The sequence below is a fragment of the Pseudomonas sp. GV047 genome, from assembly GCF_003058245.1.
Classification (GTDB): Bacteria; Pseudomonadota; Gammaproteobacteria; order Pseudomonadales; family Pseudomonadaceae; genus Aquipseudomonas; species Aquipseudomonas marginalis.
Map to the genome: position 1 here is coordinate 334,502 of NZ_QCWA01000006.1, position 55,540 is coordinate 390,041.

The 55,540-nt window shown below is 62.0% G+C and carries 54 protein-coding genes (1 of these 54 only partly in view); 33 read left to right on the plus strand and 21 right to left on the minus strand.

Features of this window, described 5'->3' with window-relative positions; translation table 11 throughout:
- Positions 1-304: the final stretch of a LysR substrate-binding domain-containing protein gene (locus C8K58_RS17880; RefSeq protein ID WP_108573998.1), read on the plus strand. Its footprint begins 569 nt before the window's first position; the window shows 304 of its 873 coding nt (coding positions 570-873); its start codon lies beyond the left edge, outside the window; it ends in the stop codon at positions 302-304.
- Between the two features lie 48 nt (positions 305-352).
- Here C8K58_RS17880 and C8K58_RS17885 read toward each other — a convergent pair whose 3' ends face one another.
- Entirely contained in the window at positions 353-967 is a 615-nt protein-coding gene (locus tag C8K58_RS17885; protein ID WP_108573999.1) for an NAD(P)-dependent oxidoreductase, read from the minus strand.
- A gap of 34 nt (positions 968-1,001) precedes the next feature.
- Entirely contained in the window at positions 1,002-1,865 is an 864-nt protein-coding gene (locus C8K58_RS17890; protein ID WP_092487952.1) for an MBL fold metallo-hydrolase, read from the minus strand.
- A 107-nt stretch (positions 1,866-1,972) separates the two neighbouring features.
- Between C8K58_RS17890 and C8K58_RS17895 the strand changes: the two genes are divergently transcribed.
- On the plus strand, positions 1,973-2,878 hold the full coding sequence (locus C8K58_RS17895) for a LysR family transcriptional regulator (protein WP_027604285.1): 906 nt from the start codon (positions 1,973-1,975) through the stop codon (positions 2,876-2,878).
- A gap of 100 nt (positions 2,879-2,978) precedes the next feature.
- Entirely contained in the window at positions 2,979-3,155 is a 177-nt protein-coding gene (locus C8K58_RS32520) for a hypothetical protein (protein ID WP_162844255.1), read from the plus strand.
- Here C8K58_RS32520 and C8K58_RS17900 read toward each other — a convergent pair.
- A complete protein-coding gene (locus C8K58_RS17900; protein WP_027604284.1) occupies positions 3,148-4,026 on the minus strand; it encodes a helix-turn-helix domain-containing protein in 879 nt (292 codons plus the stop codon). The genes C8K58_RS32520 and C8K58_RS17900 overlap by 8 nt on opposite strands.
- Before the next feature lie 189 nt (positions 4,027-4,215).
- Here C8K58_RS17900 and pobA point away from each other — a divergent pair, with 189 nt between their 5' ends.
- On the plus strand, positions 4,216-5,400 hold the full coding sequence (gene pobA, locus C8K58_RS17905) for a 4-hydroxybenzoate 3-monooxygenase (protein ID WP_175472305.1): 1,185 nt from the start codon (positions 4,216-4,218) through the stop codon (positions 5,398-5,400).
- A gap of 66 nt (positions 5,401-5,466) precedes the next feature.
- Positions 5,467-6,984: an MDR family MFS transporter gene (locus C8K58_RS17910; protein WP_108574053.1), complete on the plus strand. Its 1,518-nt coding sequence runs from the start codon at positions 5,467-5,469 to the stop codon at positions 6,982-6,984.
- A 69-nt stretch (positions 6,985-7,053) separates the two neighbouring features.
- Here the strand turns inward: C8K58_RS17910 and C8K58_RS17915 are convergent, their stop codons facing one another.
- Complete coding sequence (locus C8K58_RS17915; RefSeq protein WP_027604281.1) at positions 7,054-7,893, minus strand: cache domain-containing protein; 840 nt, start codon at positions 7,891-7,893, stop codon at positions 7,054-7,056.
- 50 nt (positions 7,894-7,943) lie between these two features.
- On the minus strand, positions 7,944-8,717 hold the full coding sequence (locus tag C8K58_RS17920) for a transporter substrate-binding domain-containing protein (protein WP_065947384.1): 774 nt from the start codon (positions 8,715-8,717) through the stop codon (positions 7,944-7,946).
- A gap of 347 nt (positions 8,718-9,064) precedes the next feature.
- Between C8K58_RS17920 and C8K58_RS17925 the strand changes: the two genes are divergently transcribed.
- The 5 genes from C8K58_RS17925 (at position 9,065) to C8K58_RS17945 (ending at position 13,722) form a co-directional block, all read left to right on the plus strand.
- Complete coding sequence (locus tag C8K58_RS17925; protein WP_108574000.1) at positions 9,065-10,435, plus strand: glutamine synthetase family protein; 1,371 nt, start codon at positions 9,065-9,067, stop codon at positions 10,433-10,435.
- A 101-nt stretch (positions 10,436-10,536) separates the two neighbouring features.
- The gene (locus tag C8K58_RS17930) at positions 10,537-11,136 is read left to right on the plus strand and encodes a class I SAM-dependent methyltransferase (protein ID WP_027604278.1); all 600 of its coding nucleotides are present in this window, start codon (positions 10,537-10,539) and stop codon (positions 11,134-11,136) included.
- A 122-nt stretch (positions 11,137-11,258) separates the two neighbouring features.
- Entirely contained in the window at positions 11,259-12,392 is a 1,134-nt protein-coding gene (gene rnd, locus C8K58_RS17935) for a ribonuclease D (protein ID WP_108574001.1), read from the plus strand.
- Positions 12,389-12,682: a YcgL domain-containing protein gene (locus tag C8K58_RS17940; protein ID WP_065938924.1), complete on the plus strand. Its 294-nt coding sequence runs from the start codon at positions 12,389-12,391 to the stop codon at positions 12,680-12,682. Before rnd ends, C8K58_RS17940 begins: the two co-directional genes overlap by 4 nt.
- A 107-nt stretch (positions 12,683-12,789) precedes the next feature.
- Positions 12,790-13,722 (plus strand): D-2-hydroxyacid dehydrogenase, encoded by a 933-nt coding sequence (locus C8K58_RS17945; protein ID WP_092356626.1) that lies wholly within the window; start codon positions 12,790-12,792, stop codon positions 13,720-13,722.
- Positions 13,723-13,787: 65 nt separating this feature from the next.
- Here the strand turns inward: C8K58_RS17945 and C8K58_RS17950 are convergent, their stop codons facing one another.
- Complete coding sequence (locus C8K58_RS17950; RefSeq protein ID WP_027604274.1) at positions 13,788-14,372, minus strand: nitroreductase family protein; 585 nt, start codon at positions 14,370-14,372, stop codon at positions 13,788-13,790.
- A gap of 153 nt (positions 14,373-14,525) precedes the next feature.
- On the opposite strand from C8K58_RS17950, the gene C8K58_RS17955 reads away from it, so the two are divergent.
- Positions 14,526-14,975 carry a YcgN family cysteine cluster protein gene (locus tag C8K58_RS17955; protein ID WP_003172524.1) on the plus strand — a complete coding sequence of 150 codons (450 nt, stop codon included), beginning with the start codon at positions 14,526-14,528 and terminating at the stop codon, positions 14,973-14,975.
- A gap of 13 nt (positions 14,976-14,988) precedes the next feature.
- On the plus strand, positions 14,989-16,209 hold the full coding sequence (locus C8K58_RS17960; RefSeq protein WP_108574002.1) for a hypothetical protein: 1,221 nt from the start codon (positions 14,989-14,991) through the stop codon (positions 16,207-16,209).
- 52 nt (positions 16,210-16,261) lie between these two features.
- Here the strand turns inward: C8K58_RS17960 and C8K58_RS17965 are convergent, their stop codons facing one another.
- From C8K58_RS17965 to C8K58_RS17975, 3 genes are all read right to left on the minus strand, one after another.
- Entirely contained in the window at positions 16,262-16,612 is a 351-nt protein-coding gene (locus tag C8K58_RS17965; protein ID WP_027604272.1) for a DUF2892 domain-containing protein, read from the minus strand.
- 67 nt (positions 16,613-16,679) lie between these two features.
- The gene (locus tag C8K58_RS17970) at positions 16,680-17,147 is read right to left on the minus strand and encodes an RNA methyltransferase (protein ID WP_027604271.1); all 468 of its coding nucleotides are present in this window, start codon (positions 17,145-17,147) and stop codon (positions 16,680-16,682) included.
- A 168-nt stretch (positions 17,148-17,315) separates the two neighbouring features.
- Complete coding sequence (locus C8K58_RS17975; RefSeq protein ID WP_003210675.1) at positions 17,316-17,690, minus strand: YajD family HNH nuclease; 375 nt, start codon at positions 17,688-17,690, stop codon at positions 17,316-17,318.
- 106 nt (positions 17,691-17,796) lie between these two features.
- On the opposite strand from C8K58_RS17975, the gene C8K58_RS17980 reads away from it, so the two are divergent.
- Positions 17,797-18,717: a ParB/Srx family N-terminal domain-containing protein gene (locus tag C8K58_RS17980; protein WP_027604270.1), complete on the plus strand. Its 921-nt coding sequence runs from the start codon at positions 17,797-17,799 to the stop codon at positions 18,715-18,717.
- Between the two features lie 33 nt (positions 18,718-18,750).
- Here the strand turns inward: C8K58_RS17980 and C8K58_RS17985 are convergent, their stop codons facing one another.
- Positions 18,751-19,437, minus strand: a complete 687-nt coding sequence (locus C8K58_RS17985) for a spermidine synthase (protein WP_065929156.1) — start codon at positions 19,435-19,437, stop codon at positions 18,751-18,753.
- A gap of 78 nt (positions 19,438-19,515) precedes the next feature.
- Here C8K58_RS17985 and C8K58_RS17990 point away from each other — a divergent pair, with 78 nt between their 5' ends.
- A complete protein-coding gene (locus C8K58_RS17990; protein WP_027604268.1) occupies positions 19,516-19,794 on the plus strand; it encodes a hypothetical protein in 279 nt (92 codons plus the stop codon).
- Here C8K58_RS17990 and C8K58_RS17995 read toward each other — a convergent pair.
- A complete protein-coding gene (locus C8K58_RS17995; protein ID WP_027604267.1) occupies positions 19,791-20,264 on the minus strand; it encodes a cyclic nucleotide-binding domain-containing protein in 474 nt (157 codons plus the stop codon). The genes C8K58_RS17990 and C8K58_RS17995 overlap by 4 nt on opposite strands.
- Before the next feature lie 69 nt (positions 20,265-20,333).
- The gene (locus C8K58_RS18000) at positions 20,334-22,376 is read right to left on the minus strand and encodes a S9 family peptidase (protein WP_108574003.1); all 2,043 of its coding nucleotides are present in this window, start codon (positions 22,374-22,376) and stop codon (positions 20,334-20,336) included.
- Between the two features lie 24 nt (positions 22,377-22,400).
- On the opposite strand from C8K58_RS18000, the gene C8K58_RS18005 reads away from it, so the two are divergent.
- The 3 genes from C8K58_RS18005 to C8K58_RS18015 are packed head-to-tail and all read left to right on the plus strand — an operon-like array spanning position 22,401 to position 24,295.
- Complete coding sequence (locus tag C8K58_RS18005) at positions 22,401-22,934, plus strand: hypothetical protein (RefSeq protein WP_027604265.1); 534 nt, start codon at positions 22,401-22,403, stop codon at positions 22,932-22,934.
- Between the two features lie 30 nt (positions 22,935-22,964).
- Complete coding sequence (locus tag C8K58_RS18010) at positions 22,965-23,741, plus strand: class II glutamine amidotransferase (RefSeq protein ID WP_065928175.1); 777 nt, start codon at positions 22,965-22,967, stop codon at positions 23,739-23,741.
- Positions 23,742-23,752: 11 nt separating this feature from the next.
- A complete protein-coding gene (locus C8K58_RS18015) occupies positions 23,753-24,295 on the plus strand; it encodes a DUF2937 family protein (protein ID WP_027604263.1) in 543 nt (180 codons plus the stop codon).
- A 76-nt stretch (positions 24,296-24,371) separates the two neighbouring features.
- Here the strand turns inward: C8K58_RS18015 and C8K58_RS18020 are convergent, their stop codons facing one another.
- The gene (locus C8K58_RS18020; protein ID WP_027604262.1) at positions 24,372-25,286 is read right to left on the minus strand and encodes a LysR family transcriptional regulator; all 915 of its coding nucleotides are present in this window, start codon (positions 25,284-25,286) and stop codon (positions 24,372-24,374) included.
- Between the two features lie 175 nt (positions 25,287-25,461).
- Here C8K58_RS18020 and C8K58_RS18025 point away from each other — a divergent pair, with 175 nt between their 5' ends.
- The 4 genes from C8K58_RS18025 to C8K58_RS18040 all read left to right on the plus strand — a co-directional run bounded on the left by C8K58_RS18025 (position 25,462) and on the right by C8K58_RS18040 (position 28,450).
- Entirely contained in the window at positions 25,462-26,202 is a 741-nt protein-coding gene (locus tag C8K58_RS18025) for a 5-oxoprolinase subunit PxpA (RefSeq protein ID WP_098480196.1), read from the plus strand.
- Positions 26,199-26,903, plus strand: coding sequence for a 5-oxoprolinase subunit PxpB (gene pxpB, locus C8K58_RS18030; protein ID WP_108574004.1), 705 nt, complete (start codon positions 26,199-26,201; stop codon positions 26,901-26,903). Before C8K58_RS18025 ends, pxpB begins: the two co-directional genes overlap by 4 nt.
- Positions 26,900-27,811 (plus strand): biotin-dependent carboxyltransferase family protein, encoded by a 912-nt coding sequence (locus C8K58_RS18035; RefSeq protein ID WP_108574005.1) that lies wholly within the window; start codon positions 26,900-26,902, stop codon positions 27,809-27,811. Before pxpB ends, C8K58_RS18035 begins: the two co-directional genes overlap by 4 nt.
- A gap of 96 nt (positions 27,812-27,907) precedes the next feature.
- Positions 27,908-28,450: a hypothetical protein gene (locus C8K58_RS18040; protein ID WP_098480193.1), complete on the plus strand. Its 543-nt coding sequence runs from the start codon at positions 27,908-27,910 to the stop codon at positions 28,448-28,450.
- A 42-nt stretch (positions 28,451-28,492) separates the two neighbouring features.
- Here the strand turns inward: C8K58_RS18040 and C8K58_RS18045 are convergent, their stop codons facing one another.
- The 3 genes from C8K58_RS18045 to C8K58_RS18055 form a co-directional block, all read right to left on the minus strand.
- Positions 28,493-29,671: a VWA domain-containing protein gene (locus C8K58_RS18045; RefSeq protein ID WP_024074064.1), complete on the minus strand. Its 1,179-nt coding sequence runs from the start codon at positions 29,669-29,671 to the stop codon at positions 28,493-28,495.
- A complete protein-coding gene (locus tag C8K58_RS18050; protein ID WP_065938937.1) occupies positions 29,671-30,516 on the minus strand; it encodes a MoxR family ATPase in 846 nt (281 codons plus the stop codon). Before C8K58_RS18050 ends, C8K58_RS18045 begins: the two co-directional genes overlap by 1 nt.
- Before the next feature lie 100 nt (positions 30,517-30,616).
- A complete protein-coding gene (locus C8K58_RS18055) occupies positions 30,617-31,693 on the minus strand; it encodes a DUF748 domain-containing protein (protein ID WP_108574006.1) in 1,077 nt (358 codons plus the stop codon).
- Positions 31,694-31,821: 128 nt separating this feature from the next.
- Between C8K58_RS18055 and cysK the strand changes: the two genes are divergently transcribed.
- Positions 31,822-32,796: a cysteine synthase A gene (gene cysK / locus C8K58_RS18060; RefSeq protein WP_108574007.1), complete on the plus strand. Its 975-nt coding sequence runs from the start codon at positions 31,822-31,824 to the stop codon at positions 32,794-32,796.
- 127 nt (positions 32,797-32,923) lie between these two features.
- Positions 32,924-33,862: an aspartyl/asparaginyl beta-hydroxylase domain-containing protein gene (locus tag C8K58_RS18065; RefSeq protein WP_027604254.1), complete on the plus strand. Its 939-nt coding sequence runs from the start codon at positions 32,924-32,926 to the stop codon at positions 33,860-33,862.
- 131 nt (positions 33,863-33,993) lie between these two features.
- Here C8K58_RS18065 and acnA read toward each other — a convergent pair whose 3' ends face one another.
- Positions 33,994-36,735, minus strand: a complete 2,742-nt coding sequence (gene acnA / locus C8K58_RS18070) for an aconitate hydratase AcnA (RefSeq protein WP_108574008.1) — start codon at positions 36,733-36,735, stop codon at positions 33,994-33,996.
- A 196-nt stretch (positions 36,736-36,931) separates the two neighbouring features.
- Between acnA and rlmM the strand changes: the two genes are divergently transcribed.
- Positions 36,932-38,008 (plus strand): 23S rRNA (cytidine(2498)-2'-O)-methyltransferase RlmM, encoded by a 1,077-nt coding sequence (gene rlmM / locus C8K58_RS18075; protein ID WP_053136601.1) that lies wholly within the window; start codon positions 36,932-36,934, stop codon positions 38,006-38,008.
- A 27-nt stretch (positions 38,009-38,035) separates the two neighbouring features.
- Positions 38,036-38,287 (plus strand): sulfurtransferase TusA, encoded by a 252-nt coding sequence (gene tusA / locus C8K58_RS18080; RefSeq protein WP_027604251.1) that lies wholly within the window; start codon positions 38,036-38,038, stop codon positions 38,285-38,287.
- Here the strand turns inward: tusA and C8K58_RS18085 are convergent.
- On the minus strand, positions 38,284-39,678 hold the full coding sequence (locus tag C8K58_RS18085) for an MATE family efflux transporter (protein ID WP_027604250.1): 1,395 nt from the start codon (positions 39,676-39,678) through the stop codon (positions 38,284-38,286). The genes tusA and C8K58_RS18085 overlap by 4 nt on opposite strands.
- Before the next feature lie 161 nt (positions 39,679-39,839).
- Here C8K58_RS18085 and pdxB point away from each other — a divergent pair, with 161 nt between their 5' ends.
- A complete protein-coding gene (gene pdxB / locus C8K58_RS18090; protein ID WP_027604249.1) occupies positions 39,840-40,985 on the plus strand; it encodes a 4-phosphoerythronate dehydrogenase PdxB in 1,146 nt (381 codons plus the stop codon).
- Positions 40,986-41,039: 54 nt separating this feature from the next.
- On the opposite strand, the gene C8K58_RS32525 is transcribed toward pdxB, so the two are convergent.
- Complete coding sequence (locus C8K58_RS32525; protein ID WP_027604248.1) at positions 41,040-41,213, minus strand: PA1571 family protein; 174 nt, start codon at positions 41,211-41,213, stop codon at positions 41,040-41,042.
- 246 nt (positions 41,214-41,459) lie between these two features.
- On the opposite strand from C8K58_RS32525, the gene C8K58_RS18095 reads away from it, so the two are divergent.
- The gene (locus C8K58_RS18095; RefSeq protein WP_166655311.1) at positions 41,460-43,244 is read left to right on the plus strand and encodes an ABC transporter transmembrane domain-containing protein; all 1,785 of its coding nucleotides are present in this window, start codon (positions 41,460-41,462) and stop codon (positions 43,242-43,244) included.
- 65 nt (positions 43,245-43,309) lie between these two features.
- Here C8K58_RS18095 and C8K58_RS18100 read toward each other — a convergent pair whose 3' ends face one another.
- Positions 43,310-45,238, minus strand: coding sequence for a transglycosylase SLT domain-containing protein (locus C8K58_RS18100; RefSeq protein WP_027604246.1), 1,929 nt, complete (start codon positions 45,236-45,238; stop codon positions 43,310-43,312).
- A 213-nt stretch (positions 45,239-45,451) separates the two neighbouring features.
- Here C8K58_RS18100 and C8K58_RS18105 point away from each other — a divergent pair, with 213 nt between their 5' ends.
- Positions 45,452-47,371, plus strand: coding sequence for an ATP-binding cassette domain-containing protein (locus C8K58_RS18105; protein ID WP_027604245.1), 1,920 nt, complete (start codon positions 45,452-45,454; stop codon positions 47,369-47,371).
- 82 nt (positions 47,372-47,453) lie between these two features.
- On the opposite strand, the gene C8K58_RS18110 is transcribed toward C8K58_RS18105, so the two are convergent.
- Positions 47,454-47,894, minus strand: coding sequence for a universal stress protein (locus C8K58_RS18110; RefSeq protein ID WP_027604244.1), 441 nt, complete (start codon positions 47,892-47,894; stop codon positions 47,454-47,456).
- A 105-nt stretch (positions 47,895-47,999) separates the two neighbouring features.
- On the opposite strand from C8K58_RS18110, the gene C8K58_RS18115 reads away from it, so the two are divergent.
- The 5 genes from C8K58_RS18115 (at position 48,000) to topA (ending at position 55,354) form a co-directional block, all read left to right on the plus strand.
- Positions 48,000-48,437 (plus strand): hypothetical protein, encoded by a 438-nt coding sequence (locus C8K58_RS18115; protein WP_027604243.1) that lies wholly within the window; start codon positions 48,000-48,002, stop codon positions 48,435-48,437.
- Between the two features lie 495 nt (positions 48,438-48,932).
- Entirely contained in the window at positions 48,933-51,080 is a 2,148-nt protein-coding gene (gene fadB, locus C8K58_RS18120) for a fatty acid oxidation complex subunit alpha FadB (protein WP_027604242.1), read from the plus strand.
- A 29-nt stretch (positions 51,081-51,109) separates the two neighbouring features.
- Complete coding sequence (gene fadA, locus C8K58_RS18125; RefSeq protein WP_026136849.1) at positions 51,110-52,285, plus strand: acetyl-CoA C-acyltransferase FadA; 1,176 nt, start codon at positions 51,110-51,112, stop codon at positions 52,283-52,285.
- A 96-nt stretch (positions 52,286-52,381) separates the two neighbouring features.
- The gene (locus tag C8K58_RS18130; RefSeq protein ID WP_027604241.1) at positions 52,382-52,618 is read left to right on the plus strand and encodes a DUF1653 domain-containing protein; all 237 of its coding nucleotides are present in this window, start codon (positions 52,382-52,384) and stop codon (positions 52,616-52,618) included.
- 114 nt (positions 52,619-52,732) lie between these two features.
- Positions 52,733-55,354, plus strand: a complete 2,622-nt coding sequence (gene topA / locus C8K58_RS18135) for a type I DNA topoisomerase (protein ID WP_027604240.1) — start codon at positions 52,733-52,735, stop codon at positions 55,352-55,354.
- Positions 55,355-55,540 lie beyond the last annotated feature (186 nt).

The window sequence follows — 55,540 nt, forward strand, 5'->3', positions numbered from 1 at the left end:
GGACGAGCGCGATTGGGCGCGGTGGCTCAAGGCGGCGGATACGCGGTTGAGCAACGTGAGCCAGGGGCATCATTTCGAAACGTTGGACTTGGCGATGAACGTGGCCTCCCAGGGCTCCGGGGTGGCGATGGGCGACAGTGCGTTGATGGGCGAGGATCTCAAGGCGGGGCGCTTGGCGATGCCGTTTGAACTGCGCGTGCCGACGGGGAAGGGGTACTACCTGGTGTATCCGCCGGGGACGGTGCCGTCGGCAGGGCTTGAAGCGTTGATGGACTGGTTGGTGAGCCAGGCACGACAGTCGTAGGCGCTGGAGGTCCAAATGTGGGAGGGGGCAAGCCCCCTCTCACAGGTGTCAGTAGCCGACGGTGAAGCGCTGGCGCGAGTGCTTCGGTGCTTCCACTTCATCGAGCATGGCGATGGCGTAGTCGGCAAAGCTGATCGAGCTGCTACCGTCACTGCTCACCAGCAAATCATCCTGGCCCAGGCGGAATTTACCGGTGCGTTCGGTGCCATCGAACAAGGCCGACGGCGACAGGAACGTCCAATCCAGGTCCTTTTCCTGACGCAGCACGTCAAGAAACTCGGCGCCTGCACTGGCTTCGGCCTTGTAGTCGGCAGGGAAGCCCGCGCTGTCGATCACCCGCTCGCCACCGGGCAGCAGCAACGAACCGGCGCCACCCACCACCAGCAGGCGTTTCACCCCGGCTTTTTTCACCGGGCCGATCACAGCGCTGGCGGGCAGCGTGGCGAAATGTGCCGCGCTGATCACCACATCGCTGCCGCTGATGGCTTGTTCCAGGGCATTGGCATCCAGTGCATCAACCTGCTTGACGGTGACGCCGGGGCGTACGGCCAGCTTGTCGGTGTTACGCGCGATAGCCACCACGCTATGCCCACGACGCAGGGCTTCTTCCAGCAATTGGCTGCCGGCACGGCCAGTGGCCCCAATGATTGCGATCTTGCTCATGATGTTCTCCAGTACGGTCAGGGTTTAAAGCCATTCACCACTTCATTTCGCCCTTGGCGACTTTGGCGCTGAGTTCCAGCGAGCTTTCGTCGGCGAGGGTGGGGTAGCGCTTTTTCATGGCCGCGATCAGGGCGGCGGCGTCCTTGGCCTTGGCGGTTTCTACGTCGAAGGCCTTGATGTAGTCGGCAGTAAAGGCCACGGATTGCGGCGATGGCGTGCCCAGGTAGTGGCCCGGAATCACCGTGCGAGGTTTCAGCTGTTCGATGCGTTGCAGGGTCGCAAGCCAGTCTTTATGGGATTGCGCGCTTTGGGTGTCGGCCATCCACAGGTGAATGTTTTGCGCGACCACCACACCCCCGACCACGGCCTTGATCGACGGGATCCACACGAAGCTGCGGTCCGGCTGCGGGCCATCCAGGCCGATCACCTCCAGTTGCTGCCCTTCAAGGGTCAGGCTGTGGCCTTGCAGCACCTGGGGCACGATGGTTTTGCCCGGTTTGTCGGCACCCATTTTCGGGCCCCAGAACTCAAGTTTGCCGGCCACGGTGGCGTTGATATGGTCGACCACCGGTTGCGGTGCCAGGACCTTGGCGTCGGGGAACGCGGCCGTCAGGGTGTCGAGGCCGAAGTAGTAATCCGGGTCGCCGTGGCTGATGTAGATGGTGGTCAGGTGTTTGCCGCTGGCGCGGATCTTCTGCACCAGTTGCTCGGCCTGGCCTTTGCCGAATTGTGCGTCCACGAGGATCGCGTCTTTGGCGCCGCTGACCAGCACCGAGCTGACCGGGAAGATCGCCGCCTCGCCTGGGTTGTAGACATCCAGGGTCAGGTCGGCCGCCGCTGCATGGCCGGCAAACGCCAAGGCAGCGGTGAAGGTCAAGCGCTTGAGGGTTGAGAACATCGGGCAGCTCCAGCAGTGGATTCAAAGGATGCACAGAGCTTAGTTGCACTAAACCGAACTAAAAATGCGATGCTGGGACATAGTTTGTTTCTGAAATCGGGCAAATCATGGATCGTCTTCAAGCAATGCGCGTGTTTGTCACGGTGGTGGACCTGGGCAGCCAGTCCGCCGCCGCCGATCATCTGGACCTGTCGCGCCCGGTGGTGTCGCGTTACCTGGCCGAGTTGGAAGACTGGGTCGGCGCGCGCCTGTTGCACCGCACCACCCGCAAACTCAGCCTTACGGCGGCCGGTGGCGAAACCCTGCCACGCTGTCGGCAACTCCTGGAGTTGTGCGGCGATATGCAGGCCGCCGTCAGTGAGCCTGATAATGCGCCCCGTGGCCTGTTGCGCCTGAGTGTCAGCACCTCGTTCGGCCAGGCGCAATTGGCCGAGGCCATTGCCGAGTACGTCAAGCGCTACCCCTTGGTGACCATTGACCTGCAAATGCTCGACCGCACGGTGAACCTGGTGGATGAGCGCATCGACCTGGCCATCCGCACCAGCAACGACCTGGACCCCAACCTGATCGCCCGGCGCCTGACGGTCTGTCGCTCCGTGGTGTGCGCAACCCCGGCCTACCTGTTGGAGCACCCGGCGCCGCAGAAAGTCGAGGACCTGGCCCGGCACAACTGTCTGACCCATTCGTACTTCGGCAAAAGCCTGTGGCATTTCGAGGAGCACGGCGAGCACGTGTCGGTGCCGGTGCACGGCAATATCACCGCTAACGAAGCCAGTACGTTGTTACGCGTGACGCTGGCCGGCGCGGGTGTGGCGATGCTGCCCAGCTACCAGGCCGGCGATCACATTCGCCGTGGTGAACTGGTACGTCTGCTACCCGAGGCCGAACCCCGGCAGATGAACATCTACGCGGTCTATGCGTCGCGCAAACACATGCCATCGGCGTTGCGCAGCCTGCTGGATTTCCTGGTGGTGAGGTTCCCCGAGCAGCCGGTGTGGGATAGGGGGCTCTAAGGCGACATAACCCTGTTGAATGTCGCCCAATAATGGCAACTCGCCCTGGTTGACCTATGCTTTAAACAGCACCCTGTAGATCCGCTCAGAGGTCTGTGCCATGAGCATTAAAACCCGCAAATACCTGATGATTTTCTTCCTCTGCGCCCTGGCGACCGGGCTGTATGGCACCGCCGCCTACCGCGTGGAGCAGACCCGGATGCAGCCGACCTTTGCGATCAGCTGCCATCAGGACCAATGCGTTCCCCACACCGGCAGTTTCAGTGCACTCAGGTAGGCGGCTGTTCGGCCTTGAGTTGCTCGCGAAACGCCTTGGGTGAGAACCCGACCCGTCGGCGGAACAGCCGAGAGAAGTTGGTCGGGTCGGAAAAACCCAGTACTTCCGACATTTCATTGATGGTCATGCTGGTGTAGGTCAGCAGGCGCTTGGCTTCGAGTAATTGACGGTCATGCATGATCTGCAAGGCAGGCTGCCCGCCCAGTTCCCGACACGTCCCATTCAGGTGTGAGACCGAGATACCCAGTTTGTGGGCCAGATCCTCAATCTTCGGGTGTTCCCGATAGTGCTGTTCAACCAATTGCGTAAAGCGCCGGAAATACTCGCGGCCCCTTGGCGCGCGCGGGTGGCGACGCTGGATGGCCTGGCGGCTGATCCACACCAGCAGCACACTGACCAGCGCATGCATCAGCATGTCCCGGGCCGGTTGGTCGTCGGCGTATTCGTCCTGCAGGCGGGCGAACTGGCTGTTGAGGTAATCACTGTCCTTGCCCGCCGGGTAGCTGCCCAGGGTCTGCAAACCGCCTGCCGTTGCGCCCAGTTGGGCTTGCAAGTGGCTGACCAGCGGTGCCGCCAGGGTGACTACATAGCCTTCCACATCTTCGGCAAAGCGAAACCCATGCACGCACAACGGCGGCAATACCTGCAGCGTGGCTTCTTTGAGGGTGGTGCGCAGGCCTTCGATTTCCAACTCGGCCTGGCCTTTGTGCACGTACAGCAATTGGCACAGATCCGCGTGCCGGTGGGGCTGGATTTCCCACTGGTATTCCCGACTGCGCCGGGAAATGGTTTCGCAGTGCAACAAATCGGGGGTCGGCCATTGCTGGCTTTCTCCGTAAAGCTTGAAGACCGGAATCGCGGTGTTGGTCATGGTTTCAATCCGATACTCAGGACAGTGGTGCGGTAATCGCCCAAATTGGCAAAAAGCGCAGGTTTTGTCGCAGTTTTCACCTTCTTATACTGCGCACTCAAGTGAAAACTGTCAGCCACAAGATCAATGACAACTCTTTCACTCGATCCGTTCGGGTGGAACTTGCGGGCGATAAAAATAATGAAAACCCTGAAAACCCAAGTCGCCATTATCGGCGCCGGTCCCTCCGGACTCTTGCTCGGCCAGCTGTTGCACAACGCCGGTATCCAGACCCTGATCCTGGAGCGCCAGAGTGCCGACTACGTACAAGGCCGCATCCGCGCCGGGGTGCTGGAACAAGGCATGGTCAACCTGCTGCGCGAGGCGGGCGTGAGCCAGCGCATGGATGCCGAAGGCCTGGTGCATGATGGCTTCGAGCTGGCGCTGGACGGCCAACTGACCCACATCGACCTCAAGGCGCTGACCGGCGGCCAATCGGTGATGATCTACGGCCAGACCGAAGTCACCCGCGACCTGATGGCCGCCCGCGCCGCCGCTGGCGCCACCACCCTGTATGAAGCGCGCGACGTGCAGCCCCATGATCTTAAAAGTGATCGACCCTGGCTGACGTTCGAGCATCAGGGCCAGGCGTTTCGCCTGGAGTGCGACTACATCGCCGGTTGTGATGGGTTCCACGGTGTGGCGCGCCAGTCGATCCCGGCTGAATCGCTGAAGGTGTTCGAGCGGGTCTACCCCTTCGGTTGGCTGGGTATCCTTGCCGACACCCCGCCGGTGCACGCGGAACTGGTGTACGCCAAGCACCCACGGGGCTTTGCGCTGTGCAGCATGCGTTCGCCGACGCGCAGCCGCTATTACCTGCAAGTGCCGGCCGAGGAGCCCGTGGATGAATGGTCGGACGAACGCTTCTGGGCGGAACTGAAAACCCGCCTGCCCAGCGCCTTGGCTGAACAGCTGGTCACCGGCCCCTCCATCGAAAAAAGCATCGCGCCCCTGCGCAGTTTTGTGGTGGAACCGATGCAGTACGGGCGCCTGTTCCTGCTCGGCGATGCGGCCCATATCGTGCCGCCCACCGGGGCCAAGGGCTTGAACCTGGCGGCCAGCGACGTGAGCACCTTGTTCCGGATTTTGCTCAAGGTGTATGGCGAGGGGCGCGTGGACTTGCTCGAACGCTATTCCGCCATCTGCCTGCGCCGGGTGTGGAAGGCCGAACGGTTTTCCTGGTGGATGACCTCGATGTTGCATCAATTCCCTGAGTCCGACGGATTCAGCCAGCGCATTGCCCAGAGCGAGCTGGAGTACTTCATCCACTCCGAAGCCGGGCGCCAGACCATTGCGGAAAATTACGTCGGACTTCCTTACGAGCCTATCGAATAGCCTGCTATCGTATCGAGCATTCCCGCGGGCCGCCTTTTCCCGCGGGCCTTGCTCGAAGGTTCTGCCGTGACTCAGCTCAATCAGCCCGCGCCACCGCTCCCCGCGGTGCGCAGTATTCTCGCCTCGTTGATGATGGCGATCTTCCTCGGTGCCCTGGACCAGACCATTGTCGCGGTGTCCATGCCCGCCATCTCCGCGCAATTCCACGACGTCAACCTGCTGGCCTGGGTCATCTCCGGTTATATGGTGGCGATGACGGTGGCGGTGCCGATCTACGGCAAGCTCGGCGACCTTTACGGGCGGCGGCCGATGATGCTGATCGGCATGGGCCTGTTCACCGTCGCTTCGTTGTTCTGCGGCATGGCCCAGAGCATGGAGCAACTGGTGCTGGCGCGGGTGCTGCAGGGCATCGGCGCCGGCGGGATGATCTCGGTGAGCCAGGCGATCATCGGCGACATCATCCCGCCCCGTGAGCGCGGGCGCTATCAGGGCTATTTCAGCAGTATGTACGCGGTGGCCAGCGTGGCCGGGCCGGTGTTGGGCGGCTACATGACCGAGTATTTATCCTGGCGTTGGGTGTTCCTGATCAACCTGCCGTTGGGCGCCGGTGCCTGGTACGTGGCCCATCGCACCCTGGTGGGGCTGCCGGCACCGCAACACAAGCCGATCATCGATTACCTCGGCACCGTGCTGATGATCATCGGTCTCACCGCCTTGCTGTTGGGCATCACCGAAATCGGCCAGGGCCATCATTGGCGTGACAGCCAGGTGCTGGGGCTGCTGGCCTGTGCCCTGGTGGCATTGACCCTGTTCGTCTGGCACGAGCGCCGCGCCCGCGAGCCCTTGCTGCCGATGCACCTGTTTGCCAACCGCAGCGCGGTGCTGTGCTGGTGCACGATTTTCTTCACCAGCTTCCAGGCGATTTCCCTGACGGTGCTGATGCCCTTGCGCTTTCAGACAGTGACCGGCGGCGGTGCCGACAGCGCCGCCTTGCATTTGCTGCCCCTGGCGATGGGCCTGCCCATCGGCGCCTATTGCGCCGGGCGCATGACCTCGGTGACCGGGCGTTACAAACCGATGATCCTAAGCGGCGCGCTGTTGAGCCCGCTGGCGATCCTGGGCATGGCCTACAGTGCGCCCCAGGATATGCTGCTGACCGGCGTGTGCATGTTGCTGTGCGGGATCGCCGCCGGCATGCAGTTCCCCACCTCCCTCGTGGGGGCGCAGAACTCGGTGCAGCAACGGGACATCGGCGTTGCTACCAGCACCACCAACCTGTTCCGCTCCCTGGGCGGCGCGGTGGGGGTGGCGTGCATGTCGGCGTTGCTGCTGGCGTTGTTGCAGGACTCCAGCTTCGCCCACCTGGCCAGCGGTGCGCTGGTGGTCGAAGGCGGTTCCGGCAACGTGCTGCTCGACGGCCTGAACGCCGCGCCAGGCCCGGCGCAGGATGCCCTGCGCGGGGAGCTGGGGGTGACGTTCAGGCATTTGCTGCTGGTGAGTGCGGGGGTGTCGCTGCTGGGGTTGGCGGCGGCGATCGCGATGCCCAATCGCGTGCTGCGCGGGCGGGAAGACAAAACCCGCTGACTGACACAATAGAGATTTGATGTGAGAGGGGCTTACCCCCTCCCACATTTGAATGCATTCCAGTTCAGATCAGGGGCTGTAGTAACCCACCGCAACCATGAAATGCCCGGCCTTGCGCACATACGCATGCTTGTTCTCGACCTTATCCGTCACCGGGTTTTTCCAACGGTACTTGTATTCCCCCTGGTCCTGCTCGGCCATCAGCTTGAGGATCGGCTCGCCCACCGGCTTGCCGTCGGGGTCCTTGATCTTGCTGAAGTCGGTGTTGATCAGGCGCAGGTTGGTGCCATGGGCCACGTAGCGCTGGGTGTTCAAGTCCACGACAAACACATAGAGGTCATCCTGCAGGAAACCGCCCTGCAATGAGTTGATGGCCTTGAGTGTGCCGGCTTCATCCTTCAGCAATGCGTTCACCGCCTTGTTGCGCAGGGCCCGGGCCTGTTCCGGGGTGGCGCGGGGCAGGTAATAACCCACGGCCAGGATGCGCTCGCCGACGCGCTGGTAAAACACATGCTTGTGCTCGACCTTGCCGTCGTTCCAGTTCTGCCAGCGGTAGTCGGCCTGTTGGATACCCTGGCCTTCCGGCACCTTGAGCGCGTCCTTGAATGACTGGCGCAACTCTGGCCCGAGTACCTCGGACACATCCCGGCCGATCAAGGCGGAGGAGGGCCCGCCGCTGGCCAGCAGCACGCCCTGGGTGTCGACCACGAATACGTAGCGGTCATGGTCGACAAACTCGCCTTGGCGGCTGAACACGGCGAGCGCCTTGTCGCCGTTGCTCTGGTAGTAGGCCAGGGCTTTTTCCAGCAGGGCCTTGGCAGCCTGGGCGTCCTCGTCCTGAGTGGTCGCGGCGTGTACCTGGCTGAAACAAAACAGCAGCAGCCAGGTGATGCGGAGCAGTCCCTTCATGTCCCGTCCCTCGTTCTTATTGATGTGAGCACAGCGTAGACGGCTCTGGCTCAGGGCGCCGCCAACCATTGGCTGACGATGCCGTCGTAGACGCCGGTGGCCACGCTCAGGTGCAACCACTGGTCGACATAGCTCTTCCACGCCACATCATCACGGGGCAGCAGGAAGGCTTTTTCGCTGTACTGCATCTGCCGCTCCGGGTTGACCGCGCACAACCCGGGCTTTTGCTTCTGCTGGTAACGCGCTTCGCTGGCGTCGGTGATCATCACGTCGGCCTTGCCGGCCAGCAGTTCGTCGAAGATGGTCACGTTGTCGTGCAGGCGGATTTGCGCCTGGCCCAGGTGGGCGCGAGCGAAAACTTCGTTGGTGCCGCCCGCCGGTTCGATCACGCGCACCTGGGGCTGGTTGATCTGCTCCACGGTCTGGTAGCGCTTGACGTCGGCGCAACGCACCAGCGGGATCTTGCCGTCGACCCCGAGGGACTGGCTGAAGAAGGCTTTTTTCTGGCGTTCCAGGGACACCGAAATCCCGCCCACGGCGATGTCGCAGCGCTGGGCGAGGAAGTCCGGCATCAGGGTTTTCCAGGTGGTGGGCACCCACTGGATCCTGGCATTGAGGCTCTTGGCCAGGGACTCGGCCATGGCAATGTCGATGCCTTCATAGCCGCCATCGGCGCGCAACGAGGTGTAGGGCTTGTAGTCGCCGGTGGTGCAGACGCTGAGAGTGCCGCGCTCAAGCACCTGGTCAAGGCGCGAGGGGGCGGTGTCGGCCAGGGCGGAGGTGGCCAGGCTTGCCAGTACGCACAAGGTTATCGTTGTTTTCATGCGATCGGGTCCTTGGGGCATGCTCGGGGGCGGTCATTATTTCCAGCAGCAAGGCCAGGTAGCAAGAGGCGTTGAATGTTTAGCCAAGTCGCAACCAAACTCCATCAACCCTGAATTTAAACACCTATGCGGGCGTGTGACGCTGGGCGCATCTCTATGATTGTGATCCACCCATGGGCGGCTCTTCCGACACTCACCCTGCGACACTGCCCTCCGAGCTCGCCTTCTGGGCCCTGTTCCACTGCCGCCACGCGCGCCCGCCAGACTCCCTTCTCCTACGCTGATTTACCCCACGGATGACGCACCCTTGTGCGCGCCTGCCTGAAACAAACGTAAGAGAACCCCCCATGAGTATTTTTGCCAGCCTGCACGAAGCCCACGCCTTTCTTGAACAGCATCCGGATATCGAGCTGTTCGAGCTGTTTATCCTCGACAACAACGGCGTGCCGCGCGGCAAGTTGCTGCACCGCGACGAATTGCTGGCGGTGTATGAAAGCGGCCGTCCGCTGCCCAGCACCATCCTCGGCCTGACCATCAATGGCGACGATGTGGAGAATTCCGGGCTGGTGTGGGAGGTGGGCGATATCGACTGCCGCGCCTACCCGATCAGCGGCAGTTTGCAGCGCATGCCATGGCGGCTGATCCCGACCGCTGCGGTGCAGGTCAGCATGCACCCCACCGAAGGCCTGCCCGCCACCGTGGCCGACCCTCGGCATTTGCTGGCCAAGGTGATCGAAGGCCTGAACGCCGACGGTTATTACCCGGTGATGGCGGCGGAACTGGAGTTCTACCTGCTCGACCAGAAGCCCGACGGCAATGGCCGCCCGCAACCGGCGCGGGACGTGGACGGCGGGCGTCCACGCGCAACCCAGGTCTACGGCCTGCGTGAGCTGGAGCAGATCGAACCGTTCCTCGCCGACCTTTACAGCGCCTGCAAACTGCAAGGCATTCCGGCGCGCACGGCGATCTCCGAATACGCCCCGGGCCAGGTGGAAATCACCCTGGAACACCGCGCCGACGCCCTGCAAGCCATGGACGAAGCGGTGCGCTACAAGCGCCTGGTCAAGGGCGTGGCGCACAAACACGGCATGGCGGCGTGCTTCATGGCCAAGCCGTTCGATGACCTGGCGGGCACCGGCATGCATATGCACATCAGCCTGGCCGATGCCGAGGGCAACAACCTGTTCGCCAGTGAAGCCGCCGACGGCACGCCACTGCTGCGCCACGCAGTGGGGGGCATGCTCAGCACCCTGCTCGATTCACTGCTGATGTTCTGCCCCAACGCCAACTCCTATCGCCGTTTCCAAACCAACAGCTATGCGCCGCTGGCCGCCACCTGGGGCGTGGACAACCGCACCGTCAGCCTGCGGGTGCCGGGTGGTCCGGCCCATTCCCGGCATATCGAACACCGCATTTGCGGCGCCGATGCCAACCCTTACCTGGCGGCGGCCGCGATCCTGGCGGGCATCCACCGTGGCATTCGCGAACAACGGGACCCCGGCGCCCCGGTGGAAGGCAACGGCTACGCCCAGGCCAAGGCGTTGCTGCCCACCGATTGGCTCACCACCCTGCGCGCGTTGGAAGGTTCCGATTGGGCGCGAAAGGCGTTCGGCAGCGAGTTCCTGGGCGTGTACCTGGCCGTGAAGCATGCTGAATACCGCCAGTTCATGGGCGAGGTGGGTGAGCAGGACTGGCGTTGGTATCTGCATCAGGCGTGATGGTTTTTACGGCGGTGAGGGCTTCGACCTTTTTTTCACGTTGCAAGGGTTAAGCTGCGAATCAAGGTCGTTCACTACCGTTTCAGTCACATGAGCCTGCGATGTCGCCACAACCTCCTTCTTCCATCGAGATCGAATACGCCGAACGCTGTGGCCTTGAGCACGCCAGGGTCTGCGGTGACACGCGCCCGCCCGGTCTGCGCCAGCGCCTGGCGTCATGGCGCGACGAGTGGTTGGTGCGCCAGGCGCTCAAGGTCGCTGGCGAGCCGGGGCTGATCCTGGACCTGGCCTGCGGCTCGGGGCGCTTCTGGCCGGTGTTGGCCGAGCACGTCAACCGGGTGATCCTGGCCTCGGACAACTCCCAGGACATGCTCGACCATGCCCGTAGCCACCATCCGCCGTCATTGCTCAAGCGCGTCAAGACCTTCCAGGGCTCGGCGTTTTCCATCGGTTTGTCGGCGAACGCGGTGGATTGCATTTTCTGCCTGGAGTTGTTTCGTCATGTGCCCAGCAGCGAAGGGCGCATGGCGTTGCTGCGCGAGTTTCACCGGGTCAGCCGCGACACGGTGATTGTGTCGGTACCCTCGCGTACCGCCGTGGAAGAGGAATTTCGCCAGGCCGGGTTCAAGGTCTTGAGTCAGCAGGAATTCATGCCGGGCTCCAGCCTGTGGCGGGTCTACGTTCTTCGTAAGAAAGGATAACTCCTACTTGTCGGACTATTCTTCATCTCCTGTCTGAGTTTTCATGGTTGCCTGTGCACTGCGGATGCTCGCTAGCCCCGTTCGCGATATATACTGCGCGCCATTCTTCAAGGGAGAGCCGTGTGGCCATCGATATTCACTGGATCTGCGACAACGATAGCCTCGGCCAGCATTGCGCCGAATGGCAGCAGTTGCCATTCGTCGCCCTCGACACCGAATTCATGCGGGTCGACACCTTTTATCCCATTGCCGGGCTGATCCAGATCGGTGATGGCGTACGCGCTTACCTGATCGATCCCCTGACCATCGACAACTGGCAACCCCTGGCCGCGTTGCTGGAGAACCCGGTGGTGATCAAGGTGGTGCACGCCTGCAGCGAAGACCTTGAGGTGTTGCTGCGCCTGACCGGCAGCCTGCCGGTGCCTTTGTTCGATACCCAATTGGCCGCCGCCTACCTGAACCTCGGCTTCTCCATGGGCTACTCGCGCCTGGTGCAAGCCGTGCTCGATATCGAGTTGCCCAAGGGCGAGACCCGCTCGGACTGGCTGCAGCGGCCATTGTCCGAGACTCAGGTGAGCTACGCCGCCGAAGACGCCGTGCACCTGGCCGAGGTCTACACTCGCCTGCGCCCGCGCTTGTCGGATGATAAATACGCCTGGGTCCTGGAAGACGGCGCCGAACTGGTTGCCAACCTGCGCCGCGAAGTCGACCCGTACGAGGTCTACCGTGACGCCAAGCTGGCGTGGAAACTGTCCCGTGCCCAGCTCGCCGTATTGCGTGAACTCTGCGCCTGGCGCGAGCAGCAGGCCCGCGCCCGCGACCTGCCGCGCAACCGCATCATTCGCGAACACTCGCTGTGGCCCCTGGCCAAGTCCCAGCCGGACAACCTCGCCGCCCTGGGCAAGATCGAAGACATGCACCCGCGTACCGTGCGCCAGGATGGCCAGTTCCTGCTGGACCTGATCAAGCGTGCTGGCAGCGTGCCCATGGACCAATGGCCGCCGGCCGTGGCTGAACCGCTGCCGGTGGACGCTGCCACGCTGATCAAGCAACTGCGCGCCCTCGGCCAGACATTCGCCGAGCGCCTGGAGATGGCGCCGGAACTAATGCTGCGCAAGAAAACCCTCGAAGCCCTGGTTAAAAGTGGCTACCCCGATGGGCCTTACCAATTGCCAGACTCGCTGCGTGGCTGGCGCCGCGAGTTGATGGGCCAGGCGCTGCTCGACAGCCTGGCCACTGCCGGAGAACAGCCTTGAAACGTATTTGCTCCATCTATCGCAGCCTGAAAAAAGACGGCATGTACCTCTACGTGCTCAAAAGCGACGCCCTGGAGCGCGTGCCGGAGCCCTTGATGGCGGCGTTCGGCAAACCGCACCACGCCTTCGACATGGTGCTGACGCCGGAGCGCAAACTGTCGCGCGAGGACATCGTGGTGGTGCTGGAAAACCTCGACAAGCAGGGCTATCACTTGCAAATGCCGCCGGCCGAGGACGAGTACATCGAGCACCTGCCCGAAGAGCTGCTGCGTCGCAACGACCCGATGTGATCGGGCAGTGCCTCGCCCGGGGCACAGGTTTCAATGGAATCGTATTAGTGGGCGGTGGCCGTAGGGAAGCGGGCGGCCGTCTGCACTGTTTTTGAAAGGTTTGAACCATGCGTGTTCTGATTGCTGAACAGGATCACCCGCTCTACGCCCAATTGCTCAATGACGCGGCGCCGGACCTGGAGGTGCTCACCAGCGGCGACTCGGCCGAACTGTCGCGCCTGGCCGCCGATTGCCCGGTATGGCTGGGCCAGCCGGACCTGTTGGCGACGCTGTTGCGCCAGGGCCACCAGCCGCAGTGGCTGCAATCGACCTGGGCCGGCATTACGCCGCTGCTGGCCGAAGGCTTGCCCCGCGATTATCGCCTGACCCGCGCCGTCGGTATTTATGGCCAGGTCATGGCCGAATTTGTCCTCACCTACATGCTGGGCCACGAGCGCGAAGTACTGGCGCGACTGGTCAGCCAGGTCGAGCGCAAGTGGGACAGCCGCACCGGCCAGAGCCTGGCGGGGCGCAAGGCGTTGATCGTGGGTACCGGTGACATCGGCCAGCGTGTCGCCGAGTTTCTCGTGCCGTTCGGCGTCAAGTTGTACGGCATCGCCAGCACTGCGCGGGAACAAGCGCCGTTTATCGAAGTGGCCGGCCTCGACCAACTGGGCCGGTTGGTGGGGGAGGTGGACTACGTGATCAACCTGCTGCCCAACACACCGAATACCCACGACCTGTACGACGCAGCGCTGTTCAAGCAGTTCAAGCCGACCGGTTTGTTCATCAACGTCGGGCGCGGTGTGGCGGTGGTGGATGCCGATCTGGTCGAAGCCCTGAAGGAAGGGCACCTGGCCGGCGCGGTAATCGACGTGTGCCGCCAGGAACCGTTGCCGCAGCGCCACCCGTTCTGGACCGCCTGGGGCCTGCTGTTGACCGGGCACAGCTCCGCGCCGACCTCGCCGCCGATGATGGTGGAGTTGTTCCTGGAAAACCTGCGCGCGTACCAGGCCAAGCAAGCCTTGCGTGGGGAAGTGGATTTCGAGCGCGGTTACTGAGGCGGCGCTGGGAGAAAATGTGGGAGGGTGCAAGCCCCCTCCCACATTTTGAGATTGCGTCAGTTTCAGAGGCTGAAATCACCTTCTGACACCAGCTCGCTCAGCGGCTTGCGCGGGCTTGGCGCTTCACGGCCTTGCAGGTACTCCGGCAAGGTCGATTTGTCGCCCAGCTTGCCCACCGCAACGGCGGCATGCAGCGCATAACCCTGTGGAATCTTCAGCTCCTTGCGGGTCAGCTCCTGATCGAAGCCGGCCATGCCGTGGGTGTGCCAGCCGCTGAGGCTGGCTTGCAGCGCCAGGTGGCCCCAGGCCGAGCCGGTGTCGAAGGTGTGCCACAGTGCCGGGGTTTCTTCCGTGGCGCCGGGGGCGATGAAGTCGGTTTTCGAGGCAATGATCACCAGGGCCGACGCATGCTGTGCCCAACCACGGTTGAATTCATTCAGCAGGCCCAGGAAGCGCTCCCAGTCCGGCGTATCACGGCGTGCGTAGAGAAAACGCCAAGGCTGCGAGTTGTAGGCCGACGGTGCCCAGCGTGCGGCTTCGAAGAAGCTCAGCAGGGTTTCCTGCGGGATGCTCTCGCCGGTAAAGGCACGGGGCGACCAGCGTTCGGTGAACTGGGTATGGATCGGGTAATCGGCAACGCGTGTCATGGGCAGCTCCTGATCGTCAATTCGGCGCTCAAAGCTACTGCGCCCCCGCTAGACTGACAAGTCTTGTCATACCGACAGTCGTAAGCGCTTGGCCCCAGGGGCCTTGGGCACTAGACTGGCGGCCTTTTCACCTACCGATACCGATGTAGAGCCATGGCCGCCAAAGTCGAACCTTTCTGGATACGCAAAACCCTTGAACACCTCGACCAGGAGGAGTGGGAGTCGTTGTGCGACGGCTGTGGCCTGTGCTGCCTGCAAAAGCTTGAGGATGAAGACGACAACAGCGTCTATTACACGCGCATCGCCTGCAAGCTGCTGGACCTGAAAACCTGCCAGTGCACCGACTACCCCAACCGCCGCGCCTCGGTACCCGACTGCATCCAGCTCACCCCGGGCCAGGCCGACCAGTTCAAATGGCTGCCGCCCACCTGCGGCTACCGCCTGGTCAGCGAGCGCAAGGACCTGCCGTTGTGGCACCACCTGGTCTGCGGCGACCGCGATGCCGTGCACCACGAACGCATTTCCCAGTCCGGGCGCATGCTCAGCGAAGGCAGCGTGCCCGAGGACGACTGGGAGGATTACCTGATCTTCCGCGCGGGCTGAGCAAGGAGTGTGTATGAGGGCGGGAACCAAGCTGGCGGCAAGCCTGGTGTTGCTGGCGTTGAGCATGCCTGCGTGGTGCGCGAAGAAAGTCGACCTGGATTATCACGTCAAGCTGCTGCCCCAGAGCGAGCAGGCCGAGGTGCGGGTGAGCCTGTCCCAGGGTTCGGCGGTGCGCAGCCTGAACTTCGACCTGGGCCGCACCGGCGACTACAGCGACTTCAAGGCCGATGGCCAGTGGAGCGTCAATGACCACCGTGGCCTGTGGCAACCCAGCGCCAACAAGGCCAGCCTGACCTATCGGGTGCGCCTGAGCCACGCGCGCAAACCGGGTATTTACGAAGCGCGGATGACCCCGAGCTGGGCGCTGTTTCGCGGCGAAGACCTGGTGCCGCCCGCACGCCTCGACCAGCAGGATGGTGTCGAACTGGTCTCGCGCCTGGTGTTCGAACTGCCGGCCGGCTGGAAAAGCATCGAAACCGCCTGGCCGCGCATCGGCAAGAACAAGTTCCGCATCGACAACGTCTCACGCCTGTTTGACCGGCCCACCGGCTGGATGCTCGCCGGCACCCTGGGCAGCCGCCGCGTGCGCCTGGGCGAGACCGAAGTGACCATCGCCTCGCCCAAGGGGCAAGCCATGCGGCGGATGGATGTGCTGACACTGCTGACCTTTGTCTGGCCGCAGGTGGAAGCGGCGTTCCCACGTCATCCGGCCAAGCTGCTGGTGGTGGGCGCCAGCGATCCGATGCGCCGTGGTGCGGTCTCGGCGCGCGACTCGATCTACCTCAACAGCCGCACGCCGCTGGTCAGCGAGAACGGCAGCAGCCCGTTGATCCGTGAAGTGGTGCAGGCGATTGGCCGCTTCAACGATCACGACACCAGTGACTGGATCAGCGAGGGGCTGGCGGAGTACTACGCCATTGAGCTGGTGCGCCGTGCCGGTGGGGTGACCGATGAGCGCTATCAGGCGATACAGGCGCGCTTGGCCAAGGAAGGCAAGGACGTGACCAGCCTGCGCGGCGACCACGTCAGCGGTGCGACGGTGTCACGGGCGGTGGTGGTGTTGCAGGAGCTGGATCGCGAGATCCGCGTAAAGACTCACAACAAGCGCTCCCTGGATGACCTCGCGCAAGCGGTGATGCGCGCCAACAGCATCACCACTGCGGAGTTCGTGCAGTTGGCGGAGAGCATCATCGGCGAGTCGTCGGTGGTGCTCGACAGCAAGTTGTTACGCTGAGTCTTCGCCATACAAAAAAGTGGGAGAGGGCAAGCCCCTCCCACACTTGAATCTAACCAGTGGTTTTAACCGCCTTCTCAGCCGCCACTTCCGCCTTGGTCTTCAGGTTTTTCAGCTCTGCACCGGCACGTTCGATCTTCGTGCGCACGCTGTTCATTTCCTGGCGGCCCTGTTCCAGCTTGTCTTTAAGCGCGCTGTGCCCGGTAAAGCCGCGCGCCAGGGCCACGCCGCCGATCGCCACCTGAATCAGGCCGAAAATCCCGCCACGGCGCAGGCCTTTGCCCACCATCATCACGCCACCGGCCACTGAGCCGATACGTTCCCAGCCGTGCACGTTCTGGGTGGGCTGATTCTGGAAGGGGGTGTGTTCGATGATAGGTCGCAAGGTTGTGCTGTCGCTCATGATCTGTCTCCAACAAGGTCAAGTGTATGCAGCTGACTGCGCGCAGGCGCCGGATGTTCCCAAAAGATCAGTACTTGGGGCCCGAGCGGGTGTTGTTGCCCTTGGCCATGCGGTCGTAGAGCACCACGTTGACGGTAGCGGCCAGGTTCATGCAGCCGGTGGTGGGGATGTACACGACGTCTTCGCACCAGTCGCGGATGTCTTTATCCAGCGACCCGTCTTCAGGGCCGAAGATATACAGCGCGCGGTCGGGGTGAGTGTATTCGGGCAGCGGGCGGGCACCGTCCACCAGCTCCACGGCGACCGGGATGCAGCCCAGGGGCAGGATCTTCTTCAGGTCATCGATGCCGATCAGCGGAATGTCGTGGTGGACCTTCTTGGTGTCGGTGACGAAGTCCCGGGCGCGCTCGTAGCGCACGCCGGTGTAGAACACCGAGGCCACGCCGTAGCAGCCGGCGGCACGCATGACCGAGCCAACGTTTTCGGGGGATTTGGGGTTATACAGACCGATGCAGCTGTAGCGTTTATTGCCCACGGGGAAGGGTGCCTTGGAGAAAAGCGGCGATTATACGGCCTGAAGGTGGTGTATTGCTTGGGCTAACGCTATCGGGAGCAAGCCCCCTCCCACATTTGAAAGTGTTCACAACTCAAAATGTGGGAGGGGGCTTGCTCCCGATGAGGCCAGGACAGGCGACGACACTCTTCAGTCGTCTTTCTTCATCAACCCCGCCAACGCCGCAAACGGGTTATGCGTGGCCTTGGCGATCGTCGGGCTGCTGGTGGAGCCTTCGCCGAAGTACTGCTGGTCGGTGTAGCGCGAGTGTTCGTTGTCGTGGCAGTACAGGCACAGCAACTCCCAGTTCGAGCCATCCTGGGGATTGTCATCATGATTGTGGTTACGGTGGTGTACGGTGAGTTCGCTCAAGCGCTTGCCGGCGAACTCACGGGCGCAGCGGCCGCACACGTGGGGGTACATCTTCAGGGCTTTGTCGCGGTAGCCCATTTCCCGGTCGCGCTGGGCATCGGCAAGGATGCGGTCCAGCTTGGCGGTGTGGGAGGGCGGGTTGGTCGAGCTCATCATGGCTCCTGGCTGTTTGGTGGTCACGGATAGCGTTGATTCTAGCCGCTTGCGTCGCAAATGACCGCTGGGATCGATTTACTTTACTCATAAGGATCTGAAAAACATGCGTCTGCTTTCATGGACTGTTGCACTGCTGCTGTGTGTCGTTACCCTTCAGGCCCAGGCGTTCTCGACGCCCCAGCCCGGGCAGGTGATCGAGGTTGCCCTTGAACAGTTGCATCCGACCCAGGCGGTGGTGGGCTTCGACCAGATCTACTACAGCCTGGGCCTGTTCGCCGATAAACCCGCCAAGGTCTTCGATGAATACTGCGAAACCAACGGCCAGGGTGAGGCCGGCAAGGTGCCCGACAAGGCTGACCTGCACCAGCCCGACAGCTTCACCTGCAAGGACCCGGTGGGCACCCATCCCGAGGACATGAAAACCGTGGTGGTCGGCCCTGCCGGCCAGCTGTACCTGACGGACGGTCACCACAGTTTCACCACCTTGTGGGAAGTGCCCGGTGGCGGCCCGCGCTTGAAGATGTGGGTCAAGGTCACCGACGACTTCAGCAACAGCCCGAACATGGCGAGCTTCTGGCAGCGCATGGAAGCGGCCCGCAAGGTCTGGCTCAAGGACAACCAGGGCCAGGCCCTGCCGCCGGAACAACTGCCGGCGCACCTGGGCTTCAAGAACCTGCAGGACGACACCTTCCGCAGCCTGGTGTATTTCACCCGCAAGGCCGCCTATGGCAAGCCGGATGGCGGCGAGATCGCACCGGAGTTCCTGGAGTTCTATTGGGGTAACTGGCTGCGCACGCAGATTGATCTGGGCCAGTACAACCTGAACAAGAAAGGCGGCTACAAGGACGCTATCGAAGCGGTCGCCAAGCGCATGGTCAGCCTGGCGCCGGGCTCACAGGTGGGTGACAGCGGTTTCACCGCCCATCAACTGGGCGGCATGACCCGGCTGGACCGCGATGAGCTGGAGAAGACCTTCGACAAAAAAGTGCCGTACGTGATCGACTACCGCAAATCCCACGACTGACAGGGATCAACATGTGGGGCTTGGGAAGCGTGCTCAGCCCTTGAGCTTCTCCGCAATCCAGATGGTGTGCCGGGTGCCCTTGTTGCCATGGGCAAACACCTGCACTTCCTCGGCCTTGAAACCGGCCTTGCGCAGTTTGTCGCTGAACAGTTTGTCGGCGCTGGCGGACCACACCGCCAGCACGCCCTTGGGCCGCAGGGCCTTGGCGCAGGCAGCCAGGCCACCGGCGGAATAGAGCCAGCTGTTGGCCTTCTGCGTCAGGCCTTCGGGGCCGTTGTCGACGTCGAGCATGATCGCATCAAAGCCCTGGGGCTCGGCCTGCAGCACCTTGGCCACGTCTTCCATGCGGATCACCGTGCGTGGGTCCAGCAGCGGGCGACCGGACTTTTCCCCCAGGGGCCCCCGGTTCCACTCCACGACACCGGGCACCAGTTCCGCCACCACCACTTCGGCGCTCTTGCCTAAGTGCTTGAGCGCCGAGGCCAGGGTGAAGCCCATGCCCAACCCGCCGATCAATACCCGTGAGCCCGGGCGCCCCGCGACCTTGCGGCAAGGAATTTCCGCCAGCGCGTCTTCGGAGCCGTGCATGCGCGTGTTCATCAACTGGCCGCCGTCACCGCCCTGGATCTTGATGACAAAGTCTTCACCGTATTCGAACAGGCACAAGGCACCGCCGTTGTCGGGGATCGGGGTGGTGTCCAGCAGAACGAAACGTTTCATGGAAATCTCATTGGGAAGGGCATTCTTGCGCGGTTGGGAGTAGCCTTACGACATTCCGGTCAGGCCATGGAGCCATCGATGAAGTGCAGCATTCTAACGGTCATTGTGTTGAGCGCGCTCGCATTGGGTGCGGCGCAGGCTCAGGAGTTGCAAACCGTACCGGTGGCGCCGGCACCTAGCCCCGGCGCACCGGGCACGCCAACGCCGACGCTGTATCCGCAGATCACCCCGCCGGCCGTGCCGAAGACGAACGGCTCACCGCCGTTGGTGCCCATCGTGTTGCCGACGCCGCCGAAGGACCAGACGGTGCCCGGCCTGCAGCAGAACGACAGCAAGCCGAAGACCCCCGGCGGTTAAAACTGTTGGGAGAGTAATTGCCCATCGGCCATGCGCAGACGCTTGGACAACGCGATGGCGATTGCGCGGATGATCTTCGCCGCCACACGCGGCGTTTCATTGAGCATCTTTTCCAGGGCGTCCTTGCCCAGGTTCAACAACACGCAGTCGCTGGCGGCCACGCAACTGGCGGAGCGCCGCTCGCCGTCAAGCACGGCCATCTCCCCAAAGGCCCGGCCGCTACGCAGGGTGGCAATGGTCAGGCGCTGGCCGGTGTGGTTGGTTTTCTGCACCGCCACCTGGCCGCTGTGGATGATGCACATGAAGGTGCCGGCATCGCCCTCGAGGAAAATCACCTCGCCCTCGGCAATGCTGCTGATATTGAAGTAGCCGGCGGCGACGTAGAAGTCTTCCGGCAACAACGGGTCGAACAGGCCGCAGTCCATGAGCATGTCGCGGATTTCGGTATTCATTAAAGTCGGGAGTGCCATGGCTGCAATCTTGGTCCATCAATCAGGAGGCGGTCTGAATGTTCAGACAGGACCGCCCCGCTAAGTTCCTTAAACCAGCCCCAGCGCCTTGAACACAAATGCATATTCGAGTGCTACGTCACGTAATCCCTGGTAGCGACCGCTCATCCCGCCATGGCCGGCACCCAGTTCGGTCTTGAGCAACAGCAGGTTGTCGTCCGTCTTGGTCGCGCGCAACTTGGCCACCCACTTGGCCGCTTCCCAGTACTGTACGCGGCTGTCGTTGTAGCCGGCGATCACCAGCGTGGCCGGGTAGGCCTGGGCGCTGACGTTTTCGTATGGTGCGTAGGCCTTGATGCGTTCATACACCGCAGGCTCTTCGGGGTTGCCCCACTCGTCGTACTCGGTGATGGTCAGCGGCAATTCCGGGTCGAGCATGGTATTGAGCACGTCGACAAACGGCACTTCGGCAATCGCCGCCTGGAACAACTCCGGACGCTGGTTGAGCACCGCGCCGATCAACAGGCCGCCGGCACTGCCGCCGCTGATGACCAGTTGCCTGGAGGTGGTCAGGCCCTCGGCGATCAGATGTTCGGCACACGCGATAAAGTCGCTGAAGGTGTTCTGCTTGTGTTCCTGCTTGCCATTGCGATACCAGGCTTCACCCAGTTCGCCACCGCCGCGCACATGCGCAATGGCGAAGGCCACGCCACGGTCCAGCAGGCTCAGGCGCGCATGGGAGAACCACGGGTCGAGGCTTGAGCCATAGGCGCCGTAGCCATACAGGTACAAGGGTGTCGGCTTGCCGAGCTGGTCGCGCTTGACCACCAGGCTGATCGGCACCTGGGTGCCATCGGCGGAGGTGGCCCACAGGCGTTGGCTTACGTAGTCATCGGCATTGAACACGCCGAGTACCGGGGTTTCCTTGAGCACCTGTTGCGCGCCGCTGGCCAGTTCCAGCTGGCGCACCTGGGCCGGGCGGTTCAGGGCTTCATAGCGCAGGCGGATCTTGTCGCTGACGAATTCCAGGCTGTTTTGCACGTAGAGGCTGTAGGCGGCGTCGGGCAACTCCACGCGATACGCCGGCAGGCCCTGGGGGTGCACTTCGATCACCGGCAGGCCGCCGATGCGCAGGCTCAGGGTCATGGCGCCGGTGTTCAGGCTGACGCCGTCGAGCATCACGTCATCGTTGTGGGGGATCAGGTTCTGCCACTCATCCTCGGTCGGCACGTCGCCAATGTCGGTCGCCACAAACAGGGCGTAGTTGATGCCATCACGGTTGCTACGGATAAACCAGGTCCACGCGCCATTCAGTTGGCCGTGGTCGACATCGTATTCATGGTCCTCGACCCGTGGCGCCAGGCAGGTGAAGTCCAGGTGCGGCTGGTCGGCATCCAGCGCCCAGACCTCGCTGGTGGTCTTGCTGCCGAGCGAGAGCAGCAACTGGCGCTCGGAGCTGGAACGGTAGCAATGCAGGAAGAAACGCCCGTCGGGCTCATGGAACACTTCCTGCGCCGCCGTGCCATCCAGGCGGTAGCGATACAGCTTGTGCGGGCGGTGGGTGTCGTCCAGCTCGCCGAAGAACAGGGTCAGGCTGTCATTGGCCCAGGTCATGCTGCCGTCGCAATCCTGGAACTCCAGTTCGCTGACTTTGCCCGTGGCCAATTCCTTCACGAACAGGGTGTAGATCTCTTCGCCACTGGTATCGAGGCTGTAGGCCAGGCGCTGGTGGTCGGGGCTGATGCTGAATGCGCCGAGGGAAAAGAAGCCGCCGTTGGCCAGCACGTTCGGGTCCAGCAACAGCTCTTCGCTGCTGTCGTCCACCTGGTTGCCGTCGTCGGCCGGGCGGCGGCAGCGGTAGTGGCGGGCGTATTCGTCACCGGCGGTGGTGCGCGTGTAATACAGGTACGGGCCCCAGGGGGAGGGCAGGGACAGGTCGGTTTCGAGGATGCGGCCCTTGATCTCCTCGAACAGGGTTTCGCGCAGGACCTGCTGGTCGGCGAGCCGGGCTTCCTGGAAGGCATTTTCGGCCTTCAGGTAATCAAGGACCTCAACGCTGTCGCGCTCTTGCAGCCAGGCGTACGGGTCCTGGCCTTGGGCTTTACGGGCAATCGGGGCGGTCGATGAAGGCATGGAGCACTCTCTGTCTGGCGGAAGGTGGCAGGCATTGCAGCCGCGACACGCAAAAGCCGTTATCATAGCCGCCTGTTTGCCTACCTTGCCATGGACACCATGACCGAGAACGACTATCTGACCGCTTGGGGCCTTTACGCCTTCGCTGCCTTGGGCTGCCTGTTGGTGTGGTGGCGCATGACCCGCTGGATCTGGCGCTGGCTGCGCGAACCGCTGCAATTGCTGATGGCCGTGCTGCTGTTGAGCCCGACCATCGTCGACCCGGTCAAGACTCAGTTCGCACCGGCCGTGGCCATCACGGCCCTGGACCTGGTGCTCAAGGTCGGCAATAACGCCTGGCGGGCGATTTCCGATTTGTTCATGTACACCCTGATCGCCTTTGGCGTGTACCTCGTGTTTGTGCTGATCCGCTGGCCCATCGAGCGCGCCGCCAACGCCCGCCGTGAGCGCAAGGCCGCCACCGACGCCGCCTTGGCCGCCGAGCCTGTGGATGAAGACGATGAGCCGTTCCGTCGTCCTGCACCGGTGAGCGGTATGCGGGTCGAACCGCGCCTTTAACGTTGTCCGCCCTGCAGCGAGAGCCCTGGCATGTGTGAATTATTGGGCATGAGTGCCAACGTCCCCACCGATATCGTGTTCAGCTTTACCGGGCTGATGCAGCGCGGTGGGCGTACCGGCCCCCACCGCGACGGTTGGGGCATCGCTTTCTACGAAGGCCGTGGCCTGCGCCTGTTCCAGGACCCGGCCGCGAGCAGCGAGTCGGAAGTCGCCCTGCTGGTGCAGCGTTACCCCATCAAGAGTGAAGTGGTGATCGGCCATATCCGCCAGGCCAACGTCGGCAAGGTGAGCCTGGCCAACACCCACCCGTTCGTGCGCGAACTGTGGGGCCGCAACTGGTGTTTCGCCCACAACGGCCAGTTGGCGGACTTCCATCCCCGCGCCACGTTCTATCGGCCAGTCGGCGACACCGACAGCGAAGCGGCCTTCTGCGACTTGCTCAACCGCGTGCGCGAGGCCTTCCCCGAGCCGGTGGACATCGAACAGATGCTGCCGGACCTGATCGCCGCCTGTGCCGAATACCGCAGCAAAGGTGTGTTCAACTGCCTGCTCAGCGACGGTGACTGGCTGTTTTGCTATTGCTCGACCAAACTGGCGCAGATCACCCGGCGTGCGCCGTTTGGTCCGGCGCGCCTCAAGGATGTCGACGTGATCGTCGATTTTCAGGCCGAAACCACCCCCAATGATGTGGTGACGGTGATCGCCACCGAGCCGTTGACCGACAACGAAAACTGGACCCGCTACGAACCGGGCCAATGGAGCCTGTGGCGACGCGGTGAATGCGTCAGCCAGGGCGTTACCGAGTAAGGATATCGACCATGTTGCTCAGTTATCTGCGGTTGGTGCTGTTTGCCATTGGCCTGTTGGTCGGCGTGCAAGTGCCGGGGTTTATCAACGACTACGCCAAGCGCGTCGAAGCCCACCTGATCGAGGCCCAGACCGGCCTGAGCGGGTTTGAAACCACCGCGCGGCAGTTCTTCAACGGTGACTTGAAGGCCTTGGTGGCGCATTACCGCGCCAGCGACGACCCGGTGTTCCAGAGCGACGCCAACAGCCTGGGCGCCATGCTTGACCGCCAGGTGGCGTTGGACAAGCAATTCCAGGCCATGCAAGGCCCGTGGTACATCCGCGCACTGCAAGTGGCGGTGGCCGCCGACCCGGATATCCGCCTGGAGACCTGGAACGGCTACAGCTACCAGATCCTGCTGACCCCCGAAGCCATGGGCTGGGGCCTGGGCGGGGCGATGCTGCTGTCGTTTGGCCTGGAGTGTCTGTTCCGCCTGATCGACTGGGTGGTGCTGGGTGGCAAGCGCTTGCGCCAGAGCCGGCCGATTGAGGAACGGGACCTGAAAGGTCTCTAACCCACGCCTCGGTCTAATGTGGGAGGGGCGGTGCGACGACTCGACTTGCCCCCTCCCACATGTGTATCCGGTTTATTCAGTTGTTCAGCACCATCCGCTCTTCGCCGACTTCCTCGGCATAGCGGGTAACGACCTTCTGGCACAGCCCGACAATCTCCTCCACCAACTCCACCCCCACGCGCCACGACACCACCACCTGCAGGTTCGGCAATTTCTGCGCCATCGGCAACATCACCAATTCGCCACGCGCCAGTTCTTCCCTGACCAGCACCGGCGGCAATGCACCAATCCCGAAGCCATCGCGCAACAACCGGGTAATCGCCGACACCGAGTTCACGCAGTTCATCCGTGGCGCGGCCACGCCGTTGGCCTGCATCAGGCTGATGACGTCCTGGTGCGGGTGGGAGTTTTTCGAGTAGGTGATGATGCGCTCCTGGGCCAGTTCGGCGAGGGAGGCGTAGTCGCGGTTGTAGATCGACTGGCTGGCGACGATCCAGGCCATGGGGTGGCTGGCCAACTCCAGGCTGCGCACGGTTTCCAGGCGCAGCAGGTCGGTTTGCAGGATCAGGTCGAGAAAGCCTTTTTGCAGCTGATCGCTGAGGTTAAGCGCGGTATCGGCGACCAATTCGATTTCCACCAATGGGAAATGGTCCATCAGTTCCGCCACCAACGGGCTGAGCCAGGTGTGGATCACCGTGTCCATCGCACCGATGCGAATGCGCCCGACCTTGCTGCTGGTGGTTTCCAGGGACTGTTTCAGGCCCTGCATGGTCACCATCATCTGCTCGGCATAATCGAGCACCTTCAAGCCTTCCGGGGTCAGGCTCACGCCCCGGGAGTCGCGCAGGAACAGCTTTACCCCCAGCTCGCTTTCCAGCACGGCGATGCGGCTGGAAATCGAGGCCTGGGTGGTGAACAGCTTCTCCGCAGTCAGGCGGAAGCTCTTGAGCTTGGCCACCCAGACGAAGGTTTCGAGGAACTTCAAATTCATGGGATCAACTTTTTCTTATGCATGGATCGGTTTTTATTAGTTGGACGCCGCACCGGGCAAACGCCAAAAATCAGGCTATTCCACGATAAGCGCCGTTGGGGTGTCAGGACAAGTTGCGAGTTCTGCGTAAAAAATCCCACACTACAAAAAAACAAAGCCTACAGGAGCAACCAGCGTGAGCCGTCTGTTATTGAATTGCGACATCGGCGAGAGCTTTGGCAACTGGACCATGGGTCTGGACGCCGAGGTCATGCCGTTCATCGATTGCGCCAACGTGGCCTGCGGTTTTCATGCCGGCGATCCGAGCATCATGCGCAAGACCGTCAGCCTGGCCCTCAAGCACGGTGTACAGGTGGGCGCACACCCGGCGTACCAGGACCTGCAGGGCTTCGGCCGCCGCTCCATGGCCTACACCCCCCAGGAAATCCAGGACCTGCTGCATTACCAGATCGGCGCCCTCGACGGCATCTGCCGTGCCCAGGGCGGACGTGTCAGTTACGTCAAACCCCATGGCGCGCTGTACAACGACATGATGGCCAACCCGGCGCAACTGCGTGCGGTGATCGAGGCCGTGGCCGCGTATGGCGACCTGCCGCTGATGCTGCTGGCGACCCGCGACAACAGCGCGGCCCAGGCACTGGGCGACGAATACGGGGTGATCCTGTGGTTCGAGGCTTTCGCCGACCGTGCCTACGACGCCAACGGCCACCTGGTTTCGCGCCAGTTGCCGGGTGCCGTGCACCATGATCCAGAGGTCATCGTCCAGCAGTCCTTGACCCTTTCCCGTGGCGAACCCCTGACCGCCAGCGATGGCAGCCCGTTGTTGTTGCGCGCCAATACCCTGTGCGTGCATGGCGACAATGTCAGTTCGGTCGCCGCCGTAAAGCGTATCCGCGAGGCATTGAAGCCAGCATGAAGCCACGGATTGAAGTGGTGGCGATCGACTGCCTGATGGTGCGTCTGTTCGAGGTGATCGCCGAAGCCAATATGCCGTGGATGCTCTCTGCCACCCAGCGCTTGCGCAGCGGCTTTGGCGCAGCCCTGGTGGATCTGGTGCCGTCCTACACCACCTTGATGGTGCATTACGACCTCACGGCGTTGAGCCCGGCTCAGGCGCGGGAATTGATCGACCAGGCCCTGACCGGCCTGCGACCCCAGGCCCAGGGCAGCGGCCAGTGCCATGTGCTGCCGGTGTGGTACGACCTGAGTGTCGGCCCTGAACTAACATTGCTCGCCCGGCGCAGTGGCCTGGCTGTCGACGACGTGATCCGCCGCCACAGCGCCCACGAGTACCAGGTGTTCGCCCTCGGCTTCGCCCCCGGTTTTGCCTTTATGGGGTTGGTGGATGAAATCCTCGCCACCCCGCGCCTGAGCACCCCACGCCAGCGCGTGGCGGCCGGCAGTGTCGGTATCGCCGAGCGACAGACCGCTGCCTATCCGGTGGTGTCCCCCGGTGGCTGGAATCTGATCGGCCGCACGCCGGCCAAGTTGTTCGATCGCGAGCGCGACGGCTACAGCCTGATGCAGCCCGGTGACACGGTGCGCTTTGAGTCGGTCAGCCACGCTGAATTTATAAACCTGGGTGGCGATGACACGCCGTTGGAGGCGCAGGCATGAGCCGCTTGATCATCGAGGCCAGCACGCCGCTGTGCCTGCTGCAGGACGCCGGTCGTTTTGGCGTGCGCCACCTGGGCGTGACCCAGGGCGGCGCGCTGGATTGGGTGTCGATGTCCTGGGCCAACTGGCTGCTGGGCAATGCGCTGGACGCGCCGGTGGTGGAAATCACCCTCGGTGGCTTTACCGTGCAGGCCGAGGATTATTGCCTGTTGGCGCTGGCCGGGGCGGATCTGGGGGCGTATATCGATGAACGTGCGATCAGTCCCGGGCGCAGTTTTATCCTGCAAAAGGGCCAGCGCCTGCGCTTTACCCAGCCGTTCAGCGGCGCGCGGGCTTACCTGGCGGCCCCTGGCGGGTTTGATGCGCCGGATGTGCTGGGCAGCTGCGCCACGGTGGTACGTGAGGCGCTGGGCGGGCCGGACGGTTTCGGCAAGGCCTTGGTCGAAGGCGGGCGACTGGGCTACTCCGGTACCGGCGGTGGGATGAAAGTGCTGAGCGAGCAGGCGTTGCCCGCCAAGGCGCCGCTGGAGGTGATCGTCGGCGCCCAAATTGGCCTGTTCAGCGGCCAGAGCCTGTTCGATGCCTTTAACACCGAGTGGGCCCTGGACAGTCGCGCCGACCGCATGGGCATGCGCTTGCTGGGCACGCCGTTGCAGTACCAGGGACCGTCGCTGATTTCCGAAGGGATTCCGTTGGGTGGCATCCAGGTGCCCCCGGATGGGCAGCCGATCGTGTTGCTCAATGATCGCCAGACCATCGGTGGCTATCCGCGCCTCGGCGCCTTGACGCCGTTGGCGCTGGCGCGGCTGGCGCAGTGTTTGCCGGGAGAAAAGCTGAGGTTGGTGCCGGTGGTGCAGGATATGGCGCATCGGCAGCATGTGGAGTATCTGCGCCGGTTTGCGCTGTAAGGAAAGCTCCTACGGGAGTGCCAGTGTTTGTCGTCTTCGCTGCTTTAGCGCAGTCATGAAAACCTGAATGGGTTCATCCACTATCCAGGCTTTTCCATGCGCTATTTGAAGATTTTTGCCCAAGATGTGCTCGATAACGATGTTCCCGATGTGGTGTACCTGGAGTTCTATGACGATTCCAGGACCCCCGCGCTTGTCCATCGGGCCACGGCCTTCGATATCACCGACGACGGCCAGTTCGACTGGATCATTGCGGACGATCTCAATCAGGACGGCATTGTCGACACCGTGGACCGAGAGATGGCCATCGAGTTTGCCCAGCTGTTTCTGGCGTTCGAATGGTTCAGCCTCGACGAACCCTTCGACAAGTACCTGAAGGTATTTGCCGGTGACTTTGATAACAACGGGATTCCCGACACGGTGCGCTTGCACTTTCATCAAGGGGAGGGGGTGCCGCGAGATGAAACCATTGTCTATTCGGCAGCGGTGTACAGCGACGGTAATGGTCGTGGCGCCTCTGTCTCGATCAACCAGGACGTCAACAATGATGGGAAGGTCGACCGTCAGGATTCGGAACTGGTCAAGCGGTTCGCCGCGCTCTTCCTCAAGTTTGCCTGGATCGACCGCGAGCACTGCTGAGTGAGGGGCCCGTAGCCGATGTTATCGGCTATGGGCCTGCTATCACTTGGACAGGAAGCGCATGCCTTCTTCCAACCCGCGCAACGTCAGCGGGTACATCTGGTCTTCCACCAACTCCCGCACAATCCCCGTCGACGCGGTATAACCCCAGGTATCCTTGGGATACGGGTTTATCCAGATCAGTTTCTTGTACTTGGCCATGAAGCGCTGCATCCACACATACCCCGGCTCTTCATTCCAATGCTCGACGCTGCCGCCGGCCTGGGTGATTTCATACGGCGCCATCGACGCATCGCCGATAAAGATCACTTTGTAATCGGCACCGTACTTGTGCAGCAGGTCCTGGGTGGAGGTGCGCTCGGAGGTGCGGCGCTGGTTATTCTTCCACACCGACTCGTACACGAAGTTGTGGAAGTAGAAGTACTCAAGGTGCTTGAACTCGGTCTTGCAGGCCGAGAACAGTTCTTCGCAGATCTTCACGTGGGCGTCCATCGAGCCGCCGATATCGAACAGCAACAGCAGCTTGATGGTGTTGCGCCGTTCCGGGCGCATCTGGATATTCAACAGCCCGGCATCGCGGGCGGTGTGGTCGATGGTGCCATCGATGTCCAGCTCTTCGGCCGCACCCTGGCGGGCGAACTTGCGCAGTCGGCGCAGGGCGATCTTGATGTTGCGGGTGCCCAGTTCCACCTGGTCGTCGAGGTTCTTGTACTCGCGCTGGTCCCAGACCTTCACGGCCTTGCCCTGGCGCTTGCCGGCGTCGCCGACGCGAATGCCTTCGGGGTTGTAGCCGCCGGAGCCGAACGGGCTGGTACCGCCGGTGCCGATCCATTTATTGCCGCCGGCGTGACGTTCCTTCTGTTCTTCCAGGCGTTTCTTGAATGCCTCGATCAGCTTGTCGAGGCCGCCGAGGGACTGGATCTGTGCGCGCTCTTCGTCGCTCAGCGAGCGTTCGAACTCCTTGCGCAGCCAGTCTTCGGGGATCAGCGCCTGCAGGTGATCGTCGAGCTTTTCCAGGCCATTGAAGTAGGCGCTGAAGGCGCGGTCGAACTTGTCGAAATGCCGCTCGTCCTTGACCAGGATCGCCCGGGCCAAGTAGTAGAACTCGTCCATGTCGGCAAAGGTCACGCGCTGTTTCAGCGCGTTGATCAGGTCGAGCAGCTCGCGCACCGACACCGGGACCTTGGCTGCGCGCATTTCATTGAACAGGTTGAGCAACATTATCGATTACCGCGACGGCTCATGAATGCCAGGCGTTCGAGCAACTGCACGTCTTGCTCGTTCTTGACCAAGGCACCGGCCAGGGGCGGGATGGCCTTGGTGGGGTCGCGCTCGCGCAGCACCGCTTCGCCGATATTGTCGGCCATCAGCAACTTGAGCCAGTCGACCAGCTCGGAGGTGGACGGTTTTTTCTTCAGGCCGGGGACTTTGCGCACGTCGAAAAACACGTCCAGCGCCTCGCTGACCAGCTCCTTCTTGATGTCCGGGTAGTGCACGTCGACGATTTTTTGCAGGGTGGTGCGGTCGGGGAAGGCGATGTAGTGGAAGAAGCAGCGGCGCAGGAACGCGTCCGGCAGCTCTTTTTCGTTGTTGGAGGTAATGATGATGATCGGGCGCTTCCGGGCCTTGATGGTCTCGTCGATTTCGTAGACGTAGAACTCCATCTTGTCGAGTTCCTGCAGCAGGTCGTTGGGGAACTCGATGTCGGCCTTGTCGATTTCATCGATCAGCAGGATCACACGCTCCTCGGACTCGAACGCTTCCCAGAGCTTGCCCTTCTTCAGGTAGTTGCGCACGTCGTGCACCTTGTCCACCCCCAGTTGCGAGTCGCGCAGGCGGCTGACCGCGTCGTACTCGTACAGGCCCTGATGGGCCTTGGTGGTGGACTTGATGTGCCAGGTAATCAGCTTGGCGCCGAAGGACTCGGCCAGTTGTTCGGCGAGCATGGTCTTGCCGGTGCCGGGCTCACCCTTGACCAGCAGCGGACGCTCCAGGGTGATGGCAGCGTTGACGGCCAGTTTCAGGTCATCGGTGGCAACGTAGGCCTGGGTGCCTTCGAACTTCATCGGTCATTCCTCGAATTCATCAATGCCCGGACTATACCGCGCGGCCCCGGCGACTGTGAACGCAGACGGGTTATTCAGTCTCTGAATGACCGGTCACGGCTCAATCCGCCGAAGGCTTTGGCTGCTCATAGCGCGCATTGAACGCCTGGATAAAGCCATTACGCAAAATCGCCAAAAAAGCGGAGAACGCGCTGACATTTTGCTGATGCACGCTGCCACTTAGCTCCACGCGGGTGGCGAACTGGTTCTTTGCCTGGTTCTTCAATACGGTCTCGCTGGCGCCCACCACGGCCTCCCAGATCGAACGAAAGATGTTCTTGTCCTTGTTCTCCACGTCCTGCTGCCAGTCGAAGACTTCCACGTCGCGCAGCAGCGGCTTGATGTACCCGGTCAACTGACCTTTTTCCGCCTGGGCTTCGATCACTACGTCCCCGGTGCCGGCCTTGAAGTCGAACTTGCCATAGGCCGCGGCGAAGTCGTTCATGCGCTTGAGCTGCAAGTCCCTGGCGCGAAAGCGAAACTCGAAATTCTCGAAATTGCTCAGCGGGTCGAAGGTGGCGGTGGCTTCCAGCGGAGCCTGGCCTTGCAGCAGGGCCTTGCCGTCGAAGCGCGCGTCGCGCCGGCCTTTGACGTCTACCACATTGGTCAGGTTGTAGAAGCTGGCGTTGACGTCGGTCGCGTCGATCTTCACCACGGGCTTGGAGCTGAAGTTGTGGAAGGCGATCTTGCCGTCTTCAATGCGCACTTCATCGAGGGTGATGGGGGCCAACTTACTCAACTGCTCGCGCCAGTCGGTGCCCTTACCGGTCTGGGAGGCTTGCTTGTTGGCACCGCCGTCGACGAAGTTAACCTCGGGCTTGATAAACAGCACTTTGGCCACCACCGCGTGGTCGTACCAGAGAGCGTGCCAGCTCACCGCCAGGTCGATCAGCGGCGCCTTGACGAACGGGACGGGCACCTTGCCGTCGACCTTGACGATCTCCAGGCCGTTGATCCGGTACGCGCCACGCCATAGCGCGAGGTCCACGTCGGTCACCTGGCCGCGGTAATCGCCCATGTCGGCGAGCTTGTCATTCAGGTAGTTACGCACCAGGTAAGGGAGCGCGATGCTCACGGCGACCAGGACCACCAGCAATCCGGCAATGGTCCATAGTGGCCAGCTGTAGCGACGTTTCATGGGGAGGGTCCTCTGTCCATATAGTGGGGTGGACCCCTGCGACAGGCGCAACGTTCCTTCGACTGGACGCTTTGCAGCACGAGGCATACCCTTGGAGCCTTTCTGAAAACCGCCTAATAGGACCCGCCATGAGCCGCATTTTTGCAGACAACGCGCACTCCATCGGTAACACGCCCCTGGTTCAGATCAACCGTATCGCACCCCGTGGCGTGACCATCCTGGCCAAGATCGAGGGGCGTAACCCAGGCTATTCGGTGAAGTGCCGCATTGGCGCAAACATGATCTGGGACGCCGAAGGCACCGGCAAACTCAAGCCGGGCATGACCATCGTTGAACCGACTTCCGGCAATACCGGTATCGGCCTGGCCTTTGTCGCCGCCGCCCGTGGCTACAAGTTGCTGCTGACCATGCCGGCGTCCATGAGTATCGAACGCCGCAAGGTGCTCAAGGCCCTCGGCGCCGAATTGGTCCTGACCGAGCCGGCCAAGGGCATGAAGGGCGCCATCGACAAGGCCGGCGAAATCGTTGCCAGTGACCCGGCCACCTACTTTATGCCGGCCCAGTTCGAAAACCCGGCCAACCCGGCCATCCACGAAAAAACCACCGGTCCGGAAATCTGGAACGACACCGATGGCGCCGTGGACGTGCTGGTGGCGGGCGTGGGCACCGGTGGCACCATCACCGGTGTGTCGCGCTACATCAAGAACACTGCAGGCAAGCCGATCCTGTCGGTGGCTGTCGAGCCGATGGTGTCGCCGGTGATCACCCAGGCCCTGGCCGGTGCCGAGATCAAGCCCAGCCCCCACAAGATCCAGGGGATTGGCGCCGGGTTCGTGCCGAAGAACCTCGACCTGTCGATGGTCGACCGCGTGGAACTGGTGACCGACGACGAATCCAAGGCCATGGCCCTGCGCCTGATGCAGGAAGAGGGCATCCTGTGCGGTATTTCCTGCGGTGCCGCCATGGCCGTGGCCGTGCGCCTGGCCGAGAAGCCGGAAATGCAGGGCAAGACCATTGTGGTGATCCTGCCGGACTCCGGTGAGCGCTACCTGTCGAGCATGCTGTTCAGCGATTTGTTTACCGAGCAGGAAAACCAGGCTTGATTTATGTCAGCCGGTCAGCCTGGGCCTTCTGCATAATGGCCCAACTGTTTATCATGGCCGGCTGTCACGTCTGGCCTCCCGTCGCCGGGAGGCTGTTGGCCAGGCGCTTATTTCCAGGAGTTGCTGCATGACCTTTTCTTTGGCCGCCAAACTGTCGGTGTTGTTGCTGTTTATTGGCAGCACGCTGTATGTGCACCTGCGCGGCAAGGCCCGTTTGCCGATGTTGCGCCAGTTCGTCAACCATTCGGCGCTGTTCGCCCCCTATAACGCCTTGATGTACCTGTTTTCGGCCGTGCCGTCCAAGCCGTACCTGGACCGCAGCAAGTTCCCGGAACTGGACGTGCTCAAGGACAACTGGGAAGTGATCCGCGAAGAGGCCATGCACCTGTTCGACGAGGGTTACATCCGCGCCGCCGAAAAGAACAACGATGCCGGTTTCGGTTCGTTCTTCAAGAAAGGCTGGAAGCGTTTCTACCTCAAGTGGTACGACAAACCCCTGCCATCGGCCGAGGCGTTGTGCCCGAAAACCGTGGCGCTGGTGAGCAGCATCCCCAACGTCAAGGGCGCGATGTTCGCGCTGTTGCCGGGCGGCAGCCACCTCAACCCGCACCGTGACCCGTTTGCCGGTTCCCTGCGGTATCACCTGGGCTTGTCCACGCCGAACTCCGACGACTGCCGCATCTTCGTCGACGGCCAGGTGTATGCCTGGCGCGACGGTGACGACGTGATGTTCGATGAAACCTACGTGCACTGGGTGAAAAACGAAACCGACAAGACCCGCGTGATCCTGTTCTGCGATATCGAGCGGCCCCTGAGCAACCGCCTGATGACCCGCGTCAACCGCTGGGTCAGCAAGCAATTGGGCCGCGCCACCGCACCGCAGAACCTGGATGACGAGCGCGTCGGCGGCATCAACCAGGCGTATGCCTGGAGCAAGACCTTCAGCGACAAGTTCAGCGGTGTGGTCAAGCAATGGAAGCGCAAGCATCCGAAGGCTTACCGCATTGCGCGGCCGGTGCTGGCGGTAGTGGTGTTGGTACTGCTGTGGAAGTGGTTGTTCGGCTGATCTGAAGCGTTAGACGCGGTCAAAATGTGGGAGGGGGCTTGCCCCCGATGGCGGTATGTCAGTCAAAACATCTATGACTGATCCACCGCTATCGGGAGCAAGCCCCCTCCCACATTTGATCTCCTGTGTTCTTAAGAGGCAATCAACTGCCGCAGCACATAGTGCAGAATCCCCCCCGACTTGAAGTACTCCACTTCATTCAAGGTATCGATCCGGCACAGCACCTCGACCTTCTCGCTGCTGCCGTCCTCCCGGGTGATCACCAGCGTCAGGTTCATCCGCGGCACGATCTCTACCTCGGTCAGGCCGAGGATATCGATCTTCTCCTTGCCCGTAAGCTTCAACGCCTTGCGGTTCTGATCCAGCTTGAACTGCAGCGGCAGCACGCCCATGCCCACCAGGTTGGAACGGTGAATCCGCTCGAAACTCTCGGCGATCACCGCCTTGACCCCCAGCAGGTTGGTGCCCTTGGCGGCCCAGTCGCGGCTGGAGCCGGTGCCGTATTCCTGGCCGGCGATCACCACCAGCGATGTGCCCGAGGCCTGGTACTTCATGGCCGCATCGTAGATCGGCATTTTCTCGCCGGTGGGGATGTACAGCGTATTGCCGCCTTCCTCGCCGCCAAGCATTTCGTTGCGGATGCGGATATTGGCGAAGGTACCGCGCATCATCACTTCATGGTTGCCCCGGCGTGAGCCGTAGGAGTTGAAGTCACGCGGCTCCACGCCTTGCTCGCGCAGGTAGCGGCCGGCGGGGCTGTCGGTCTTGATGTTGCCGGCGGGGGAGATGTGGTCGGTGGTCACCGAGTCCCCCAGCAACGCCAGTACGTGGGCGCCCTTGACGTCTTTGATCACCGGCAGAGGCCCGGCGATGTCGTCGAAGAATGGCGGGTGCTGGATGTAGGTAGAGTCTTTTTGCCACACGTAGGTCGCGGCCTGTGGCACCTCAATGGCTTGCCATTGCTCGTCACCGGCAAATACCTCGGCGTATTCCTTGTGGAACATTCCGGTGCTGACCTGCGCAACGGCGTCGGCGATCTCCTGGCTGCTCGGCCAGATGTCCTTCAAATACACCGGATTACCCTGTTGATCGTTACCCAGCGGTTCGCTGCTGATATCGATGCGTACGGTCCCCGCCAAGGCGTAAGCCACCACCAGCGGCGGCGAGGCCAGCCAGTTGGTTTTCACTAATGGGTGCACGCGGCCTTCGAAGTTGCGGTTGCCGGACAGCACCGAGGCTACGGCGAGGTCGGCCTTCTGGATGGCTTTTTCAATCGGCTCGGGCAACGGCCCGGAGTTGCCGATGCAGGTGGTGCAGCCATAGCCCACGAGGTCGAAGCCAATTTTATCCAGATACTGGGTGAGGCCCGCGGCCTTGTAGTAGTCGGTGACCACTTTGGAGCCAGGCGCCAGGGAGGTTTTCACCCAGGGTTTGCGCGTGAGGCCTTTCTCCACGGCTTTTTTCGCCACCAGCCCGGCGGCCATCATCACGCTGGGGTTGGACGTGTTGGTGCAGGAGGTGATGGCGGCGATCACCACGGCGCCGTTTTTCAGGCGATAGGTCTGGCCTTCGTATTCATAGTCGGTTTCGCCCACCAGGTCGGCGTTGCCCACGGCCACACCGCCGCCGCCTTCACTTTCCAGGCGGCCTTCTTCCTTGGTGGTGGGTTTGAACTGCAGGTCGAGGAAGTCGCTGAACGCCTGGCCGACATTGGGCAGGGACACGCGGTCCTGTGGGCGTTTCGGCCCGGCGAGGCTGGCTTCGACGCTGCCCATGTCGAGGGCCAGGCTGTCGGTGAACACCGGCTCCTGGCCAGCGTGGCGCCACAGGCCCTGGGCCTTGGTGTAGGCCTCGACCAGCTTCACGGTGGCAGCCGGGCGACCGGACAGGCGCAGGTAGTCCAGCGTCACTTCATCCACCGGGAAAAAGCCGCAGGTGGCGCCGTATTCCGGGGCCATGTTGGCGATGGTCGCGCGGTCCGCCAGGGGCAGGTCAGCCAGGCCGTCGCCGTAGAACTCGACGAACTTACCCACCACGCCTTTCTTGCGCAGCATCTGGGTGACGGTCAGCACCAGGTCGGTCGCGGTGATGCCTTCTTTCAATTTGCCGGTGAGCTTGAAGCCGATCACTTCCGGGATCAGCATCGACACCGGTTGGCCGAGCATCGCCGCTTCTGCTTCGATCCCGCCCACGCCCCAGCCGAGCACGCCGAGGCCGTTGATCATGGTGGTGTGGGAGTCGGTGCCCACCAGGGTGTCGGGGAAGGCGTAGGTGCGACCGTCCTCGTCCTTGGTCCACACGGTGCGGCCCAGGTATTCGAGGTTGACCTGGTGGCAGATGCCGGTGCCCGGCGGTACCACGCTGAAGTTGTCGAAGGCGCTCTGGCCCCAGCGCAGGAAGGCGTAGCGTTCGCCGTTGCGCTGCATTTCGATGTCGACGTTCTGCCCGAAGGCGTCGGCGTTGCCGAACTTGTCGACCATCACCGAGTGGTCGATCACCAGGTCCACCGGCGAGAGCGGGTTGATGCGCTGCGGGTCGCCACCGGCCTTGGCCACGGCGGCGCGCATGGCGGCCAGGTCGACCACGGCGGGTACGCCGGTAAAGTCCTGCATCAGCACGCGGGCGGGGCGGTACTGGATCTCACGGTCGGACTGGCGCTCTTTGAGCCAGGCGGCAATGGCCTTGAGGTCGGCGCCGGTGACGGTCTTGTTGTCCTCCCAGCGCAGCAGGTTCTCCAGCAGCACCTTGAGGGACATCGGCAGCTTATCCAGGTCACCCAGGCGCTTGGCGGCCTCGGGCAGGCTGAAATAGTGGTAGGTCTTGTCGTCGATTTCTAAAGTTTTAAGGGTACTCAGGCTATCAAGGGATGACATTACATGACTCCTTATGGTCCGCACGGCTACGGACCTGACGGGACGAACAGAGCTTTCAAATTAGCGCTGTTTTCAGTAGCTGGCTAATTACTGGACTCTATGGACAGAACCAAGGTTCCGAACTCGGCTATCATGCGCGCGTTTTCATGACAGGCATTGCGATAGCGCAACGTCAGTTGAGTCACCAGGAGAGTCGATGAACACCCTTTTTATGCACTGCCGCCCGGGTTTTGAGGGCGAAGTCTGTTCCGAGATCGCGGAACACGCCGCGCGCCTGAACGTTTCCGGCTACGCCAAGGCCAAGACCGGCAGCGCCTGCGCCGAATTTGTCTGCACCGAAGAAGACGGCGCCCAGCGCCTGATGCACGGCCAGCGCTTTGCCGAGCTGATCTTCCCGCGGCAGTGGGCGCGCGGGGTGTTTATCGACCTGCCGGAAACCGACCGTATCAGCGTGATCCTCGCTCACCTGCGTGAATTCCCGGTGTGCGGCAGCCTGTGGCTGGAGATGGTCGACACCAACGACGGCAAGGAACTCTCGAACTTCTGCAAGAAATTCGAAGTGCACCTGCGCAAAGCCTTGTTGAACGCCGGCAAGCTGGTAGACGACCCGAGCAAGCCGCGCCTGCTGCTGACCTTCAAAAGCGGCCGCGAAGTGTTCATGGGCCTGGCCGAGTCGAATAACTCGGCGATGTGGCCGATGGGCATCCCGCGGTTGAAATTCCCCCGGGATGCGCCCAGCCGCTCGACCCTGAAGCTGGAAGAGGCCTGGCACCACTTTATCCCCCGCGACCAGTGGGACGAGCGCCTGCATGGCGACATGACCGGTGTCGATCTGGGTGCTGCCCCTGGCGGCTGGACCTGGCAACTGGTCAACCGTGGCATGCTGGTGACCGCCATCGACAACGGCCCCATGGCCGAAAGCCTGATGGACACCGGCCTGGTGCAGCACCTGATGGCCGACGGCTTTACCTTCGTGCCCAAGCAGCCGGTGGACTGGATGGTCTGCGACATCGTCGAAAAGCCGGCGCGCAACGCGGCATTGCTGGAGACCTGGATCGGCGAAGGGCATTGCCGCGAGGCGGTGGTGAACCTGAAGTTGCCGATGAAGCAGCGTTACGCCGAGGTCAAGCGCCTGCTGGAGCGTATCGAAGACGGCTTCAAGGCGCGCGGCATTCGGGTAGAGATCGGCTGCAAGCAGCTGTATCACGACCGTGAAGAAGTGACCTGCCACCTGCGTCGGCTGGTGGATGTGAAGAAAACCAAGGCCCGCTAAACTGAGCGCCGGTTCCAGGAGTAGACAATGAGCGATATTTTCGACACCGCCGTGGATGGCACCCTCGACGCAACGGGCCTCAACTGCCCTGAGCCGGTGATGATGCTGCACCAGCACATCCGCGACCTGCCGCCCGGCGGCTTGCTCAAGGTGATCGCGACCGACCCGTCGACGCGCCGCGATATCCCCAAGTTCTGCGTGTTCCTTGACCATGAACTGGTGGATCAACAGGAGCAGGCCGGTACGTACCTCTACTGGATCCGTAAAAAGGCCGACTAACCCCGCGCCTTCTCCAGGCGAATGCGCCGGCGTGCACTGCGCGCCAGGCGCACCAGCAGCATCCCCGCCGCACAGCTCAAGCCCACGATTAGCCCTTGCCACAAACCGCTCGGGCCGCTGGGTTCGCCCAGCCAGTTGCTCAGCCCCAGGGCGTACCCCACCGGCAGCCCCACGCCCCAATAGGCAAACAGGGTCAGCACCATAGTGACGCGGGTGTCCTGGTAGCCCCGCAGGGCGCCGGCGGCGGTGACCTGGATCGAGTCACTGAACTGGAACAGCGCTGAAAACACGATCAGCGTCGAGGCCAGGTGGATGACGATGGGGTCCGGGGTGTAGATCGCCGCAATCTGCTCGCGAAACACCAGCATCAGGCTGCACGACAGGCAGGCGTACGCCAGCGCCGTGCCCATGCCGACCCCGGCGGCGAAGCGTGCTTCACGCGCCTCGCCACGCCCCAGGGCCTGGCCGACGCGCACGGTGACGGCCATGCTCAGGGAATAAGGGATCATGAACACCAGTGAGCTGACGTTCAGCGCGATCTGGTGCCCCGACACAACGGTGGCGCCCAGGCTGCCGAGCAGCAGGGCGATGACGGCAAAGATGCTCGATTCGGCAAAGATCGCGATGCCGATCGGCAGGCCAATCCCCAGTACGCGCTTGATCACCGACCACTGCGGCCAGTCGAAGCGCTTGAACAGTTCGCTGCTCTGGTAGGCGGCCCCCCAGCGGGTCCAGGCAGCCATGCCGAGCATCATCACCCACATCGCAATGGCCGTGGCCCAGCCGCAGCCCACGCCGCCCATGGCCGGCACGCCCAGGTGGCCGTAGATGAAGATGTAGTTCAGCGGAATATTCAGCGCCAACCCGCACAGGCCCATGGCCATGCTGGGCAGGGTGCGGCCCAGGCCATCACTGAAACAGCGCAGCACGTAGTAGAGGGCGATGGCCGGCATCCCGGCGGCGATGCCATGCAGGTAGCCCATGGTGGGGGCGATAAGGTCCGGCTCAACCTTCATGGCATGCAGGATCGGCTCGGCGCAGAGCAACAGCAGCGCGCCGATGATGCCGACCACCACCGCCAGCCACAGTGACTGACGCACCAACGGCCCGATTTCGCCGTAGTGGCCCGCACCGTAGCGCTGGGCGACTTTCGGCGTGGTGGCCAGCAGCGTACCGGTCATCAGCAGGTACACCGGAATCCAGATCGAGTTGCCCAGGCCCACCGCTGCCAGGTCCTGGGGGCTGACGCGCCCGGCCATCACCGCATCGACGAAGCTCATGGCCGTGGTTGCCAGTTGGCCGATCATGATCGGCAGCGCGAGCGTCAGCAGGCCACCCACTTCCCGGCTGATGCGGGCGGGGCGGGTGAGGGGGGCAGTGGCAGTGTTCACGTACGCAAGTCCAGTCAAAAGGGTGCAAGGCCGCGGATTCTACGCCTTGACGTAACGGTCAGGAAAAAACCTGTGTTAGGGATTTGTAAGCGACCTGCCAGCCCCCTCCCACATTGAAGATCGCATCCCTGTACACTGCTGATCCGCCAAAGGAGCCTGCCATGTTGATTGTTGCCGACGAAAATATCCCGCTGCTCGATGAGTTTTTCCAAGGATTTGGCGAGATTCGCCGAGTGTCCGGTCGTTCCATCGACCGCGCCACCGTCGAACAGGCCGATGTGCTGCTGGTGCGCTCGGTGACCAACGTCAACCGCGCCCTGTTGGACGGCACGAAGGTGCGTTTTGTCGGCACCTGCACCATCGGCACCGACCACCTCGACCTCGATTACTTCAAGCAGGCCGGTATCCAGTGGTCCAGCGCTCCCGGCTGCAATGCGCGGGGCGTGGTGGACTATGTGCTGGGCAGCCTGCAAACCCTGGCCGAGATCGAAGGCGCCGACCTCAACCAGCGTACCTATGGCGTCGTCGGCGCCGGTGAAGTGGGCGGGCGCCTGGTCGAAGTGCTCAAGGGCCTGGGCTGGAACGTGCTGGTCTGCGACCCGCCGCGCCAGATCGCCGAAGACGGCGATTACGTCAGCCTCGAGCAGATCATCGAGCAATGCGATGTGATCAGCCTGCACACGCCGTTGACCAAATCCGGCAATGGTTCCACCTGGCACCTGTTTGATCGCGATCGGCTCAGCCGCCTCAAGCCCGGCACCTGGCTGATCAACGCCAGCCGTGGCCCGGTGGTGGACAACGCGGCCCTGCGCGACGTGCTGCTGGCGCGTGAAGACCTGCAAGCGGTGCTGGACGTGTGGGAAGGCGAGCCCGAGGTGGACGTCGACCTGGCCGACCTGTGTGTGTTGGCCACCCCGCACATCGCCGGCTACAGCCTTGATGGCAAGCAGCGCGGTACGGCGCAGATCTATCAGGCGTTCTGCTCGCACCTGGGCCAGGGGCCGAGCATTCAGCTGGGCGACTTGTTACCGCAACCGTGGCTGGCCGAGGTGCACTTGAACGCATCGACCGACCCCGCCTGGGCGCTGGCGACGTTGTGCCGCAGCGTGTACGACCCGCGCCGTGATGATGCGGATTTCCGCCGCAGCCTGGTAGGTACCGTCGAAGAACAACGCAAGGCGTTCGACGTGCTGCGCAAGCATTATCCGGAGCGTCGTGAAATCGACGGCTTGAAGGTGCGCATTGTGAATGGGGAGTCAGCGGTGTTAGCGCGCATCGTGTCCGCATTGGGCGCGGCAACCGTTTAAACACCGAACAAAAAACCCGGCCACCTGGGCCGGGTTTGAAAGAGCGTAGGCCCTTCAGCCTTGCTGGGCAGGCTTGACCAGTCGCTGTTCCAGCTCGCGGCACGCCTGCTGGATCATCTCTTCGGTAATCTGCACTTCGCGGCCCTGGGCGTCGATCACGGAGCAAGGCAAGTGCTGCGGTTGGCGGATCACTTCAATCTTGGCATCGCTGCTGTTTTGCAAGGTCATGGCCTGTCTCCTCATCAGGTTGTGTACCTACTGTATAGCCCCCGAGTGACCGCGCTGTTACAACTCCTTACGAGATCACCGGTTCGAACATCCAGTCCACCAGAAACCGCTGTGGATTTCCAGCCGGGCGTTAGACCGATAGCCTCTAGGGGCCAGCATCGGCGGGCATAATTAACCTGACTCATTGTTATTCGCGCAAGTTCCCCCCATGTAAGCAGGCAGGTACCAACCCTTTCCGATCAGGTGATGCCCTCCATGCTCTCAGTCCGTCAACGCCGTGCAATTCGCCTGGCCAGCCGCTTCATCGCGCCCTACCGCTGGCAGGCCCTCGGTGCCCTGGTCGCGCTGATCGTCACTGCGGGCATCACCTTGTCCATGGGGCAGGGCATTCGCCTGCTGGTGGACCAGGGCTTCATGACCCAGTCGCCGCACCTGCTCAACCAGTCCATCGGCCTGTTCATGGTCCTGGTGCTGGGCTTGGCCGTGGGCACGTTTGCGCGGTTTTACCTGGTGTCGTGGATCGGTGAGCGGGTGGTGGCGGACATTCGCCGGCAGGTCTTCAACCACCTGATCTACCTGCATCCAGGTTTCTACGAGAACAACCGCAGCTCGGAAATCCAATCGCGGTTGACCACCGACACCACACTGCTGCAATCGGTGATCGGCTCGTCGTTGTCGCTGTTCCTGCGCAATGCCTTGATGGTGATCGGCGGCATCGTGCTGTTGTTCATCACCAACCCCAAGCTCACCAGCATCGTGGTGGTGGCGCTGCCGCTGGTGCTGGCGCCGATCCTGATCTTCGGCCGTCGCGTACGCAGCCTGTCGCGCCTGAGCCAGGACCGTATCGCCGATGTGGGCAGCTACGTGTCCGAAACCCTCGGCCAGATCAAGACCGTGCAAGCCTATAACCACCAGGTCCAGGACGAGCAACGCTTTGCCGTGACCGTGGAAGAGGCGTTCACCACCGCCCGCAAACGCATCGCCCAGCGCGCCTGGTTGATCACCCTGGTGATCATGCTGGTGCTGGGTGCGGTGGGCGTGATGCTCTGGGTCGGAGGAATGGATGTGATCAGCGGGCGCATTTCCGGCGGCGAGCTGGCTGCGTTCGTGTTCTACAGCCTGATCGTCGGCAGCGCCGTCGGTACCCTGAGCGAAGTCCTCGGTGAACTGCAACGTGCCGCCGGTGCAGCGGAGCGCATTGGTGAGCTGTTGCAGTCGAGCAACGAGATCCAGGCGCCGGCCACGGGCAGCGTGCAGTTGCCCGAGCGGGTCAGCGGGCGCATGGAGCTGCAGGACCTGCGCTTTTCCTACCCTTCACGACCGGACAGCTACGCCATCGACGGCCTGAACCTGAGCATCAACCCCGGCGAAACCCTGGCACTGGTGGGGCCGTCCGGCGCGGGCAAGTCGACGCTTTTCGACCTGCTGCTGCGTTTCTACGATCCTCAGCAAGGCCGCATCCTGATTGAAGGCCAGGCGCTGACCGATCTCGACCCCCTGGACCTGCGTCGCCACTTCGCCCTGGTGTCCCAGAGCCCGGCGCTGTTCTTCGGCAGCGTCGAAGAGAACATCCGCTACGGCAACCCCACCGCTACCCGCGAGCAAGTCGAAGCCGCTGCCCGCATCGCCCACGCCCACGATTTCATCCTGCAAATGCCCGACGGCTACCAGACCCACCTCGGCGACGGCGGCATGGGCCTCTCCGGCGGCCAGCGCCAACGCTTGGCGATTGCCCGTGCGTTGCTGGTGGACGCGCCGATCCTGCTGCTGGACGAAGCCACCAGTGCCCTGGATGCCCAGAGTGAACACCTGATCCAGCAAGCGTTGCCGCAATTGATGCAAGGGCGTACCACGCTGGTTATCGCCCATCGACTGGCGACGGTGAAGAACGCTGACCGCATCGCGGTGATGGATCAGGGCAGGCTGGTGGCGGTGGGCACGCATCAGCAGTTGATTGCGAGCAATCCGTTATATGCGCGATTGGCGGCGTTGCAGTTCAGTGATGGGGTTGAGGAGAGCAGCGAACACTGAGTTTCGGTGCCGATAAAAAATGCCCGCATCTCTCAATGCGGGCATTTTCATTTCTGCTTTAAACCTTATTGATCATCAAAGTAGCGCTCATGCCAATCCACCAACGGCTGTGGTGAGTTGAGCTTCTGCCCGTAGATCACCGAATAAGACAACACGTTCTGCACATACTGGCGGGTTTCGTCGAACGGGATGCTTTCCACCCAGACGTCGAAGCTCAGGTGGTCGGCGCCGCGCAGCCATTGGCGTACGCGGCCGGGACCGGCGTTGTAGGCGGCGGAGGCGAGGACGCGGTTGCCGTTGAACTGGCTGTGCACCTGGCTCAGGTAAGCCGCGCCGAGCTGGATGTTTTTGTCCGGGTCCAGCACCTGGGCGGGTGAGGCCAGCGGGATGCTGAACTTGCGCGCGGTGTCCTTGGCGGTGCCGGGCATCAGTTGCATCAGGCCGCTGGCGCCGACGCCGGAGCGGGCGTCGTCCATGAAGGCGCTTTCCTGGCGGGTGATGGCGAATACCCAGCTGGAATGCAGGCCACGGACCTTGGCTTCGCGCACCAGGGTGTCGCGGTGGGCCATCGGGAAGCGGATGTCCAGGTCATCCCAGTACTGGGCCTGGCTGATGGTGCGGATCGCCGGGAAGTACCACTTCATGTCGTAGGCCAGCTTGGCCTGGGCGACCATTTCGTCACGGTTGAAATGGCGGCTGACGTGGTACCACTCGCGGCGGCCATCCACGATCTGGCCACGGGCGTAGAACTCAAGGGCACGGCGCACACCCGGGGTGTTACGCACTTTGTTGACCAGCGCCTGGCTCATCAGCAGCGGCTTGTTCTTCAACTGGTACGGCGCCTTGGAGCGATCGGCGGCCAGGAAGCCATAGAAGTCACGTTCCTGCGCGAGATTCTTGTACAGCACCAGGGCTTGCGGGTTTTTCGGCTCGGCCAGTTCCAGGCTGCGGGCCTGCCAGTAGCGCCAGCGGTTGGTGGTGGCCAAATCCTGCGGGAGTTTGCGCGTCAGTTGGTAGGCATCTTCCCAGCGGGCCAGGCGCAACAGCAGGCGCAGGCGCCATTCGGACACGGTGTTGTCGCGCAACTCGGGGTCGTACTTGGTCATCACCTCAAGCGCCCGCGGGTCGAAGCGCTTGGCCAGGGTCAGGCCGATTTCACGGGCGATTGCCACTTTTTCGTCACGGGAGAAGTGCATGCTGCTGGCGTAACCGTCGAGCAGGGCCATGGCCTTGTCCGGATCCTGGCGTGCCAGGCGGCGCAGGCCCAGGCCCACGGCGTCAGACATCGCCTCGGTGGCCGGCAGGAAGCGCGACGGGTCGCCGAGCATGTCGGGTTTTTGCGCCACGTCCACCATCAGGCGGCCCTGGGCGCCCAGGGTCGGCAGGGTTTTTACCAGGCTGTTGGCCAGCGGGTAATTGCGTGCTTCGGCGGCGAGTTTGGCGCGGTCCCAGATTTTTTGTTCAGTCAGTTGGCCGTCGGCGGCCCATTGGCTGAAGGTGGCATCGCAGGCGGCCGGCTGGGATTTGCCGGTCATCCACAGTTTTTCGGTGGTCTTGTAGCCTTCAGCCTTGAGGTTGTGGGTCAGTTGGAACTGACCGTGCAGGCAGTCCAGCTCGACGAAATTAAGCTTGGGGTCGTAGTACTTTTCAAAGGTCTGCCAGTCGCCACGGTCGGCCAACCAGCGCAACCAGCGCAGCTTCATCCAGTTGGCCTGGGGCAGGTCGCCGTTTTTGGCGAGGAATTGTTCGATTTCCTCGTTGCTGGCGGTCTTCAACCGGGCGGTCAGTTCGTCGTAGGCCAGGTAGGGCGTCAGCGGGTAGTCGGCCAGGGCCTGGCTGTATTGCATGTAGGGGCCGGTATCGCCCTTGGCCAGGGCGCGTTTGGCTTCATCGTAATATTGACGTTGGGTGGTGAGGTCCACGGCCTGGGCGGATTGAACGGCGGTGGCGGAAAGAAGCAGGCAAGATAAAAAGTTGAAAAGGCGACTGCGCATGAGACGTCCGTGCAGAGAAATCACGACTAGCACCGGCACCGCCGACACTGATTGCCCCTAGCTTAGCCTTTTGCCAGCGGCCGGCGAAAGCTTTGCCGGGTGGTTCGTTCAAGTTCTCCGGAAATGTCCTACAGAACGTGTCGGTAGCGAAAATGCTGGCCGCATCCCACCCTCAAGTCAGGTAGAATGCGCGCCCAGTTTTTGGAGAAGCGTATGACCCTGCTCAAATTCAGCGATGTGTCCCTTGCTTTCGGCGCTATGCCGTTGTTGGACAAGGTGTCCTGGCAGATCGCCCGTGGTGAGCGGGTGTGCATCATCGGCCGCAACGGCACCGGCAAGTCCAGCATGATGAAGCTGGTAAAGGGCGACCAGAAGCCCGATGACGGCTCTGTCTGGCGCGCCCCAGGCCTCAAGATTGGCGAATTGCCGCAGGAATTGCCGGTTGCCGACGGACGGACTGTGTTCGACGTGGTTGCCGAAGGCCTGGACGGTGTCGGTGAGTTGCTTGCGCAATACCATCACCTGGCCCAGAACTGCGTCACCGAAGCCGACCTGGACAAGCTGATGCACGTTCAGCAAGACCTCGAAGCCCGTGACGGCTGGCGCCTGCAGCAACTGGTCGACAGCACCCTGAGCCGCCTGCAGCTGCCGGCCGACAAGACCCTCGCCGAGTTGTCCGGCGGCTGGCGTCGTCGTGTGCTGCTGGCCCAGGCCCTGGTGTCCGAGCCGGACCTGCTGCTGCTCGACGAGCCAACCAACCACCTGGACATCGGCGCCATCGCCTGGCTGGAAGAAGCCCTCAAGGATTTCCAGGGCGCCGTGCTGTTCATCACGCATGACCGTTCCTTCCTGCAAAACCTCGCCACGCGGATCCTCGAGCTGGACCGTGGTGGCCTGATCGACTGGAACGGCGATTACGCCAGCTTCCTGGTGCACAAAGAGGCGACGCTGGCTGCCGAAGAAACCGCCAACGCGCTGTTCGACAAGAAACTGGCCCAGGAAGAAGTCTGGATCCGCCAGGGCATCAAGGCGCGTCGCACCCGTAACGAAGGCCGCGTGCGTGCCCTCAAGGCCCTGCGCGTAGAGCGCAGCGAACGTCGCGAGCGCACCGGCAAGGCCAATATCCAGCTGGATACCGCCGATAAGTCGGGCAAGCAGGTCATGGTGCTGGAGAACGTCAGCTTCCATCATCCGGATGGCCCGTTCCTGATCAAGGACTTCTCCATGGTCCTGCAACGCGGCGACCGTATCGGCCTGTTGGGTGCCAACGGTACCGGCAAGACCACCTTGCTCAAGCTGATGCTCAATGGTCTGCAGCCGACCAGCGGCACGGTGGAGGAGGGCACGCGCATCGACGTGGCCTACTTCGACCAGTTGCGCCATCAGTTGGACCTGGAAAAGACCGTGATCGACAACGTCGCCGAAGGCCGCGACTTTATCGATATCGACGGCCAGAGCCGCCACGTACTCAGCTACCTGGGCGATTTCCTGTTCAGCCCGCAACGTGCGCGTACGCCAGTGAAGGCCTTGTCCGGTGGCGAGCGTGCGCGCCTGCTGCTGGCCAAGCTGTTCAGCAAGCCGGCCAACCTGCTGGTGCTCGACGAACCGACCAACGACCTCGACGTGGAAACCCTCGAGCTGCTGGAAGAGGTCCTGCTGACCTTCAACGGCACTGTGCTGATGGTCAGCCACGACCGGGCATTCCTCGACAACGTGGTCACCAGCACCCTGGTCTTCGAAGGTGAAGGCAAGGTGCGCGAATACGTCGGTGGTTACCAGGACTGGCTGCGTCAGGGCGGCTCGCCGCGCCTGTTGGGCGTGACCGAGAGCAAGTCCGGCAAGGCCGACCTGGCCTCCGCAGTGGTGGCTCCGGTGGAAGCGGCTGCACCGGCCCAGGAAGCGGCACCGGCGGCCAAGAAGAAACTCAGCTACAAGCTGCAGCGTGAGCTGGAAGCCTTGCCGGGTGATATCGACGCCAAGGAACAGCAGATCGCCGCGGTAGAAGCGGAAATGGCTGACGCAGGTTTCTACCTGCGCCCGGCGGCGGAAACCGCCAAGGTCATCGCCTCCCTGGAGACGTTGAACCAGGAGCTGGAAGTGCTGGTCGAGCGTTGGGCCGAGCTGGATGCCTGAGTGACCTTCGTGCAATAAAAAAGCCCGGCGCCCTAATATGGGCGCCGGGCTTTTTCATATGAAATGCGGTTCAAATGTGGCCTTAAGAGGTTTTTACCAGCCTGACGGCCAATACATCGCACGGCGCACCGTGCAGCACATCATTGGCAGTAGAACCCAGCAGCAACGCCAAACCATGACGGCCATGGCTGCCGACCACGATCAGGTCGCAATGCTGCTCCTTGGCCAGGTGGTGGATTTCCTGGCGCGGTTGGCCGTAGGTGAGGTGGGAGTTTTCCTTGGTCACTTCGGGGTATTTGACGATCAGGCGGTCAAGGCGCTCCTTGGCCTGGTCGAACTGTTGTTGCTGCAGTTGGGAGAGGTCCATGGGCACGTCGCCGCCAAAGGCCATGGCCATGGGCTCGACGATATGCACCAGTGACAGTTTTGCGCCACTGGCAACGGCAAACGCTCGGGCGCGCTTGATCACTGGATCGCACTCTTCGGTCAGGTCTACGGCGACCAGAATATGTTCGTAGGACATGGGGCGTTCCTCCAGGGGACTGCAATAGATTCAGTATGGCTGCTTTCAAGCGGATAGGGTTGCGTCAGGTCAAATCCGCTCATCAGAAAAATCGGGAGTACACATATGACGGTCTGGATAGTGGTGTCAATCCTTGTCGTGGTTCTGAGCCCCCTGGCATGGCTGCGCCCATCGCGCCATCAGAGCGGGCGCATGGCCCTGCGCATGGAGGCACGCCGCATCGGCCTGGCCATGCAACTGGCGCCCCAGGAATGGCCGCACTGGCTCAAGCAAGAGCCGCCGAGCCCCTGTGCGCAGTACTGCCGACCCCGGCGCGGCAGTATGCCGGCCGTTTGGAGCTACTGGCAGCTGGAGCCGGGCGTGTGGGTCAATCAGTGGCGCGAAGTATGTGTGGATGAGAAGTTGTTGCCGCATTTTGCAACGCTGCCGGCGAATGTCTACAAGGTCGAGGCCGACAAGCAAATGATCGCCCTTTACTGGGGCGAGAAGGGCGAGGCGAGCGACCTGCTGGCCATTGATACATTGCTCAAGGCCCTGGCCTGACACCTGTGTGTCAAACCCCAGGCAATAAAAAGCCCGAAAGCATCATCGGGCTGGAGTTGGCCAGGCAGGCCGGTAAATCCGGGTTTCCCTCGCCGGATGTTCATCCAGGCGCGTTTCGGTTGTCGCTAGCCTAGCGGCATATTCGGTTCTGTACAGCGGTTTTCCCTATCTTTTTCATTATTGATTTCGTGAATAGTCGAATATTGACGAATCGCGGGCCTGGCCCCGGGGTTCTGAAATGACTGGAAAGTCGCGTTTTTCCTAGCCTTTCGAGCGATTGACAATTGCTCGGAATTGGATGAAGGTGGCGTACCCAAATCAAACGGGCGTATGAATTGAGCGTTTGTCTGTCAGACCGCTCATACAGAAACCCGACTATCGCATTGGCGGGTGTGCCTGGCGGATTGGCCTGAGCATTGACGAAATTATCAATGTCCAAGCATAGGCCAGCGTCCAATGTGTACTGTTCAGCTTCCATATCGTGGAGATCAGTTGATGATTTACGAAGGTAAAGCCATCACGGTTAAGGCTCTTGAAAGTGGCATCGTCGAACTGAAGTTCGACCTCAAGGGTGAGTCCGTCAACAAGTTCAACCGTCTAACCCTGAACGAACTGCGTCAGGCCGTAGACACCATCAAGGCTGATGCATCGATCAAAGGCGTGATCGTCTCCAGCGGCAAGGACGTGTTTATCGTCGGCGCTGACATCACCGAATTCGTCGACAACTTCAAGCTGCCCGATGCCGAGCTGGTGGCTGGCAACCTCGAAGCCAACAAGATTTTCAGCGATTTCGAAGACCTCAACGTACCCACCGTTGCCGCGATCAATGGCATCGCGCTGGGCGGCGGCCTGGAAATGTGCCTGGCGGCGGACTTCCGCGTCATGGCGGCCACCGCCAAGATCGGCCTGCCCGAAGTCAAGCTGGGCATCTACCCAGGCTTCGGCGGCACCGTGCGCCTGCCGCGCATCATTGGTGCCGACAACGCCATCGAGTGGATTGCCGCCGGCAAGGAAAACCGTGCCGAAGACGCACTGAAAGTCGGTGCCGTCGACGCCGTGGTGGCTGCGGACAAGCTGGCTGAAGCCGCGTTGAACCTGATCAAGGGCGCCATCAGCGGCGAATTTGACTACAAGGCCAAGCGTCAGCCGAAGCTGGAAAAACTCAAGCTCAACGCCATCGAACAAATGATGTCGTTCGAAACCGCCAAGGGTTTCGTGGCTGGCCAGGCTGGCCCGAACTACCCGGCGCCGGTTGAAGCGATCAAGACCATCCAGAAGGCCGCGAACTTCGGTCGCGACAAAGCCCTGGAAGTGGAAGCGGCAGGTTTCGTCAAACTGGCCAAGACCTCGGCGGCCCAGAGCCTGATCGGCCTGTTCCTGAACGACCAGGAACTGAAGAAAAAGGCCAAGGCCTACGACGAAATCGCCAAGGACGTGAAACAGGCTGCCGTGCTCGGCGCCGGTATCATGGGTGGCGGTATCGCCTATCAGTCGGCGTCCAAAGGCACGCCGATCCTGATGAAGGACATCAACGAGCACGGTATCGAACAGGGCCTGGCCGAAGCCGCCAAGCTGCTGGTCGGCCGCGTTGATAAAGGTCGCATGACGGCTGCGAAGATGGCTGAAGTGCTTAACGGCATTCGTCCTACGCTGTCCTACGGCGATTTCGGCCATGTCGACCTGGTGGTCGAAGCGGTTGTCGAGAATCCGAAGGTCAAGCAGGCGGTACTGGCTGAAGTTGAAGGCCACGTCAAAGACGACACCATCCTGGCGTCTAACACCTCGACCATTTCCATTTCGCTGCTGGCCAAGGCCCTCAAGCGTCCGGAAAACTTCGTCGGCATGCACTTCTTCAACCCGGTACACATGATGCCGCTGGTGGAAGTGATCCGTGGCGAGAAGTCCAGCGAGCTGGCGATTGCCACCACCGTTGCCTACGCCAAGAAAATGGGCAAGAACCCGATCGTGGTCAACGACTGCCCGGGCTTCCTGGTCAACCGCGTGCTGTTCCCGTACTTCGGCGGTTTCGCCAAGCTGGTCAGCGCCGGTGTGGACTTCGTGCGCATCGACAAGGTCATGGAAAAATTCGGCTGGCCAATGGGCCCGGCGTACCTGATGGACGTGGTCGGCATCGACACCGGCCACCACGGTCGTGACGTGATGGCTGAGGGCTTCCCGGACCGCATGAAAGACGACCGCCGTTCGGCGATCGACGCGCTCTACGAGGCCAAGCGTCTGGGCCAGAAGAACGGCAAGGGTTTCTACGCCTACGAGGCGGACAAGAAGGGCAAGCAGAAGAAAGTGGCCGACCCGTCGGTGCACGAAGTGCTGGCTCCGGTCATCTACGAACAGCGTGAAGTGTCCGACGAGGACATCATCAACTGGATGATGATCGCCCTGTGCCTGGAAACCGTGCGTTGCCTGGAAGACGGCATCGTTGAAACCGCCGCCGAAGCCGATATGGGCCTGGTGTACGGTATTGGTTTCCCTCCATTCCGTGGTGGTGCGCTGCGTTACATCGATTCGATCGGTGTGGCCGAGTTCGTTGCCCTGGCTGATCAATACGCTGATCTGGGCCCGCTGTACCACCCGACCGCGAAGCTGCGTGAGATGGCCAAGAACGGCCAGCGCTTCTTCGGTTAAGTGCCCAGACGACTAGAGCGAGAATATTTATGAGCTTGAATCCAAGAGACGTCGTGATTGTCGACTTCGGTCGTACGCCGATGGGCCGCTCCAAGGGCGGCATGCACCGCAACACCCGCGCTGAAGACATGTCGGCGCACCTGATCAGCAAGTTGCTGGAACGCAACGTCAAGGTCGACCCGAACGAAGTCGAGGACGTGATCTGGGGCTGCGTCAACCAGACCCTGGAGCAGGGCTGGAACATTGCGCGCATGGCGTCGTTGATGACGCAGATCCCGCACACGGCAGCCGGCCAGACCGTCAGCCGCCTGTGTGGCTCGTCCATGAGTGCGCTGCACACCGCCGCCCAGGCGATCATGACCGGCAACGGTGATGTGTTCGTGGTCGGTGGCGTGGAGCACATGGGCCACGTCAGCATGATGCACGGCGTCGATCCCAACCCGCACATGTCCCTGTACGCGGCAAAAGCCTCGGGCATGATGGGCCTGACCGCGGAAATGCTCGGTAAGATGCACGGCATTACCCGTGAAGCCCAGGACGCGTTCGGCGTGCGTTCCCACCAGCTCGCCCACAAGGCGACCGTGGAAGGCAAGTTCAAGGATGAAATCATCCCGATGAACGGTTACGACGAGAACGGCTTCCTCAAACTGTTCGACTACGACGAAACCATTCGTCCGGATACCACCCTGGAAAGCCTGGCGGCCCTCAAGCCTGCCTTCAATCCAAAGGGCGGCACCGTGACGGCGGGTACTTCGTCGCAAATCACCGACGGTGCCTCGTGCATGATCGTAATGTCGGCGCAGCGTGCCCAGGACCTCGGCATCCAGCCGCTGGCGGTGATTCGCTCGATGGCGGTGGCGGGTGTGGACCCGGCAATCATGGGCTATGGTCCAGTACCGGCGACACAAAAAGCCTTGAAGCGCGCGGGCCTGACCATCTCCGATATCGACTTCTTCGAGCTCAACGAAGCTTTCGCTGCGCAGGCCCTGCCGGTGCTGAAAGATTTGAAAGTGCTCGACAAGATGAACGAGAAGGTTAACCTGCACGGCGGTGCGATTGCCCTGGGCCACCCATTCGGTTGCTCCGGTGCGCGTATTTCCGGCACTTTGCTTAACGTGATGAAGCAAAATGGCGGTAACCTTGGGGTTGCAACCATGTGCATTGGTCTCGGCCAAGGCATCTCCACCGTCTTCGAACGCGTCTAAGCGTTGAGTCGACGGAAGCCGGGGCCCAGTGCCCCGGTTTTTGTTTTTTGGAATTTTTAATATTTTTTTCAACAAATTTTGTAAGGGGGCCAGAGCATGAAAGTCGAACCAGGGCTCTACCAACATTATAAAGGTCCGCAGTACCGCGTTTTCAGCGTGGCACGGCATTCCGAGACCGAAGAAGAAGTGGTGTTCTACCAAGCACTGTATGGCGATTACGGCTTTTGGGTGCGCCCCTTGAGCATGTTCCTGGAGACCGTCGAAGTTGACGGCGAGCAGGTCCCGCGCTTTGCTTTGGTCCAGGTCGAACCCAGTCTTTTTTCAGGGCAATAACAGCAGGTCGCGCAGAATGCTGCGCTTGACCTCACCTTGTTGCCACTATATATAGCGTTGCCGCGTCAGGCGCCAACTGCCTTTCACTTCTCGAATTCAGGAATTTTCCGATCCATGGGCAAATCGCTGGTCATTGTGGAATCCCCGGCTAAGGCCAAGACCATCAACAAGTACTTGGGCAACGAGTACGTGGTGAAGTCGAGTATCGGCCATATCCGAGACCTGCCCACCAGCGGTTCGGCTAGCGCCAGCAAGGAGCCTGCCGCCAAGCGCGGCAAGGCGGCTGCGGGCGAAGGCCCGGTGCTCACGCCTAAAGAGAAAGCGCGCAAGCAGCTGGTCTCGCGCATGGGTGTGGACCCGGATCATGGCTGGAAGGCCAAGTACGAAATCCTTCCGGGCAAGGAAAAGGTCATCGAAGAGCTGCGCCGGCTCGCCAAGGATGCCGACACCATCTATCTCGCAACGGACTTGGACCGCGAAGGGGAAGCCATTGCCTGGCACCTGCGGGAAGCCATCGGCGGTGATGACAGCCGCTACAAGCGTGTGGTGTTCAACGAAATCACCAAGAAAGCCATCCAGGAAGCCTTCTCCAAGCCGGGCGAGCTGGACATCGATCGCGTCAACGCCCAGCAGGCCCGTCGTTTCCTCGACCGCGTCGTGGGCTACATGGTCTCGCCGCTGCTGTGGGCCAAGATCGCCCGTGGCCTGTCCGCCGGCCGTGTGCAATCGGTAGCGGTCAAGCTGGTGGTGGAGCGCGAACGTGAGATCCGTGCGTTCAACCCCGAGGAATACTGGGAAGTCCACGCCGACCTGGGCACCGCCAAGGGCGCCAACGTGCGCTTCGAAGTGGCCCGTGAGAAAGGCGAGGCGTTCAAGCCGCTGAACGAAGCCCAGGCCATGGCCGCGCTGGAGAAGCTCAAGGCCTCCAGCTACAGCATCGTCAAGCGTGAAGACAAACCGACCAGCAGCAAGCCGTCGGCGCCGTTCATCACCTCCACCCTGCAACAGGCCGCGAGCAACCGCCTGGGCTTCGGGGTGAAGAAAACCATGATGATGGCCCAGCGTCTGTACGAAGCCGGTTACATCACTTATATGCGTACCGACTCCACCAACCTGTCGCAAGACGCGGTGGCGATGGCGCGTACCTATATTGAAAGCGAATTCGGCAAGAAGTACCTGCCGGAAAAACCGAACGTCTACAGCAGCAAAGAAGGCGCCCAGGAGGCTCACGAAGCGATTCGTCCTTCCGATGCCAACACCGAGCCAAGCAAGCTGAGTGGCATGGAGCGCGACGCTGAGCGCCTCTACGAGCTGATCTGGCGCCAGTTCCTGGCTTGCCAGATGCTGCCGGCGCAATACCTGTCCACTACCGTCAGTGTCGGCGCCGGGGACTTCGAGCTGCGCGCCAAGGGCCGTATCCTCAAGTTCGACGGCTACACCCGGGTGATGCCGCAGATCGCCAAGCCTGGCGATGACGATGTGCTGCCGGACATGGCCCAGGGCGACACGTTGAAGCTGATCAAGCTCGACCCGTCTCAGCACTTCACCAAGCCGCCGGCGCGTTATTCGGAAGCCAGCCTGGTGAAAGAGATGGAGAAGCGCGGTATCGGTCGTCCGTCGACCTACGCGGCGATCATCTCCACCATCCAGGACCGTGGCTACGTCGCGCTGCACAACCGTCGTTTCTATTCGGAAAAGATGGGCGATATCGTTACCGAGCGCCTGTCCGAGAGCTTCTCCAACCTGATGGACTACGGCTTTACCGCCGGTATGGAAGAGAACCTCGATGACGTGGCCCAGGGCGAGCGCGACTGGAAAAACGTGCTCGACGAGTTCTACGGCGACTTCAAGAAAAAACTCGAAGTGGCCGAAAGCCCCGAGAGCGGCATGCGTGCCAACCAGCCGGTGATGACCGACATCCCGTGCCTGACCTGTGGCCGTCCGATGCAGATTCGTACCGCATCCACCGGCGTGTTCCTCGGTTGCTCGGGCTACAGCCTGCCGCCGAAAGAACGCTGCAAGGCCACCGTCAACCTGGTGCCGGGCGATGAAATCGCCGCCGACGACGAGGGTGAATCCGAGTCGCTGGTACTGCGTGGCAAGCACCGCTGCCCGATCTGCAGTACGGCGATGGATGCCTACCTGCTGGACGAGAAGCACAAGCTGCACATCTGCGGTAACAACCCGGATTGCGACGGCTACGAGATCGAAGAGGGCAGCTACCGCATCAAGGGCTATGAAGGCCCGAGCCTGGAATGCGACAAGTGCGGCAGCGAGATGCAGCTCAAGACCGGCCGCTTCGGCAAGTTCTTCGGTTGCACCAACCCGACCTGCAAGAACACGCGCAAACTGCTGAAAAGCGGTGACGCGGCGCCGCCGAAGATGGACCCGGTAAAGATGCCGGAACTCAAGTGCGAGAAGGTCAACGACACCTACATCCTGCGTGACGGCGCCTCGGGCCTGTTCCTGGCGGCCAGCCAGTTCCCGAAAAACCGCGAGACCCGAGCGCCGTTGGTGCTGGAGATCGTGCCGCACAAGGACGAGATCGATCCGAAGTACCACTTCCTGTGTGAAGCGCCGAAGAAGGACCCGGATGGTCGCCCAGCCGTGATCCGCTACAGCCGCAAGACCAAGGAGCAGTACGTGCAGACCGAAGTGGACGGCAAGCCAACCGGCTGGAAAGCGTTCTACGACGGTGGCAAGTGGAAGGTCGAGGACAAGCGCCAGGGCGCTTGACCCGTCGGATGCGCTGAAGATCCAATGTGGGAGGGGGCTTGCCCCCGATAGCGGTATATCAGTCGACATGTGTATGACTGATGCTTCGCTATCGGGGGCAAGCCCCCTCCCACATTTGGATCTGTTTGGATCTGAAAGTCGAGTTTTGACCCGCATAAGCAGCGGTTTATTGCACTTGCAGTAGGC

Coding starts and splice junctions, on each gene's coding strand:
- C8K58_RS17885 (WP_108573999.1), bottom strand. CDS start 967: ATGAGCAAGATCGCAATCATTGGGGCCACTGGCCGTGCCGGCAGCCAA.
- C8K58_RS17890 (WP_092487952.1), bottom strand. CDS start 1,865: ATGTTCTCAACCCTCAAGCGCTTGACCTTCACCGCTGCCTTGGCGTTT.
- C8K58_RS17895 (WP_027604285.1), top strand. CDS start 1,973: ATGGATCGTCTTCAAGCAATGCGCGTGTTTGTCACGGTGGTGGACCTG.
- C8K58_RS32520 (WP_162844255.1), top strand. CDS start 2,979: ATGAGCATTAAAACCCGCAAATACCTGATGATTTTCTTCCTCTGCGCC.
- C8K58_RS17900 (WP_027604284.1), bottom strand. CDS start 4,026: ATGACCAACACCGCGATTCCGGTCTTCAAGCTTTACGGAGAAAGCCAG.
- C8K58_RS17915 (WP_027604281.1), bottom strand. CDS start 7,893: ATGAAGGGACTGCTCCGCATCACCTGGCTGCTGCTGTTTTGTTTCAGC.
- C8K58_RS17920 (WP_065947384.1), bottom strand. CDS start 8,717: ATGAAAACAACGATAACCTTGTGCGTACTGGCAAGCCTGGCCACCTCC.
- C8K58_RS17925 (WP_108574000.1), top strand. CDS start 9,065: ATGAGTATTTTTGCCAGCCTGCACGAAGCCCACGCCTTTCTTGAACAG.
- C8K58_RS17930 (WP_027604278.1), top strand. CDS start 10,537: ATGTCGCCACAACCTCCTTCTTCCATCGAGATCGAATACGCCGAACGC.
- C8K58_RS17945 (WP_092356626.1), top strand. CDS start 12,790: ATGCGTGTTCTGATTGCTGAACAGGATCACCCGCTCTACGCCCAATTG.
- C8K58_RS17950 (WP_027604274.1), bottom strand. CDS start 14,372: ATGACACGCGTTGCCGATTACCCGATCCATACCCAGTTCACCGAACGC.
- C8K58_RS17955 (WP_003172524.1), top strand. CDS start 14,526: ATGGCCGCCAAAGTCGAACCTTTCTGGATACGCAAAACCCTTGAACAC.
- C8K58_RS17960 (WP_108574002.1), top strand. CDS start 14,989: ATGAGGGCGGGAACCAAGCTGGCGGCAAGCCTGGTGTTGCTGGCGTTG.
- C8K58_RS17965 (WP_027604272.1), bottom strand. CDS start 16,612: ATGAGCGACAGCACAACCTTGCGACCTATCATCGAACACACCCCCTTC.
- C8K58_RS17975 (WP_003210675.1), bottom strand. CDS start 17,690: ATGAGCTCGACCAACCCGCCCTCCCACACCGCCAAGCTGGACCGCATC.
- C8K58_RS17980 (WP_027604270.1), top strand. CDS start 17,797: ATGCGTCTGCTTTCATGGACTGTTGCACTGCTGCTGTGTGTCGTTACC.
- C8K58_RS17985 (WP_065929156.1), bottom strand. CDS start 19,437: ATGAAACGTTTCGTTCTGCTGGACACCACCCCGATCCCCGACAACGGC.
- C8K58_RS17990 (WP_027604268.1), top strand. CDS start 19,516: ATGAAGTGCAGCATTCTAACGGTCATTGTGTTGAGCGCGCTCGCATTG.
- C8K58_RS17995 (WP_027604267.1), bottom strand. CDS start 20,264: ATGGCACTCCCGACTTTAATGAATACCGAAATCCGCGACATGCTCATG.
- C8K58_RS18000 (WP_108574003.1), bottom strand. CDS start 22,376: ATGCCTTCATCGACCGCCCCGATTGCCCGTAAAGCCCAAGGCCAGGAC.
- C8K58_RS18010 (WP_065928175.1), top strand. CDS start 22,965: ATGTGTGAATTATTGGGCATGAGTGCCAACGTCCCCACCGATATCGTG.
- C8K58_RS18015 (WP_027604263.1), top strand. CDS start 23,753: ATGTTGCTCAGTTATCTGCGGTTGGTGCTGTTTGCCATTGGCCTGTTG.
- C8K58_RS18020 (WP_027604262.1), bottom strand. CDS start 25,286: ATGAATTTGAAGTTCCTCGAAACCTTCGTCTGGGTGGCCAAGCTCAAG.
- pxpB (WP_108574004.1), top strand. CDS start 26,199: ATGAAGCCACGGATTGAAGTGGTGGCGATCGACTGCCTGATGGTGCGT.
- C8K58_RS18035 (WP_108574005.1), top strand. CDS start 26,900: ATGAGCCGCTTGATCATCGAGGCCAGCACGCCGCTGTGCCTGCTGCAG.
- C8K58_RS18040 (WP_098480193.1), top strand. CDS start 27,908: ATGCGCTATTTGAAGATTTTTGCCCAAGATGTGCTCGATAACGATGTT.
- C8K58_RS18045 (WP_024074064.1), bottom strand. CDS start 29,671: ATGTTGCTCAACCTGTTCAATGAAATGCGCGCAGCCAAGGTCCCGGTG.
- C8K58_RS18050 (WP_065938937.1), bottom strand. CDS start 30,516: ATGAAGTTCGAAGGCACCCAGGCCTACGTTGCCACCGATGACCTGAAA.
- C8K58_RS18055 (WP_108574006.1), bottom strand. CDS start 31,693: ATGAAACGTCGCTACAGCTGGCCACTATGGACCATTGCCGGATTGCTG.
- cysK (WP_108574007.1), top strand. CDS start 31,822: ATGAGCCGCATTTTTGCAGACAACGCGCACTCCATCGGTAACACGCCC.
- C8K58_RS18065 (WP_027604254.1), top strand. CDS start 32,924: ATGACCTTTTCTTTGGCCGCCAAACTGTCGGTGTTGTTGCTGTTTATT.
- acnA (WP_108574008.1), bottom strand. CDS start 36,735: ATGTCATCCCTTGATAGCCTGAGTACCCTTAAAACTTTAGAAATCGAC.
- rlmM (WP_053136601.1), top strand. CDS start 36,932: ATGAACACCCTTTTTATGCACTGCCGCCCGGGTTTTGAGGGCGAAGTC.
- tusA (WP_027604251.1), top strand. CDS start 38,036: ATGAGCGATATTTTCGACACCGCCGTGGATGGCACCCTCGACGCAACG.
- pdxB (WP_027604249.1), top strand. CDS start 39,840: ATGTTGATTGTTGCCGACGAAAATATCCCGCTGCTCGATGAGTTTTTC.
- C8K58_RS32525 (WP_027604248.1), bottom strand. CDS start 41,213: ATGACCTTGCAAAACAGCAGCGATGCCAAGATTGAAGTGATCCGCCAA.
- C8K58_RS18095 (WP_166655311.1), top strand. CDS start 41,460: ATGCCCTCCATGCTCTCAGTCCGTCAACGCCGTGCAATTCGCCTGGCC.
- C8K58_RS18100 (WP_027604246.1), bottom strand. CDS start 45,238: ATGCGCAGTCGCCTTTTCAACTTTTTATCTTGCCTGCTTCTTTCCGCC.
- C8K58_RS18105 (WP_027604245.1), top strand. CDS start 45,452: ATGACCCTGCTCAAATTCAGCGATGTGTCCCTTGCTTTCGGCGCTATG.
- C8K58_RS18110 (WP_027604244.1), bottom strand. CDS start 47,894: ATGTCCTACGAACATATTCTGGTCGCCGTAGACCTGACCGAAGAGTGC.
- C8K58_RS18115 (WP_027604243.1), top strand. CDS start 48,000: ATGACGGTCTGGATAGTGGTGTCAATCCTTGTCGTGGTTCTGAGCCCC.
- fadB (WP_027604242.1), top strand. CDS start 48,933: ATGATTTACGAAGGTAAAGCCATCACGGTTAAGGCTCTTGAAAGTGGC.
- fadA (WP_026136849.1), top strand. CDS start 51,110: ATGAGCTTGAATCCAAGAGACGTCGTGATTGTCGACTTCGGTCGTACG.
- C8K58_RS18130 (WP_027604241.1), top strand. CDS start 52,382: ATGAAAGTCGAACCAGGGCTCTACCAACATTATAAAGGTCCGCAGTAC.
- topA (WP_027604240.1), top strand. CDS start 52,733: ATGGGCAAATCGCTGGTCATTGTGGAATCCCCGGCTAAGGCCAAGACC.